The organism is Mycobacterium sp. pR1184 (genome assembly GCF_041287235.1).
In the GTDB taxonomy this organism is placed as follows: Bacteria; Actinomycetota; Actinomycetes; order Mycobacteriales; family Mycobacteriaceae; genus Mycobacterium.
The window spans coordinates 1-56,348 of record NZ_JBGGKR010000014.1 but is presented as its reverse complement, the minus strand read 5'-3'; the positions used below and the strand labels follow the sequence as shown (position 1 = coordinate 56,348).

Genomic DNA, 56,348 nt, shown 5'->3' with positions numbered 1-56,348 from the left:
ACTGCGGATGCGGGGGCGTCACCGCCATATAACCCACGCCGCGCACGGTGTCGACCATCGATTCGTGTTCGGGCCCGAGCTTCGCGCGTAGCCGTCGGACGTGAACGTCGACGGTGCGGACGCGTCCATTGGCGTCATAGCCCCACACCTCGTGCATCAGCCGGGTGCGGCTGAACGCCCGACCGGCATGTTGCACAAGGAAATTCAGCAATTTGAACTCGGTAACCGTCAGGTTGAGATCCTTGCCGCACAGGGATCCGGCGAAACTCGCCGGGTGCAGGATGAGGTCACCAAACTTCAAGCAGCCGTCCACCGCGCTGCGGCGGCGCTTGATCGCCAGGCGCAATCGCGCCTCGAGCTCGTCGGCGCCGGTGGCAGGCAACATCACATCGTCGATGCGCCAGTCCACGTCCACCGACGCGAAGTGGGCGGGGGCGACGACCGCCACCACCGCGAGGGCCGGCGTATGGGCCGTCAAGCCGCGGCAGGTGCTGCGGGCCGCCGCCAAGTCGGTGCGTGCGTCGATGATCGCCACGTCAGCACTGTCATGATGTCCGTCGAGCTGGTCGGAGAGCGGCGCGCGCCGAATCGTTTGGGTCAACGATTCGAGAGTGGGTAATGCCGACGCGAAATCGTCGGCATTGGAAAGCAGTAGCACGTCCACAGACATCTCCAAACCTCATCAGGGTCTGTCGTCGCCCCCGAGCGCTTCGGCACCTCACAGAGATGTCCACCAGCGCAGCGCTGAGTACCCCATTCAGGAGTTAACTATGCCTGCTTTGTTGCTCGCTGTTCGGGCGATTGCCCGTTGAAGTGGGGGATTACCCGAGAGGGTTCACCTGGATGGGCTCACAACACCCCAGAAAGTCGACGGGCCCGGCCCGTCAATACGGGCCGGACCCATCCTCGAAACAAGCTATTGATTGGCCTTCTGGCGCTCCTCGGCCACCTTCGCGGCGCCGCGTGCGGCCTCCGCTTCGGCTTCCTTCTTTGCCGCGTCGCGCTGGGCCTCGGCCTTGTCCTGCTGGGCCTGGCCCTCGCGGGTCAGGTCGTCGCGACCGGCCAACGCGCCGGCGGCTTCCTTGACCTTGCCCTTGACGTCTTCGACGACGCCCTTGACAGCTTCCGCGGGTCCAGAGTTTTCGTTGTCCGCCATGAATCAATTCCTCCTCATAGGCGTACGAGTGGTGAGCGACTAGCGCTCGTGCGATCGGCTGGCGATCGCTTCCGGCATACGGCGTGATTCGGCCCTGCTTCTCAAGACCGCAGATTTCCCCACCGCGTGGTGCGGATTCCCAGCCTGTCGCGAGCTCAAACATCTGGCACCGGAAGCAAAGTCGTGACGCCGCGACATCCGGGCGTGAGCTGCGCCGACGGCTCGCGTCGGCGGTGTGGCTCGCCGCCCGCGCAAATAATCCACCCCGCTGGCGCCAGATTGTGCTGCGATGGGGCAGGATATGAACTGCCGTTCCGGGTGGGGAAGCCACCGTGCTGCCAAGCTCGGGATGGCACTGTCATGCGAGGAGTCTGATGACGCAGCCCGAGCCCACCAGCGCTAACGGCGTGCCGACATCTTCACCCGGCCACGGACAACCCTCAAGCCAGCCACGCGCCAAGTATTCGCGGGTGTTGCTCAAGCTTGGCGGCGAGATGTTCGGCGGCGGTCAGGTCGGTCTGGATCCCGACGTGGTGGCGCAGGTCGCCCGCCAGATCGCCGAGGTGGTCCGCGACGGCGTACAGGTGGCCGTCGTGATCGGCGGCGGCAACTTCTTCCGGGGTGCACAGCTGCAGCAGCGCGGTATGGAGCGCACTCGCTCGGACTACATGGGCATGCTCGGCACCGTGATGAACAGCCTTGCGCTGCAGGACTTCTTGCAGAAGGAAGGCATAGACACCCGGGTCCAGACCGCGATCACGATGGGCCAGGTCGCCGAGCCCTACATTCCCCTGCGGGCCGTCCGTCATCTGGAGAAGGGCCGCGTGGTCATCTTCGGCGCCGGCATGGGGCTGCCGTACTTCTCCACCGACACCACGGCCGCGCAACGCGCGCTGGAAATCGGCGCCGATGTGGTCTTGATGGCCAAGGCCGTCGACGGCGTGTTCACCGAAGATCCGCGGGTGAATCCCGACGCCGAGTTGCTCACCGCCATCAGCCACCGGGAAGTCATCGATCGGGGGCTGCGGGTGGCCGATGCCACCGCGTTCAGCCTGTGTATGGACAATGGCATGCCAATCCTGGTGTTCAACCTGCTGACTAACGGCAATATCGCTCGGGCGGTCGCTGGTGAGAAGATCGGAACGCTGGTCACCACTTGAGGGGAAGACGCAGATGGTCCGCGACTGTGACGATGCAGAACGCAGCGATGTGGGGGTACCACCCGCTTGCGGGGGAGAGGAGTGGCGCAGATGATCGATGAGGCTCTCTTCGACGCTGAAGAGAAAATGGAAAAGGCCGTAGCCGTGGCCCGTGACGACTTGTCCACCATCCGGACCGGCCGCGCCAATCCGGGCATGTTCTCCCGGATCGTCATCGACTACTACGGCACGACCACTCCGATCACCCAGCTGGCCAGCATCAACGTCCCGGAGGCGCGGCTTGTCGTCATCAAGCCGTACGAGGCCAGCCAGCTGCACGCGATCGAGACGGCGATTCGCAACTCCGACCTCGGGGTGAACCCCAGCAACGACGGCACCCTGATCCGGGTGGCGGTACCGCAGCTGACCGAGGAACGCCGCCGCGAGCTGGTGAAGCAGGCCAAGGGCAAAGGCGAAGACGCGAAGGTCTCGGTGCGCAACATCCGCCGTAAGTCGATGGAAGAACTGCACCGGATTCGCAAGGACGGCGAGGCCGGCGAGGATGAGGTCGGCCGCGCCGAAAAGGACCTGGACAAGACCACCCAGCAGTACGTCAACCAGATCGACGAGCTGGTCAAGCACAAAGAAGGCGAGCTGCTGGAGGTCTAGGGGCCGCTCAGCAACCGAGTCAGTGGCAACCTCCGACGCCGGCACCGGCACCCCGCCCCACGAGCCGGCGCGGGGCGTGAAAGGCACCCTGCAGAAGCCCGCCAAGAAGACGTCGAGGGCGGGCCGCGACCTGCCCGCGGCGATCGCGGTCGGTGCGGCGATCGGCGGGCTGCTCGTCGCGACGCTGGTTTTCGCTCCGCGCTTTTGGGTGCTCATCGTCGCGATCGCGATTCTCGTTGCCACCCACGAGGTAGTGCGCCGGCTGCGCGAAGCCGGCTACGTCATCGCGGTCATCCCGTTGCTGATCGGCGGACAGGTCACCGTCTGGCTCACCTGGCCGTACCACGCCGCCGGCGCGCTGGCCGGCTTCGCCGCCACCGTGGTGGTCTGCAATGTCTGGCGATTGTTCATGCCGGATCCCAGCCGCAGCCCGTCACCGGCCGGCTCGTCGTCGCACTACCTGCGCGACGCGTCGGCCACCGTCTTCCTGGCCGCCTGGGTCCCGCTGTTCGCCTCCTTCGGCGTCCTGCTCGTCTATCCCCCCGACGGTGCGGGCCGGGTGTTCTGCCTGATGGTTACCGTCGTTGCTTCCGATACCGGTGGATATGCCATCGGGGCGCTCTTCGGCAAGCATCCGCTGGTCCCGACGATCAGCCCGAAGAAGTCCTGGGAGGGATTCACCGGCTCCCTGGTCTTCGGGATTTCCGCGGCGATCCTGACCGCGACCCTCCTGGCCGGCAAACCAGCCTGGATCGGCGCGCTGCTGGGTCTGGTCCTGGTGCTCACCTGCACGCTCGGTGACCTGGTGGAATCGCAGGTCAAGCGCGACCTGGGCATCAAGGACATGGGCCGGCTGCTGCCCGGCCACGGCGGGTTGATGGACCGGCTCGACGGAGTGCTGCCGTCGGCCGTCGCGGCCTGGATCGTGCTCACCTTGGTTCCCTAGGCCGCTAGCCGATACTGGACAGAGCATGGCCCAACAATTGGTGTTCGAAGAGCCGCGGGCGGGGAAGCCGCCGCGGCATCTCGCCGACCTCGACGCGGGTGGCCGGGCGTCGGCCGTCGAGGAGCTCGGCTTGCCGGCGTTTCGGGCCAAGCAGCTCGCGCATCAGTACTACGGCCGGTTGATCGCCGATCCGCGGCAGATGACCGACCTTCCGGCGGCCGTGCGCGACGTGATTGCCGAGACGATGTTTCCGAACCTGCTCAGCGTTGCCCGGGAAATCACCTGCGACGCGGGCCAGACGCGAAAGACGTTGTGGCGCGCTGTCGATGGCACCACCTTCGAGTCGGTGCTGATGCGCTACCCGCAGCGCAACACCGTGTGCATCTCGTCGCAGGCGGGTTGCGGCATGGCGTGTCCGTTCTGCGCGACCGGCCAGGGCGGATTGACGCGCAACCTGTCGACCGCCGAGATCACTGAACAGGTGCGCGCCGCCGCCGTGGCGTTGCGCGACGAGTTCGGTGACCGGCTGTCGAACGTGGTGTTCATGGGGATGGGGGAGCCGCTGGCCAACTACGCGCGGGCGGTGGCCGCGGTGCGGCGCATCACCGAGGCGCCGCCGCACGGCTTCGGCATCTCGGCCCGCTCGGTGACGGTCTCGACGGTCGGCCTGGCTCCGGCCATCCGCAGGCTGGCCGACGAACGGCTGGGCGTGACACTGGCGCTGTCGCTGCACGCGCCGGACGACGAGCTGCGCGACACGCTGGTGCCGGTCAACAACCGGTGGAAGATCAGCGAGGCGCTCGACGCCGCGCGATACTACGGCGACGTGACGGGCCGGCGGGTGTCGATCGAGTATGCGCTGATTCGCGACATCAACGACCAGCCCTGGCGCGCCGACCTGCTGGGCAAGCGGCTGCACGGCGCGCTGGGGCCGCTGGCACACGTGAACCTGATCCCGCTCAACCCGACCCCGGGCAGCGATTGGGACGCCAGCCCCAAGGACGTGGAGCGCGAGTTCGTCCGGCGGGTCCGGGCGAAAGGCGTGTCCTGCACGGTCCGCGACACCCGCGGCCGCGAAATCAGTGCGGCATGCGGACAACTTGCCTTCGAACAGGGTTAGTGGCGCGCTGAACCGGGCACGACCCTAGTCCGTGTTGTGAAGTAGCAGTCCAGCAAAGGGGGTTGGCATGACGATTCGCTTTTTCTCGCGCTACAAGATGTTTGCCGCGGCCGTCGCGACGGGCCTTGTCGCGGCGGTCCTGCTATCGGCCGGCGCACCGCGGGCGCAGGCTGCCGACGACCGGCTGCAGTTCACCGGAACGACGCTGAGCGGGGCGCCGTTCAACGGCGCCAGCCTGCAGGGGAAACCGGCGGTGCTGTGGTTCTGGGCGCCGTTCTGCCCGTTCTGCAACGCCGAAGCTCCCGGAGTGGCCCAGGTCGCGGCCGCCAATCCCGGTGTCACCTTCGTCGGCATCGCGGGGCACTCCGACCCCGGCGCGGATCAGGCCTTCGTCTCCAAATACGGCCTGAACTTCACCAACCTCAACGACGCCGACAGCTCCATCTGGGCCCGCTACAACGTGCCCTGGCAGCCGGCGTACGTGTTCTACCGGGCGGACGGCAGCTCGACGTTCGTCAACAACCCGACCTCGGCGATGCCCCAGCAGGAACTGGCCAACCGGGTGGCCGCGCTGAAGTGAACCAGGGCCTCGTCGGTCTGGCATTCGCCGCCGGGTTGGTGGCCGCGGTGAACCCGTGCGGGTTCGCGATGCTGCCCGCCTACCTGCTGCTGGTGGTGCGCGGTCAGCGCGAGGGTCAACGCCCAAGTCCGGTGGGCGGAGTGGGACGTGCGCTGGCCGCCACCGCCGGCATGGCGCTCGGCTTCCTGACGGTGTTCGGGTTGTTCGGCGCGCTGACCATCTCGGCTGCCACCACGGTGCAGCGCTACCTGCCCTACGCGACGGTCGTGATCGGCATTGTGCTTGTCGCCCTTGGCATTTGGCTGCTCTCGGGCCGGGAGCTGACCGCGCTGACGCCCCGCGCGCTGGGGCCGCGGTGGGCTCCGACGCGACTGGCGGGCATGTACGGCTACGGCATCAGTTACGCGATCGCCTCGCTGTCTTGCACGATCGGGCCGTTTCTGGCGGTCACCGCCGCGGGCCTGCGCAGCGGGTCGGTCGTCACGGGCGTGTCGATCTATCTGGCCTACGTCGCCGGCCTGACGCTGGTCGTCGGCGTGCTCGCCGTTGCCGCCGCGACCGCGAGCTCGGCGCTGGCCGATCGGCTGCGGCGCATCCTGCCGTTCGTCAACCGGATCGGCGGCGCGCTGCTGGTGCTGGTCGGGCTGTACGTCGGCTACTACGGTCTCTACGAGTCGCGGCTGTTGAACGCCGCGGCCGATCCCCGGGATGCGGTGATTCTCGGCGCCGGCCGGTTACAGGGCGTGCTGGCCGGCTGGGTACACCAGCACGGCGTGTGGCCGTGGCTGCTGGCGTTGGTGGCGCTGGTGGGCGCCGCGCTGGCGAGCGCCTGGCACCGGCGAGCGCGGCACGCAGCGGCTAGCGGATCCAGCCCCGCCGGCGGCCCCACATGTCGCGGATCAGGATGAACAGAGCCAGCAGCGCGAAACCGACCAGGAAGTTGTCCTCGACGTGGCCGACGTGGTTACCGCGCAGCATCGCCAGCAAGAAGATAACGCCGAAGATGCCGACGCCGTGCCAGGTGCGGATGTTGATCTTGCTCCATCCCCACGCGGCGGATGGCACCTCGGCCGGGTCGACGCCGTTGTAGTGCTCCACCTCGGTACTGGCCACGGCGATTCCCTTCGGATCGGATCGTCTTCTGATCACAGATTCTGGCATACCCGCCGCGCCGCAGCCTTTCTAAGGCGCGGGGTGGTGGCCCACCGACCGCAGCCGGCGGGCCACCACCCCGATTGCTACTCCCTTACGACGGCGGCATCAGCACGGTGTCGATCAGATACACCGTCGCGTTCGCGGTCGGCACCCCGCCGCAGACCACGCTCGCATTGTTGACTTTGAGGTCGTTTCCCTGGCCGGTCACCGTCACACTGGCGCCCTGCAGTGTGACGTGGCTGCCGCCGACTTTCGCCGGACTCAGCTGACCCTGTACCACGTGGTAGGTCAGGATGCTCTTCAGCAGCGCCGCGTTCGTCTTCAGCTGGCCGATGGTGGACTCCGGCAGCTTGCTGAACGCGGCGTCCGTCGGCGCGAACACCGTGTACTGGCCGTTGTTCAGGGTGTCCACCAGATTCACCTGCGGATTGAGCTGGCCCGAAAGCGCCGAAGTCAGGGTGGTCAGCATCGGGTTGTTGGACGCCGCTACGGCGACGGGAGCCTGGGACATCCCTTCCACCGAGGCGGGTCCGCTGGGGTGGGCGGCCGCGTAATCCGTGCATCCCGGACCCACCAAATCAGCGGCGCCGGCGCTCGGAGACACCGCGACTCCGAGGCTGACGATTCCTGCGGCAGCGAAGCTGGCTGCCGCCATTTTCCTGTATGCATTCATGCGATTCGCTCCCTTCATAGGCCGGGAGCCTTCACCCCGTGTGGCTGAAGTCCCGGCATCAGTCATTCGGAGCCGATCAAGTGTTGGATTGATCGCGACCGCAAATCAGCCATGGGTAAACATGAGAATGGCTAGACAGCCCACCACCTCGGCTGCCTAGCCATCCCGTGCGCCTGAAGGTTACTGACTCGGCGGCATCAGCACCGTGCCGATCATGTACACGGTCGCGTTTGACGGATGGGTCTGACATCGGACGGCTATGACGCGGACTCGCCGTCGTGAGCGCACCCTCAAGCCGCCATGGCCCGCGACGGCCCCCGGCGGCACAATGAGTGAGTGAGTTCCCCGAGGACCGAAGCGCCGGCCGACGGCCCGATCCGCGTGCTCGTGCTGGGCAGCACCGGCTCCATCGGCACCCAGGCGCTGGCAGTCATCGCCGCCAACCCGGACCGCTTCGAGGTGGTCGGGCTGGCGGCGGGCGGGTCCAACCCAGACACCTTGGCCCGCCAGCGCGCCGAGACCGGTGTGACCAATATCGCCGTCGCCGACGAGCGGGCCGCCGCCACCCTGGGCGACGTCACGTTTCACGGCCCGGATGCGGTCACCCGGCTGGTCGAGGAAACCGAGGCCGACGTCGTGCTCAATGCCCTGGTCGGCGCGTTGGGCCTGCGGCCGACGCTGGCGGCGCTGCACTCGGGCGCCCGACTGGCGCTGGCCAACAAGGAATCGCTGATCGCCGGCGGACCACTGGTCGTGGCGGCGGCGCGACCCGGGCAGATCGTGCCGGTGGATTCCGAACACTCCGCGCTGGCCCAGTGTCTGCGCGGCGGCGCGCCCGACGAGGTCGCCAAGCTGGTGCTGACCGCCTCGGGCGGACCGTTTCGCGGCTGGGCCGCCGCGGACCTGGAAGCCGTCACCCCGGAGCAGGCCGGCGCCCATCCGACCTGGTCAATGGGCCCGATGAACACGCTGAACTCGGCGTCGCTGGTGAACAAGGGGCTGGAGCTCATCGAAACCCACCTGCTGTTCGGCGTCGCGTATGACCGCATCGAGGTCGTCGTGCACCCCCAGTCGATTGTTCATTCAATGGTCACGTTCACCGACGGCTCGACCATCGCCCAGGCCAGCCCACCGGACATGAAGCTGCCCATCTCGCTGGCGCTGGGCTGGCCGCGGCGGGTACCGGGCGCGGCCGCGCATTGTGACTTCACCACCGCGTCGACCTGGGAATTCGAGCCGCTGGACAGCGACGTTTTCCCGGCCGTCGAGCTGGCCCGGCAGGCCGGCGAGACCGGCGGCTGCATGACCGCGGTCTACAACGCCGCCAACGAGGAGGCCGCCGCGGCCTTCCTGGACGGCCGCATCAGCTTTCCGACCATCGTCAGAACAATCGCCGACGTGCTGAGCGCCGCCGACCAATGGGCCGTAACACCGGCTAACGTGGATGAGGTACTAGACGCGCAGCGCTGGGCGCGGGAGCGTGCGCAGCGCGCGGTCACAACTGCAAGCCCCGCCAAAGTCTCGGGAATGGTCTTAGAAAGGTCCTAGCGGCTGATGATGTTCGCACTCGGCATTGTGCTGTTCGCGCTGGCCATCCTGATCTCGGTGGCCCTGCACGAATGCGGCCACATGTGGGTCGCGCGCGCCACCGGCATGAAGGTGCGCCGCTATTTCGTCGGCTTCGGCCCCACGCTGTGGTCGACTCGGCGCGGCGAGACCGAGTACGGCGTCAAGGCCGTTCCGCTGGGCGGCTTCTGCGACATCGCCGGGATGACCCCGGTCGAGGACCTGGCGCCCGACGAGACCGACCGGGCGATGTACAAGCAGAAGACGTGGAAGCGGGTCGCGGTGCTGTTCGCCGGACCGGGCATGAACTTCATCATCTGCGTGGTCCTGATCTACGTGATCGCACTTATCTGGGGGCTGCCCAACCTGCACGCGCCCACCCAGGCGATCGTCGGCGAAACCGCTTGCATCGCGCCAGAAGTCGCGCCGGGCAAACTCGGCGAGTGCACCGGTCCCGGGCCGGCCGCACTGGCCGGCATCCGCCCCGGCGACGTGGTGGTCAAGGTCGGCGACACCAAGGTGTCCACCTTCGACGACATGGCCGCCGCGATCCGCAAGCTGCACGGCACCGTCCCGGTCGTCGTCGAACGTAATGGGACCCCGATCACCGCCTACGTCGACATCGCGCAAACGCAGCGATACGTGGGCAACGGAGGGGACGGCAAGCCCGCCCCCGCGACGGTCGGCGCCATGGGCGTCGGTGGCGTCAAACAGGCGCCCACGCACTACGGCGTGCTCGGCGCCATCCCGGCCACATTCGCCTTCACCGGCGACCTGACGGCCGAGGTGGGCAAGGCACTGGTCGCGATCCCCGGCAAGGTCGGCGCACTGGTGCACGCGATCGGCGGCGGGCAGCGCGACCCGCAGACGCCGATGAGCGTCGTCGGGGCCAGCATCATCGGCGGCGACACCGTCAACCACGGCCTGTGGGTGGCGTTCTGGTTCTTCCTGGCTCAGCTGAACCTGATCCTGGGCGCGATCAACCTGTTGCCGTTGCTGCCGTTCGACGGCGGCCACATCGCCGTCGCGGTGTTCGAGAAGATCCGCAACCTGGTCCGCTCCGCGCGCGGCATGGTTGCGGCCGCCCCGGTCAACTACCTCAAGCTGATGCCGGCGACCTATGTGGTCCTGGTGTTCGTGGTCGGTTACATGCTGCTGACCGTGACCGCCGATCTGGTCAACCCGATCAGGTTGTTCCAATGACCAGCCTGGGCATGCCGGAGGCGCCGGCACCCACGCTTGCGCCGCGGCGTAAAACGCGCCAATTGATGGTCCGCGACGTGGGGGTCGGCAGCGATTCCCCGATTTCGGTGCAGTCGATGTGCACCACCAAAACGCACGACGTCAACACGACGCTGCAGCAGATCGCCGAGCTGACCGCCGCGGGCTGCGACATCGTTCGGGTGGCCTGCCCGCGTCAGGAGGACGCCGACGCCCTGGCCGAGATCGCCCGGCACAGCCAGATCCCGGTGATCGCCGACATCCACTTCCAGCCGAAGTACATCTTCGCCGCCATCGACGCCGGATGTGCTGCGGTGCGGGTCAATCCGGGCAACATCAAGGAGTTCGACGGGCGGGTCGGTGAGGTCGCCAAGGCGGCCGCCGCGGCCGGAATCCCGATCCGTATCGGCGTCAACGCCGGCTCGCTGGACAAGCGATTCATGGAGAAGTACGGCAAGGCCACCCCGGAGGCGCTGGTCGAGTCGGCGCTGTGGGAGGCCTCGCTGTTCGAGGAGCACGGCTTCGGCGACATCAAGATCAGCGTCAAGCACAACGATCCCGTCGTGATGGTCGCCGCCTACGAGCAGCTGGCCGCGGCATGCGACTATCCGCTGCACCTCGGCGTGACCGAGGCCGGGCCGGCCTTCCAGGGCACGATCAAGTCGGCGGTGGCCTTCGGCGCGCTGCTGTCCCGCGGCATCGGCGACACCATCCGGGTGTCCCTGTCGGCGCCACCGGTCGAGGAGGTCAAGGTCGGCATTCAGATTCTCGAATCGCTGAACCTGCGCCCGCGCGGGCTGGAGATCGTTTCGTGCCCGTCGTGTGGCCGCGCGCAGGTCGACGTCTACACCCTGGCCAACGCGGTGTCCGCGGGCCTGGACGGGCTCGACGTGCCGCTGCGGGTCGCGGTGATGGGGTGCGTCGTCAACGGCCCGGGGGAGGCCCGCGAGGCCGATCTGGGTGTTGCCTCCGGAAATGGCAAGGGGCAGATCTTCGTTCGCGGTGAGGTGATCAAGACCGTTCCCGAAGCTCAGATCGTCGAGACGCTGATCGAAGAGGCGATGCGGTTGGCGTCGGACATGGCCGCTGATAACGGTCCTGGCACAACAGCCAGCGGGACGCCGGTTGTCACCGTAAGCTGATAAGACCAGTTCTCTCTTACTGGTCCTGTCGTTCGCACCACAGAGAGTTCGCCAGATGTCGGCTCCGCCCCTGTTTCGCCTCGTTGGCGATAGACGGGTGTCCGTGGTGCGCGACGCGGCCGCGGTGTGGCGAGTTTTCGACGAAGACCCGATCGGGGCGTGCATGGTGGCCTCGCGCGTCGCCGATCACGGCATCGACCCCGGCGCGATCGGCGGCGAGCTGTGGACCCGCCGCGGCGCTGACGAATCGCTGTGTTTCGCCGGTGCCAACCTGATCCCGCTGCGGGGGCTGCCGGCCGACCTGAACGCGTTCGCCGACGAGGCGATGAGCGGGACGCGGCGCTGTTCGTCGCTGGTCGGGCGGGCGAGTCTGGTCCTGCCGATGTGGGAGCGGCTCGAGACCGCCTGGGGGCCGGCGCGTGACGTGCGCGAACGCCAACCGCTGATGGCGCTGGCCAAACACCCGATGTGTGACCTCGACCCCGAGGTGCGTCAGGTGCGGCCGGAGGAGCTGGACGCCTACCTGGTGGCCGCGGTCGACATGTTCATCGGCGAGGTCGGCATAGACCCGCGGCTGGGCGACGGCGGTCGCGGCTACCGCCGCCGGGTGGCCAGCCTGATCGCCGCCGGACGCGCGTGGGCCCGGTTCGAGCAGGGCCAGGTCGTCTTCAAGGCCGAGGTCGGGTCGCAATCGCCCGCGGTCGGCCAGATCCAGGGCGTCTGGGTGCATCCGGAGTGGCGTGGCCTGGGGCTCGGGGCCCGGGGCACCGCGATGCTGGCCGCCGTGATCGTCGGCAGCGGGCGGATCGCCAGCCTGTACGTGAACGACTTCAACGAGGTGGCCCGCGCCGCTTACGCCCGGGTGGGCTTCGCCGAGGTCGGCACCTTCGCCACCGTCCTGTTGGACTGAGGCCGCGTCCGCGAGCGTCACACTGGCGTGACGCTCGACGTCGAACGTCGCTCTGGCGTGACGCTCGCCGGGCGGATCCGCACATAACGGTGAGGTCTCGGTGTGTCGACGCCGGTGCACCCGCCTCAGTTCTTAACATCAGTAACGATGGCCACAAAAACCTCATCAGTATCAGTCGTTTCGGCGGCGGCGACCCTGTTGCTTGTCGCGGCTGCCGCGCTGTCGGGATGCACGCCGCGGCCCGACGGTCCGGGCCCTGCCGCGGAGAAGTTCTTCCGCGCCTTGGCCGTTGGCGACACCGCGACGGCCGCCCAACTCAGCGACAACCCCAACGAGGCCCGCGATGCGCTCAACGCGGCCTGGGCCGGGCTGCAGGCCACCCATTTGGACGCGCAGATCCTCGGCTCGAAGTACGCCGAGGACACCGGCACGGTCAGCTATCGGTTCAGCTGGCACCTGCCGAAGAACCGGGTGTGGACCTATGACGGCCAGCTGAAGATGGCCCGCGACGAGGGCCGCTGGGAGGTCCGCTGGGCGCCCAACGGGCTGCACCCCAAGCTGGGTGAGCACCAGACGTTCGCGTTGCGCGCCGATGCGCCGCGGCGCGCCTCGGTGAACGAACTGGGCGGCAGCGATGTGCTGGCGCCGGGCTACCGCTACCACTACACGCTGGATGCCACCAAGGCCGGCCCGCCGCAGTCGCTGAGCTTCACCACCCACTCGATCGTCGACGTGCTGCGGCCGTTCAACGACACGCTGACCGACCCGCAGTTGCTCGCCGAGCGGGCCAGCTCGACACCCAACCAGGTGGACCTGGGCGTCACGCTGCTTCCCGCCGACAACGACAAGGTGTTTCCGCTGCTCGGCCACCTGCCCGGGATCGTGGTCACCCCCCAAGCCGACATGCTGCCGACCGACCCGCATTTCGCGCCCGCCGTCATCAGCGAGGTCAAGAAGGCCGTGATCGACCAACTCGACGGCCAGGCGGGCTGGCGGGTGGTCAGCGTCAACCAGAACAACGTCGACGTCGCGGTGCTGCACGAGGTCGAGGGAGCGCCGGCCCCGTCGGTGTCGATCACCTTGGATCGGGTCGTGCAGAACGCCGCCCAGCGCGCGGTGGACAACAAGGGTGGCAAGGCGATGATCGTCGCGATCAAGCCGTCGACGGGGGAGATCCTCGCGATCGCCCAGAACGGCGGGGCCGACGCCGATGGGCTGCCCGCCACCAACGGCCTGTTCCCGCCGGGGTCGACGTTCAAGATGATCACCGCCGGCGCCGCCGTGGACCGCGACATGGCCACGCCCAACTCAATGGTCGGCTGCCCCGGCCATCTCGACATCGGACACCGCACGGTCCCCAACTACGGCGGCTTCGACCTCGGCGTGGTGTCGATGTCGCGCGCCTTCGCCAGTTCGTGCAACACCACGTTCGCCGAGTTGAGCAGCAAGTTGCCGCCGCGGGGCCTGACGCAGACGGCCGCCGAATACGGGATCGGGCTCGACTACACCGTCGATGGCATCACCACCGTCACCGGGTCGGTGCCGCCGACGGTCGACCTGGCCGAGCGCACCGAGGACGGCTTCGGCCAGGGCCGGGTGCTGGCCAGCCCGTTCGGCATGGCGCTGGTGGCGGCCACCGTCGCTGCTGGGAAAACCCCTGTGCCGCAATTGATTGCGGGCCGTCCGACGACGGTTGAGGGTGACAGCACCCCGATCAGCCCGAAGATGATCGACGCGCTGCGCCCGATGATGCGGCTGGTGGTGACCAATGGGACCGCCAAGGAGATCAACGGCTGCGGTGAGATCTACGGGAAGACCGGTGAGGCCGAGTTCCCGGGCGGGTCACACTCGTGGTTCGCCGGGTACCGCGGCGATCTGGCCTTCGCGGCGCTGATCGTCGGGGGCGGCAGCTCGGAATGGGCGGTCCGGATGACCAAATTCATGTTCGAGTCGCTGCCGCCGGGCTATCTGACCTGAGAGCTGTCGGCCTGGGAACCCGTAACGGCGTAAATTGCGGGCATGACGGATAGCGGCGGGGACATGGTGACGCTGCGTGTCTCCGATGCGGACCGCAACGGCACGATGCGACGACTGCACAATGCGGTTGCGCTCGGCCTGATCGATATCGACGAATTCGAGCAGCGCTCGTCGCGGGTGTCCTACGCGCGCACCCAGGGCGAGCTGGACGGCCTGGTCGGTGACCTGCCCGGGCCGGGTGCGATCGTCACCTCGGCGGCCGATCGAGTCGAGCTGCGGGGCTGGGCCGGCTCGCTGCGCCGGCACGGCGAATGGACGGTGCCCACCCGGTTGGCGCTGGTACGGCGGCTCGGTTCGGTCAAACTCGAGCTCACCAAGGCGCGCTTCGCCGGCCCGGTGGTGGTCATCGAGCTCGACGTACGGTTCGGCTCAGTCGACATCTGGCTGCCCGACGGCGCCAGCGCCTCGATCGACGACGTCGAGGTCTACGGAGGCAGTGCTCGCGACCGCCGCAAGGATGCACCCGGCGAGGGCCGGCCGCATGTGGTGCTGACCGGGCGGGTGGTGTGCGGCTCGGTGACCATCCACGGACCCCGCCGCTCGCTGCTGCACCGCCGCAGGGCTTGAGGCCGTGCAGCCCTAGCTGTGCGGTCGCGACTGTGCGCTGACGGCGGCCGGCGTGCGTCCGGGGCGCCCTGCAGGCACACCCGAGCCCGCTGCCTGCGATTAAGCTAGCGAGCATGCCTGTTCGCACCGCGCTTTCGCCCGGAGTGTTGTCCCCGACTCTGCCGGTGCCCAACCGCATCCCGCGACCCGAGTACGCGTGGCAGCCCACCGCCAAGGAGGGCACCGAGCCGTGGGTGCAGACGCCCGAGGTGATCGAGAAGATGCGCGTCGCGGGCCGGATTGCGGCCGGTGCGCTGGAAGAGGCGGGCAAGGCGGTCGCGCCCGGCGTGACGACCGACGAGCTGGACCGCATCGCCCACGAGTACATGGTGGACAACGGCGCCTATCCGTCGACCCTGGGCTACAAGGGCTACCCCAAGTCCTGCTGCACCTCGCTGAACGAGGTGATCTGTCACGGCATCCCCGATTCGACGGTGATCCAAGACGGCGACATCGTCAACATCGACGTCACCGCTTACATCGACGGCGTGCACGGTGACACCAACGCGACGTTTCTGGCCGGCGATGTGTCCGAGGAACACCGGCTGCTCGTCGAGCGGACACGTGAGGCGACGATGCGGGCGATCAACGCCGTCAAACCCGGACGCGCGTTGTCCGTCGTCGGACGCGTCATCGAGGCGTACGCAAATCGGTTCGGGTACAACGTGGTTCGCGACTTCACCGGCCACGGCATCGGCACCACGTTTCACAACGGGCTGGTCGTGCTGCACTACGACCAGCCGTCGGTCACCACCGAGATCCAACCGGGCATGACGTTCACGATCGAACCGATGATCAATCTCGGCTCGCTGGACTACGAGATCTGGGACGACGGCTGGACGGTGGTCACCAAGGACCGCAAGTGGACCGCACAGTTCGAGCACACCCTGCTGGTCACCGACACCGGCGCCGAAATCCTGACCCAGGTCTAGGAAGCCGTGAGCGTTTGAACGGCGCGCTGCTGGTTGCGGGCACCAGTTCCGATGCCGGCAAATCGGTGATCGTCGCGGGCCTGTGCCGACTGCTGGCCCGCACCGGGGTCAGGGTCGCGCCGTTCAAGGCGCAGAACATGTCCAACAACTCCGCGGTCACCGTCGAGGGCGGCGAAATCGGCCGGGCCCAGGCTATTCAGGCCCGGGCGGCGGGACTGCAGCCCAGCGTGCGGTTCAACCCGATCCTGCTCAAGCCGGGCAGTGACCGGACGTCGCAGCTGGTGATCCGGGGGCGTGTTTCCGAATCAGTGACTGCGGCACGCTATTTCGAGCATCGCGACCGGCTTACGGAAGTCGTTGCCGACGATCTGGCCTCGCTGCGTGGCGAATTCGATGTGGTGATCTGTGAAGGTGCCGGATCACCAGCCGAAATCAACTTGCGCGCAACGGATTTGGCCAACATGGGTCTGGCCAGGGCCGCTAACTTGCCCGTCGTCGTGGTCGGCGACATCGACCGTGGTGGCGTCCTGGCGCATCTGTTCGGCACCCTCGCCGTGCTCGACGCCGACGACCAGGCACTGATCGCGGGCTTCATCGTCAACAAGTTTCGCGGCGACCCCGCGCTGCTGGAGCCCGGGCTGCGGCAACTCCTCGAGTTGACCGGCCGCCCGACCTACGGGGTGTTGCCCTACGTCGAGGAGCTGTGGCTGGATGCCGAGGACTCGCTGTCGGCGCTTGCGCATCGCGTCGTCGGCAGGCCGGCGCCGCCGCGCGGCGGCGAGTGGCTCAAGGTCGCCGCCGTGCGGTTGCCCCGGATCTCCAACTCGACCGACATCGAGGCGCTGGCCTGCGAGCCCGGTGTGCTGGTGCGCTGGACCAGCGACCCGGCCGACCTCGCCGACGCCGACCTGGTGGTGCTTCCCGGCAGCAAGGCGACCGTCGCCGATCTGCACTGGCTACGCAATCAGGGCCTGGCCGCCGCGATCACCGAGCACGCCGGGGCAGGCAAGCCGCTGTTGGGAATCTGCGGGGGATTCCAGATGCTGTGCCGGCGCATCCAGGACACGGTGGAATCCGGCAGCGGGCAAGTGGCCGGGCTCGGGCTGCTGGACGCCGACATCGTGTTCGCGCAAGACAAGGTGCTGCGGCGGTGGGAGCGGCCGCTGTCCGGCTACGAAATCCATCATGGCCGGCTGGCCCGCTACCTCAACGAGCCGTGGTTTCAGGCGGGTGACGATCTGCACGGTCTGGCCCACGGCGCGGTCTTCGGCACGCACTGGCACGGCCTGCTGGACAACGACGACTTTCGCCGCGACTGGCTGACCGAGGTGGCCGCGGCCGCCGGACGGACACGGTTCGTTGTCGCCGACGACACCGACGTCGCGGCGCGGCGCGACGCCCAATTGGATGTGGCCGCCGAATTGCTGGCGTCTCACCTCGACATGAACGCTGTCCTCGGCCTGCTTGACGGCCCGCCGCGGCGGCCACAGCTGGTGAGCCGGCTCCGGCCGTAGCGCCCGCGGCTCGCGCGGCGCCCGGAGAAACCTCGCGCGGTGCCAATATTGGCTGTAGCGTGCGTAAGTGCCCTCGATGATGACCACGCTCGACGGGTTTCCCGTTCCGGTGGGCGTGTCCGGTCCGGAGAACGGTGTCGTCGTCGTCATCCTCGGCGATGAACAGCGAGAGTTAGCCGCGTATGACGCGGTCTGTGAGCGCTTGCACACCGCGTCGCTGCGCACCGTCGTGATCGGCCTCGACCCGCGGCTGACCCCCAAGTCGGTGATCGGCATCCTCGACGGTCTGGGCATCGGCTGGGCCGTCGTGGTGGGCGACCGCGCCGGCGGCGACATCGCCTGGGAGCTCGCGGCGACCAAGCTGGGCCGGTTCGTCGGCCTGGTCGTCGTCGACCGCGGGCATCCGTGCGTGGCCGACGTCAACGGCGTGGTCCGCGACGAGCACTGCCCACCGGTCGAGATCGGCACCACCGTGCTGGTCAGTACGTCGGGCGGGCGGACGGTCGCCCGCAACAGCCAGCGGTTCGTGTACGCCGACTACCGCAGCGTGGACATGCTCGGACGGCGCAACGCCCAGGAATCGACCGCCCAGTTAGCGGCCGAGATCGTCTTGCGTACCAGCACCTGGTAGGACTGTCCGGCCGGCATACGTTTGGCGACAGCGTGGTCGCGCAGTCAAGGAAAGGACGCCTGCGGCGTGAACGCCTCCGGAATGCGTCGGCCGGTCATCGGCCTGACCAGCTATCTCGAGCAAGTGCAGTCCGACGGCTGGGACATCCCGGCGGGATATCTGGGCGCCAACTACTTCGAGGGTGTCATCAAGGCGGGCGGCATCGCGGTGCTGCTGCCGCCCCAGCCGGCGGATCCCGGGGTCGCCGAGAGCGTGCTCGACCACCTCGACGGGCTGATCATCACCGGGGGGTACGACGTCGATCCGGCCGCCTATGGCCAGCAACCGCATCCGAAGACGGACGCGCCCCGCACGGTTCGCGACCAGTTTGAGTTCGCGCTGTTGCGGGCCGCACTGGGCCGCGGTCTTCCGGTGCTGGGCATCTGCCGCGGCACGCAGATGCTCAACGTCGCATTCGGTGGGACACTGCATCAGCATCTGCCCGACGTCCTCGGCCACCGCGGGCATCACGCGGGCTACGGGCGCTTCACCCAGTTGCCGGTCACCACGGTTGCGGGGACCAGGCTCGCCGAGCTACTCGGCGAGTCCGCCGACGCCTGGTGCTATCACCACCAGGCCGTCGACAAGGTCGGCGACGGCCTGATCGTCAGCGCGTGGGACGCCGACGGCGTCGTCGAGGGGCTTGAGGTACCCGGGGACAACTTCGTGGTCTGTGTGCAGTGGCATCCCGAGCAGTTCCTCGAGGACCTGCGGCTGTTCCGGGCGATCGTCGACGCCGCGAGCTCGTATGCGTCCGGCGCGCGGGTCGCCTAACGGGTCTGCGGCCATTTCGGCGGTTCACCGTCGTTGACCAAATGCATTGGCTCGTAGCTCCATCCGCGTTCTAGGCGTGGCGTCTTGGCCAGCCAGCCTTGCGGCACGGTCAGCGCGCCGATCGATGCCGCGCGCCCGAAGCCCGCCGTCCGGCTGCGGTTCGGTAAGCGGGACAACAACGTCGCCGCGTTTGTCAGTGCCGCGTTCTTGTTGCGGGAACTCAGGTGGTTGATCGCGAAATCCGACGGCGCGCACAGTGAACCGAGCTTCGACAGCGCTGCGGTCACCGGCGATAGGTACGTGTGCAAAACTGCCGACGGTTCCCCGGACGACCCAGACAGTGCAGCCAGAGTGTCAGGGATCGCCGAGATCACTTGGCGGGCAGCCGAGATGACGTCCGGCGCTTGCAACGTCCGGCCGGGATGCACACCGGCCAGCGGTGGCGACGCGAACGGTGTCACCGCCGCGGCGTCGGTGCAGGCCTGCGCGTAGGTGTGCATCGCGTCGACGTCCTGGGCCCACATCTGGTCGTAGTCACTCTCGGCGTCGGCGATGGCCGCACTTGACTGGCCCAGACAGTTCGTCTCGGCCAGCCACCTCCACAGCATGCGGTTGGCCTGGATCGCCGAAGGGGCCACCGTCGCCGCCCGCGCCAACTCGTAGGCATTCGCGGCCGACGTGACCCGGGTGGCCGTCTGCTCTGCCTGTGCCGCAACGTCGTTCAGCCATTGGGCGTGGGTGGTCGTCACTGGTGGTGCGTTCACCGAACTATATTGCGCCGCAGTGTTATACAGGCGAACGGCCAGCTTGCTCCATGCCGTGGCGGCGTCGGTCATCGAGCGTGAGCCGGGACCCGAATACAGCAGCCCCGAGTTGATTTCGGGCGGTAGCGTTGCGAAATCCATTGCTATCTCGCTTCAAGGGCCGCGGAGAATGGTGAAAACATGGACGTTCCCTTCAAAGACATAGACGCGAAATAGAACGCCGCCCCGGGCGCTCGCGTTTCGCTCCTGTGGAAGTTGTAATAGGCCTCACAACGCATCTCGCGGGCGAAGGTGAGGCGGGCCACACCCCTGGTGCTGTCCGATCAGCGACGAGCAACGCAGAGCAGCGCCAATATCTCCTGCTTGTCGCATGCGGGTGCGCGGGTGCCGGCAGGCACGCTGTCCAAGCGAAAAACGGTGTCGGCAAACGAAGCCGGCAGCACGGACAGTAACGAGTGCGCCGACAGGCGCGTCCAGTCGGTCGGGCGGTCGTGCGTCATCCACATGCTGTGGAATGGCTTCTTGTTCACCGGGGACGCATCCCATGAACCGGCCTGTTGCAGGTGGATCGCCGTGGTGAATGCGCTATCAGATTGCGGGTGAGCGGAATTCGGTGTCGACTGCGACCACGCCGCGGGCTCGGGCAGGGTGGACGCCGAAAACTGGGACCGCAGCGCGGAACCGGCGATGAGGCTGGCAAACAGACTCAGCGCCGCGATAACGGCGATGGCCGCCTGCTGCCGTCGAGTGTGACTTGCGCACCGGACGTTCACAGTGGCCCGACTGTACAGCACAAAGCTGGTCATCGGCGCTCGCCAGCTGTGAGGTGGATCGGAGTCTGTTGTGTATTTCGCTCACGCGGCGAAAACGATGAGCGGTATCGCCATTTCGGCCGCGGTGTCCCCGCCGTGAAACCCGATGAGGCGGGCCGCTTCCGGGGGCTCGCGCTTGGTCGCCAGCACCGCGGTGTCGCCGGTGCAGATCACGACGACGTCACCGATGCGCGCCAGGTGTCCCGGATCGACCGGCCCGAACATCCCGGTGGCCACCGCCTGGTCGCGACTGTAAACCCGGGCCCGGTCGTCCAGCAGCGCGCTCCACGTGGCCTGCACATCGACCGCGGCGCCCGGCTCGGTGTGCAGGTAGCGCACCCGTGGCTCACCCGCGACCACCCGGATGCCCGCACTCAGCCGGGCGTCGCCGTCCAGGTCGACGCGGGCCTGCGGCGGCACGTTGAGGCCGCCGTGATCGGCGGTCACCAGCAGCGCTGCGTTGGCCGGCAGGGCGTCGAGCAGGCGGGTCAGCAGTGCGTCGACCCGTGCGGCCGCGTCGTGCCAGTGCGGCGATCCGATGCCGAACACATGCGCGGCGGTGTCCAGGTCGGCGGTGTAGCCGTAGACCAGCCCGGGGGCGGCGGCCAGCTCGTCGCTGACCAGCCGGGCGTAATCGTCGTCGGGGTTGCTCGGGCGAAAGTCGGCGCCGCGATACGCCGCATCCGTCAGTCCGCTGCCCAGGAACAACGCCGGCAGTACCGCCCGCGCGGCGACCCCGCGTTGCTGCAGCCGCTCGAACCAGGTGGGCAACGGCTGCCACTGCGCCGACGGCGGGTCGTCCCGCCAGTAGATGTGGGTGAGCACGCGGTCGGTATCGGGGACGTTGAGGGTGAAACCCAGGATGCCGTGCTCGCCGGGCTGCGCGCCGGTGCCCAGCGACACCAGGCTGCTTGGCGTGGTCGACGGGAAGGTGCAGCTGAGTTGGGTCATCCGCCCCGCAGCGCCGGCCAGCACCGAAGCCAGCAGCGGCGCGCTACCCGCCAACTCCGGCAACAGGTGCCAGCCCAGTCCGTCCACCAGCACGACGGCGACCCGATCAACCTGCCCGGCAACCGCTTCGGTGACCGCCAACCGATCGAGGGCATCCGGCACGCCGAGCAATGCGGCCGCCGCCGGAAGCACATCGCAGAGGGAGCCGAGCGCTGGAGCGGACATGGCCCCAGTCTGGCACGGCTAAACGTGCGCCAGCCGTCGACTGGTCACCCGCAGTTGCCGGTCCGTGCTCTCGGCCAGCGCCCGCACCTGCTGCGGGTCCAGCCGGCCACACAGCCGGCCCCAGTGCACCGCGACCTCGTCACCGACGGCCACGTCGGGCACCGCGCTGTACCCGTCGGCCCAGACGTCGAGCAAACGCAGCGACGGCTCGCCCAGTGTGAGCGCCCGCCCATCGTAGATCAGCCGCCGGCAGCTCACCTCGACGTCGTCACCTGTTCGGGAAACGACTGTGCCCCATGTGATTCGGCAGTTGTCCAGCACACCGAGCGGATGTTCGTCCATGCCGCTGCCTAAGAACCGTGTCCACGGGTACACGCCGAACACATGGAAGCAGTGGTTGCCGGCCGCTTCGCGCGCCAGCTCCGATGTCAGGTGTGACCAGTAGCGACCGGCCTGCGGGCCGATGATCGCCAGCAACGCGTCGAAGAAGTCGCGCGCATCGATGCCGGCGCCGATACCGCCGCCGAGCCAATACGATTCGACCAGGCGATAATCCAGCGGGTCGGCGATACCCGTCAGCGCGGCCAGCACCCGCAGATACGGCCAAGCCCCGGAGAACTTCCTCGCCGCGGCGCGCACATCGGCTACCGAGCCGTCACGCAGTGTGGCCCCCAGCGGGGGCCCGCAGTAGCCCAGTGCGTTGGGTGCATACGCGTAGCGGGCGAACATCTCGACGCCCCGCTGATTCAAGACCGTGCCACCAGCTTGACCGCGTCACGGTGCATGCGGCCGAAGTTGTAGTAGGCCGCGCATGCCCCCTCCGGCGATACCATGCACGTCCCGATCGGCGTCTCCGGCGTGCACGCCGTGCCGAAAACCTTGCATTCCCAAGGCTTCAGCACACCCTTGAGTACCTCGCCGCATTGACACGCCTTCGGGTCGGCGACCCGCACACCGGGCATCTCGAACCGCAGCTCGGCGTCGAACTCCGCGAAGTCGTCGTGCAGCCGCAGTGCGCTTTGTGAAATGAAGCCCAGGCCTCGCCATTCGAAATGCGGGCGTAGCGCGAACACCTTGCCCATCAATGCCAGCGCGGCCGGGTTGCCGTGCTCGGGCACCACCCGCTTGTACTGGTTCTCCACCTCGCAGCGGCCCTCGCGGATCTGACGCAGCAGCATCGCGACCGAGGCCAGGATGTCCAGCGGCTCGAATCCGGCTACCACCAACGGCTTTCGATACACATCGGGGACGAATCGATATGGCCGGTTGCCGACCACGGTCGACACGTGACCGGGGCCGATGAACCCCGACAGCCGCAGATCCGGCGACTCCAGGATCGCCTTGATCGGCGGCACGATCGTGACGTGGTTGCAGAACACGGAAAAATTCCGCAGCCCGAGCTCGCGTGCCCGCACCAGCGTGACCGCGGTGGACGGCGCGGTGGTTTCGAAGCCGATCGCGAAGAACACGACGTGGCGGTCCGGGTTGTCCACCGCGATCTTGCACGCGTCCAGGGGCGAATAGACGAAACGCACGTCGGCGCCGCGGGCCTTGGCGTCCAACAGGCTTCCGTTCGAACCGGGCACCCGCATCATGTCGCCGAAACAGGTGAAGATCACGTCGGGCCGACCGGCCAGCCACATCGCGTCGTCGATGCGGCCCATCGGGATCACGCAAACCGGACAGCCCGGTCCGTGCACCAATTCGACGTTGTCGGGCAGCAGATGCTCGATGCCGTGCCGATAGATGGTGTGGGTGTGCCCGCCGCACACCTCCATGAACTTGAACTGCTCGCCTTCTCGGGAAGGCCCGCGCCCGGCCAGATGCTCGATCGTGCCGAGCAGCTTGCGGGCCGCGGCGGGATCGCGGAATTCGTCCACGAATTTCATTGCCGTCCCCCTTCAGACGATGGCCGACGAGTCGAAGGCTTCCATCTCGGTGGTGTAGGCCTCGCCGAGCTTTTTGATCGCGGCCAAGGTGAGCAGCGCCTCGGTCTCGTCGATCTTGGCCATCGCGAACCCGACGTGGACCAGCACCCACTCGCCGGGCTCGGGCATGTCGTCTTCCAGCAGGCGCACGCTGATCGTGCGCTGCACGCCGCTGACGTCGACCTTCGCCAAATATTGTGCAGGGTCCGTGATTTCAACGATCCGGCCCGGAATTCCAAGACACATGCCGGCGTATCTCCTTTCCGTCAGCAGATCCGGGGTAGCGGATCCCCGACGAGCATGTCGACGATGCGGGTCCCGCCGAATCCGGTGCGCAGTACCACGGCGGCCGCGGGTTCGGTGACGATTTCCCCGACCTCGGCCGCTTGGGTCCCGAGCGGATGCGACCGCAACGCGGCCAGTGCGGCTTCGGCTTCCTGCGGCGCGACGACGGCGATGAACTTGCCCTCGTTGGCGACATAGAGCGGGTCGATGCCGAGTAATTCGCACGCGCCATTGACCTGTGCCTGCAACGGGAGTCGCTCCTCGTCGAGCACCACCCCGAGACCGCAGGCCTGGGCCAGCTCGTTGCATACCGTGCCGACGCCGCCGCGGGTGGCGTCGCGCAGCCAGCGGGTGGATGGCGCCGCGGCCATCAGCAATTCGACCAGCGGGCTCACGCAGGCGGTGTCGGAACCGATGTCGGCCTCGATGGCCAGGTCGCCGCGAGCCAGCATGACGGCCATGCCGTGGTCACCCATGGACCCGGACAACAGCAGTTTGTCGCCGACGCGCACCGAATCCGCCGACAAGGTGCGCCCGGCCGGGATGACGCCGGCTCCCGCGGTGGTGATGAACAACCCGTCGGCCGCGCCCTTGGGCACCACCTTCGTGTCGCCGGTGACGATCTGCACACCGGCTTTGGCGGCCGCCGCGGCCATGTCGGCGACGATCTCTTTCAACTCGGCGATCGCAAAGCCCTCTTCGAGCACGAACGCCGCCGATATCCAGGCCGGCACCGCGCCGGTCATCGCCAGGTCATTGCAGGTGCCGTAGACGGCGAGCTCACCGACGGAGCCACCCGGAAAACGCCTGGGCTGCACCACAAACGAGTCGGTGGACATCGCCAGTCGCTCGCCACTGGGCAACGTGAGCACCGCGCCGTCGCCGAGTGATTCCAGCGCCGGATTGCGAAACGCCTCCATGAACACCGCGTCGATCAGTGCCGCCGACGCTTTGCCACCGGCGCCGTGCGCCAGCGTCACATGGTCATCGAGTAGCCGCGGGCGGCGCCGGCGGAACGACTCGATCCGCTCGATCACCTCACCCTCGGCGAAGCGCGGCCCCGACGAAAGATACTTGTTCATGCGGCCCCCACACCTCGGTCGCCGGACTGTTCGTGGACCGCTAGCCACAGCCGATAGCCCAGCAGCGCTTGAGATTCCTGAATCCGGTGCACACTTTGTGATCGGACGACGAAGCAGGCGTTCACATTTGGATTGTTCACGAAGGCACCGCCGTCATAACCGGCGAAACCGATGGTGTACAGACCGCGTTGGTGCGCCTCGGCCAGCGCGGTGAGCAGATTCGGCGAGTTGCCGCTGGTCGACATCGCGATGGCGATGTCACCGGCTTTGGCGCGGGCGATCAGCTGACGGGCGAATACCAGCTCGAACCCGACATCGTTGCCCAGCGCGGTCACGATCGCCTGGTCGGCGGTCAACGACCAGGCCGGCAGCGACGTGCCGATCGGCGGCCGGGCGAACAAGGTGGCAAGCGTGGTGGAATCCGTGCAGCTGCCGCCGTTTCCGAAGGTGAACATCCGCCCGCCCGCGGCGAACCGGCGTGCCGTCTCGGTCGCGGCCACATTCAGCAGCTCGGCGTTGGCGTCCAGCGTGGCGCGCCGCAACGCCAGGCTTTCGGCCGCTTTCGCCCGCGCCGACGCGGCCAGGTCGGCGAGCAGCGAGGTGGGGTCGTCCTCCTGCGCGTCGATGAACGGATAGAGAAAGTTGGTGGGTTCGTCGTGGCTCATCACGTGTCCTCGATTCGGCTGATCGCGGTGCCGGCATGCACGAGCACCAGATCGCCGCTGGCAACGGGACCCACGAGCGTGGTCACGACGTTCTCGACGCCGCGTGCGGTGCGCACGGTGGCCGTCTCGTCGGTGGAGGCGGCCCTCACCTCGCCCAGGCGGCCCTCGTCGCTGCACGTCACGCAGACGTCTTCGGCACATTCGGGTTTGAGCAACCCGGCGTGCTCGAAGCAGACGTGCGTGAGCTCCCACAGCAGGTGATAGAACAACACGAAGCCACCGGTTGCGGGCACGCGCGGATCCGGGTCATCCAGCCACAGCACGTGATCGGCCATCCCTGCCTGTGGTCGTTCGCCGCTGCCGATCCATATCGTGGTAACACCCCATGCGGGGCCGCGCCGCATCACCGAGCGCACGTCCGCGTCGTCCGCGCCGCAGACCGCGATCACGATGTCGCCGGGGCGCACCGAAACCCGCACCAGATCAACCAGATCGGGCCCGGTGAGTGCGACGGCGGGCAATGCTCGTTTCCCCACGATCACCGGATGGACGAACTCGACCGCGATGTGCATCGCATGCGGCTCCCAGGACGGGGCGACCGACCACATGGTGGCACCGGCGGCGAATCGCTTGGCCAACGTGAAGGCCGCGGCGGCCAGGTCAGTGGCCAGATCCGAGGCCAGTTCGGCGCCGAGCCCGCGGTCGATCGCCGTGAACGCCGTCATGACATCTCCTCGAGTGCGGTGAGCATCGAGATCGCCGCCTGGCCCAACGCCAGGCCGCCGTCGTTGGGCGCAACGGTGCGATGGGTCAGCACCTCGAAGCCATTGCGCTGCAGCAGCTCACGACACATGCGCGAAAGCAGCACGTTCTGGAAGACGCCGCCGGTCAGGCCCACCAACCGGATCGGGCCGGCCACCTGCGCGACCACCTGGGCGACCGCGATCGCGACCGCCCGGTGAAACGCGGCCGCCAGCAGCGCCGGTGGTGTGCCCGCGTAGAGCGCCAGCACCGCGGCTTGCACGCAGGAGGCCGGATCGATCACCCCGTCGGCTCGCACGGTCAACGGCAGGACCGGACCGTTGCCCGCGGCGCGCTCGGCCAGCGCCTCGAGCTCGATGGCGGCCTGGCCTTCGTAGTCGATGCGGTGCCGCACCCCCAACAGCGAGGCGATCGCGTCGAACAGCCGGCCCATGCTGGAACACGGCACACATCCGGTGTCGCTCTCCAATTGCGAACGGGTGAGCCGTAATTCCTCGACCGAAGCCGCGGCGACCGGCGCCAGTTGCGGGGTCCAGTCGATACCGGCCATCCACAACTGGGACAGGGCCATCCGCCACGGATTGCGAACGGCGGCGTCGCCGCCCGGCAACGGCACCGGCAGCAGATGGCCGGCCCGCACGAAGCGGTGGCTGTGGTGACCGAGGACAAGGATCTCCCCGCCCCAGATCGTGTCGTCACAGCCGTAGCCGGTGCCGTCGAAGGAGACGCCGACCACGGGTTCACCGAGGCGGCCGTGTTCGGCCAACAGCGACACCACATGCGCGTGATGGTGCTGGACGAGATCCAGCGGTCGATCGCCGGCGCGACGCTCGGCCCAGCTGCGGGTGTGATACCCCGGGTGCAGATCGGCGGCCAATCGGGAAGGCTCACCGCGGATTTCGCTGAGTTGACGCACCGCACGCTCGAACGTCCGCAGGGTCTCCCAGCTGCCCATGTCCCCGATGTGACCGGACAGGTAGGCGCGCGAACCGTCGGTGAGGCAGAAGGTGTTCTTCAGCTCGCCGCCCACCGCGAGCACCGCCGGACCGCTGCGCCCCAGATCTACCGGCAGCGGCGCATAGCCGCGCGACCGGCGAATCGGAAGCTCCCGACCGTCGCCCACGCGCATCACCGAGTCGTCGCACGGCACGTGGATGGGCCGGTCGTGATCGAGGATCGCGTCGCAGAGTCCCGGAAGCCGGGACGCGACATCGTCGTCGGTGAAGCAGATGGGTTCGTCGGATCGGTTGGCGCTGGTGAGCACCAGCGAGTCGGGTGCGGGCGTCAGCAGTAGGTGGTGGATGGGGGAGTACGGCAGCATCAGCCCCAGCAGCGGGCTGCCGGGAGCAACGGCCGCAGCGACCGGCGCGCCCGGTCGGCGCCGCAACAACACGATCGGACGCGCGGGGCCCGACAGCACCGCGGCCTCGTCGTCGTCGATCTCGGCGTAGCGGCGCGCGACGTCCAAGTCGCGGACCAGCATGGCGAACGGCTTGGCACCGCGTGCTTTTCGTGACCGCAATGCCCCGACGGCCGCTTCGTTGTCGGCCGTACACGCCAGGTGGTAGCCGCCGATGCCCTTGATGGCGACCACCGCACCCGCCGCCAGCGCCCGTTGGGTGGCCGCCAGCGCCGCGTCCGACCCCACGACCCGCCCGTCCTGCGAGCCGAACCACAGCGACGGACCGCATTCGGGGCAGGCGATCGGCTGGGCGTGGAACCGGCGATTCGCGGGATCGTGGTATTCGGCCGCACATCGCGCGCACATCGGAAATCCCGCCATCGTGGTGGCCGCGCGGTCGTAAGGCAATTCGCGGATGATGGTGAACCGCGGTCCACAGTTGGTGCAGGTGACGAACGGGTGGCGGTAGCGCCGATTGGCGGGGTCGAACAGCTCGGCGACACAGTCGTCGCACACCGCGATGTCGGGCGGAATCGGGGTGGTGGCACCGGCAATCGCCTGACTCGCCACGATCCGGAACTCGTGGCCGCAACTGGTATCCACGGGCAGGTCCGCCACGCTGACGGCGGCGATGCTGGCCAGCGGCGGGGCCTGGGCACGCAGCCGGCGACCGAACTCCGCCACGCGTGCCGGCTCGCCCTGCACCTCGAGAAAGACTGCGCCGGAGTCGTTTCCGACGAAGCCGGCCAGGCCCAGCTCGCCGGCGATCCGGTGCACGAACGGCCGGAAGCCGACCCCTTGAACGACACCGGTCACAGTGAAGCGCCGCCGCACCTGCGGGGTGGAGACGTCGGACCGAAGCAGCAGGGGGCCCGGCACAAAGAGGCCGGTCATCTCAACCGCCCTCCGGCAGGGTCGGATCGATGACGCCCCGGCCCATCAGTTCCAGACCCGTCATCGCCTGCTCGGCACCGGCGCGATCAGTCTTCTCGACCACGAAGCCCATGTGGATGATCACCCAGTCACCGCGCTCGAATGTCTCTTCGGGCAGCATGCCGACGTTGACCTTGCGCTGCTCTCCGGTGACGTCGACCAGCGCCAGCTGACCTTCGTAACCGTCCAGCATCCTGATCACCTGACCGGGTATCCCCAAACACATCTCAGCACTCCTCGCGCACCGCGCAGGGCGTCGGAATCTGCAGCGCGGCGACGATCTCCTCAATGGCATGCACGGCCCGCGGAACCGCTTTGGCGACCGGGTCGGTCAGACCGATGCCTTCTTCGACGCTGCCGGCCTCACACCCGACCACAACCGTGTAGGGCGGATTGCCGCCGAGCGCGCGCAGGCTGGCGAACACCGCGGCGGGGTCCATGCTGTGGCCATCGAAACCGATGGTGGCACAACCGGAGTCATGGTCGGCCTGAAAAACGTGCAGGGTTCCCGGCTGGCCACGGCTGGGTACCGCGTCCACGAGGACCAGCGTGTCCCAGTCCTCGAGCAGGTCGTACGCGAGATGCATGCCCGCGATGCCGTAGTCGGTCACGCGGACGCTCGGATTGTCGTGTGGCAGCGCGGCATTGCGGACCACTTCGGAACCGAATCCGTCATCGCCCAGGAAGATGTTGCCGATCCCGGCCACCAGGATGCGCGCAGTCATGGCCGTCTCCGATGCGGCTACATCCGCCTCAATTTCAGGTAGCGGCGCGCGTCGGGCAGCGACACCACCCCCAGTATTACCGCGATCCCGACCACCAGCGCGATGACGGCGATGAATACCCAACCTACGACTTCCATGTCGAACTCCTTTCCTGGGTGTTGGTTTCTGTTTCCAGAGGCTCGACTTCGTCGGGGGAGAAGTACAGGTAGCGGCCGTACCAGTCGTGCAGTTCGGCGGCCGGGTCGTCCTCGACCACGACACCGACGTGCTTGTTGCCCTCTACGTCCTCGTGCACCGACGTGACCCGGGCGGTCTTGCCGGCGACGAAGATGTCTTGGGCGTCGGCGTTGCGCCGCGGTCGCAACCGAACCCGGCTGCCCCGCGCGACCGGGATACCGTTCACCAGCACCGCGTCGACCTCAGGTCGAACCGCGTTGTCCGCCAGCGGATCCCACCAGTCGACGCCGTCGGGAATTTCCGGGACCAGGATGTCGAGCCGGTGCGGATCGCGCAGCACGCCGTGCAGGCGCGCCATCGCGTCGGGCGACATCGTGTCGCACGCCTCGATGATCCGTGCGGCCCGCGGATCCGTGGCCCGGGCCTGCGCCTTCTCGTCGTCGGTCATCGTCATCACGCGCAGGGTCAAGATCTCGTCGATCTCGGTGCAGTCATACAACGCGGTGTTGCTCTGCTCGGCGACCTCGGGGTGGTCGTAGAGAATGATCGGCGAAATCAGCAGGATGTCGTGGCTGCCGGGTGGACCGGCCAGTACGGGGAAGCAGCGGTGCTGGGTGCACCGCGACACCGCCTCGACCGCCGCCGGCGCCGGCTCGAGCATCGAGACGAATTGGCCGCCGACAACTTCGGCGATCAGGTGGCTGCCGATCATGGACCGCGCGATCGCGTCGTCCTTGTCCACCGCGGCATCGCCGATATTGTTCAGCCGCACCGAGACTCGGCGCATCGTGCCGTCGGGTTCGCTGGACACGGTCAGCTCGCCGCGGATCTGCTTGCGTTCGCGAACCAAGCGGCCGCCTTCGACACCCTCGATGTCGGTCGCCGCGTTCACCACAATCGGCAGTTTCCGCGGTTGGTCGTCGAATGCAATGGGGCCGAAAACCCTTTCGCACTCGACCGCTTCGTCCCAGGTCAGCCAGGAGCCGGCCGGCGTGGTGAGCTCGGCAACCGGTTCGAATCGATCGCCGCAGGCCGCCCGTTCGACCCGGCGGTGCTGCAACTGCAGGAACCGTACCACCAGCGTGAGCGCCCCGGTTCCCTCGATGAGGAACTGCGCCGCCAACGCGTCGTCTTCGCCCAGGCCTTTCTCCGCCGCGCCGGGGGGTCCCAGAACACCGAATTGCCAACGTGATTGGTTCTTGCTCGACGTGCCGCGGTACGGATAGAGCAGATAACCCTCGTATAGCACCGCGTCGGCGACGGCGCGGGCGCCCTCCCAGCTCGCCGTCGTCATGCCGTCGTCCGTTCGGAATCCAGCAGCGCGGTGACCGCCTGGTCGAGGTCGAGCATGCCCTGTACCGACTTGTAGTGGGCCAGCGCGGTGATGGTCTCGTGATTGAGCCGGACCCAGCCGGTGTTGGGATAGTGCTGCGCGATCAGCGCCCGCCAGGCCTGCACCGGCATGTCGTAGCGGTGCTCGCGGTCCCACGGCACCTGCTGGACCGAGAAGCCGCGGTCGGATTTGACGAATATGGTTCCGCTGAACAGGAATTGCAGCGGCACCGCGCCGTCGCGCAGCGCGTGCAGGTACTTGGACGCCGCGACCTCGAAGTCGTAGGTGCAATCCAGCACAAGCTGCACGGTGGTGTGTCCGGTGAATCCGGGCACCATCGCGGTGCAGTGCTGCCAGAGGAACCCGTGCTGGGTGCTCGCCCAGCGTTCGCGCGGGCCGAACAAGTCGATCAGCCCGGCGGCCTCCTCGTCGGAGTACGACCGGCGCGGCGGCTCGATGCGGACCTGAGCGCGCAGGGCGATGGCGTGCACCGGGTCGTCCCCGTCGGCCACGACGCCGACCCGGGCGGTCAACACCGGGCTGACCGCGTACGGTTCGGGCGCGACGTCGGCAACGGTGTAGGTCACCTCGACGCTCATCTCGGCGTCTCCACCGCGCGGGCCGCGATCGCGGCGAAGAACTCGTCGATGAACCGTCGCGCCTGCTGCCCGCCGTCGAAACCGCGCCACAGCATGCGCAGGCGGCCGACGAATTCGTAGCAGGCATCAATCGGAACGAGATAGCTTTGCGGCTGCGCGAATTCGTTGCTGACCCGGACCAGCAGCGCCTCCACGTCCGCGGTGAGCAGGCCCACCCGCGGATCGGCCGCGCGGATGGCGTTCCACACCTTGAGGTCGAGCTCGGACTCGCACGCCCCGGCGGGGCCGGGATAGAACGCCACCGTGCGCAGCAGCGCGGAGTTGGTGAAGAAGAACGCCACGCCGACCGGAATCTGAAGCGCGTCCCAGGCGCGCCGGTCCAACGCGAAATTCGGGAATGCCAAGTACCTGTCCGGCACCGCGCGGTAGCGCAATTCGGCTTGCCCGTCGGTGAACAGCAGATAGCAGGCGCGGCACACACACATCAATTGCCGGCCCGCGACGTTCACCACGTGCTGATGCTCGTCGGCGATGCTCTCCGAGCACATTTCGCAGCGCTCGCCGGCCGGCTCGGGAGTTACGCGGCCGCTCTTGATGCGGGCCAGCACGTCGTACGGGGTTGTCATGCGCCGGCTCCCATCGGTTCGGCCAGTGCCACCGACGGCACCCCGTCACGCAACAGCAGGGGCAGCGGCTCCAGGTGAGTTCCGTCGGGGCCCGCACCCGCGTGTACGACGTCGAATTGGGTGCCGCAGCGCGGGCAGCCCAGCAGCGTCTCGCGCAGTTGGGCTCCCGCCAATGTGTCGTCGCAGACCGGGCAGTGGTCGAGGTAGGCCAACGGCAGGTCGCCCACCCGGCACACCACGACCGTGGCGCCCGAGATCCGGAATCCGGCAACCTCGCCGGGCGCCAACTCGGCCAGTTCGGGCACCGGGTGCCAGCTGGAGCCGTGCGACTGCACCGTCGAGCCGTTCGAACGCAGCTGCGCCAGCAGTGATTCCGCGGGAATCACGGACGGCTCGGCCGCGCGCTGGGCGGTGACCACTTCGATCGTCGAGATCTCCGGCGCCGCAGCACGAACGGCGTCCTCGACGGCCAGCTCCAGCGTCACCGCCGACGACGGGCAGCTCTTGCAGCTCCCGGTGAACGCCAGCCGCGCGGTATCGCCGACGATCTCGAGCAGGTCGACGTCGCCGCCGTGCGAGCCGAGGTACGGGCGCACCCGGTCCAGTGCATCGGACACCCGGCGATGCGCATCGTGTGGGTGCAAGCCGTGCACAAGGAGCAGGCTGGCCACCAGGTCGTCGGTGGCCAGCCGCTCGGTCAGGTCGGGATCACCCAATCGCATGATCCGCTCGAGCCCGGATCCGTAGAGCCCGACCACTTCACGGACCAGCTGCTGTGCGCGCTCATACGCTGCCGTGCCACCCGCCGCGCAGGAATCCAGGAGTATCTGGATCCGATCGCCCGCTGCGCGCCACTGCGTGTCGTTATCCGGGACCTCCGGGCGATCCACCATGTGTCCTCCAATACGGTGACGACCCGCATCGCCCGGCTGCGCCGCGCTTGCGATCGTCAGTCCCCGGCGGGTGATTGCGTTGGTGTGTGCAGTCTCTCGAGGGTTTTGCCCTTCCCCAGATACATGTGCACACCGCACGGCAGGCAGGGGTCGAAGCTGCGCACGGTGCGCATGACGTCGATGCCCTTGAAGTTCTCCCGGTCGTTCTCCTCGAAAATCGGCTGACCCTGGACCGCGTCCTCGTAGGGGCCCGGCGTGCCAAAGCTGTCGCGCGGGTTGGCATTCCACGGAGTCGGCGGATACGGGTGGTAGTTCGCGATCTTGCCGTCCCGGATCACCAAATGGTGGCTCAGCACGCCGCGTACCGCCTCGGTGAAACCGCACCCGATGCCCTCGTCGGGCACCTCGAAGCGCTCCCAGGTCTTGGTGCGCCCGGCGCGGATCTCCTCCAAAGCCTTTTCGGCGAAGTGCAGCGCGCACGCCGCCGCGTAGGCCTGGAAGTAGGTCCGGGCGCGGTCGCGCTCGATGGTGTTGCTGCCGTACTTGGGCACCTTCCACTCGAACTCGACCGGCCCCTTCAGCGCGGTCTTGGGCAGGTTGATCTGCACGCTGTCACCGGTCGCCTTGACGTAGCCGATGTCGACCAGGCCGGCCAGCGCGGTCGACCACAGCCGCGCCAGCGGGCCGCCACCGGTGTCCAGCGCCAAGTGGTCCTTGCCGTCGAACCAGCGCGGTGACATCACCCAGCTGTACTTGCCGCCGTCCATGTCGCGCTTCTGCGGATGCGGGTTGGTGTGTTGGTTCCACGGGTGCCGACGGTCCACCGCGTTGCCCAGCGGATCGGTCTTGACGAACATCTCCTGATCGGTCCAGTCGTCGTAATACGAACTGCCCAAAAGGATTCGGATGCCGAGATTGATGTCGACCAGCGAGTGGGTGACCAGCTTGCCGTCCACCACCACACCCGGCGTTACGAACATCGCGTTGCCCCAACGCTCCATATCCTGGTACGCGAAGTTGCACACCTCGGGATCCTGGAAGGAGCCCCAGCAGCCGAGCAGGGTGCGGCGCAGCCCGACCTTCTCGTAGCCGGGCAATGCGGTGTAGAAGAAGTCGAACAGGTCGTCGTGCATCGGCACGACCTTCTTCATGAACTCGACATAGCGCATCAGCCGTGTCATGTAGTCGGTCATCAGCTGAATCGTCGCGACCGTGCCCACCCCGCCCGGGTAGAGCGTGGACGGGTGCACGTGGCGACCTTCCATGAGGCAGAACATCTCTCGCGTCCAGCGGCTCACCGCCAGCGCCTCGCGGTAGAACTCGCCACTGAACGGATTGAGCGAGCGCATGATGTCGGCGATGGTCCGGTAGCCGTGCGCATCGGCGTGCGGAGCCTGCGTTTTCTCCGCCAGGGAAAGCACGCTCGGATTTGTCTCGGCGACCATCTTCTCGCAGAAGTCGACGCCGACCAGATTCTCCTGAAAGATGTTGTGGTCGAACATATATTCCGCGGCCTCGCCCAGGTTGACGATCCACTCGCCCAGGTGTGGTGGCTTGACGCCGTAAGCCATGTTCTGCGCATAGCACGAGCAGGTCGCATGATTGTCGCCGCAGATACCGCAGATCCGGCTGGTGATGAAGTGGGCGTCGCGGGGATCCTTACCCTTCATGAAGATCGAATAGCCACGGAAGATCGACGACGTGCTGTGACACTCGACGACTTGCTTGTTCTCGAAATCGATCTTGGTGTAAATGCCAAGGCTGCCGACGATTCTGGTGATCGGGTCCCACGCCATCTCGACGAGCTGACCCGGTTCCTTTTTTTCCTCTGTCGGCTTGGGAATGATGGTTGTCATCGCATTACTGCTCTCTGCCTCAAGGGCTGGTGGCGTGAAACAAGACGAGCGCGCCGCGACCTACCAGGTGCGGCGGGCTCCGCTGACGAGCTCGGTGCCCTTGTGGCGCCAGCGCGGTTCCTTGTCGACGGTTCGGGCCGTGATACCCCTCAAACTACGAATCACGGATCCGTATAACCCCGACGCGGTGCTGGAGAGCTTGCCCCCGGGCGGCTCGTCCATGAACGGCATGAACTTGTCTGGGAACCCCGGCATCGTGCACCCGATGCAGATTCCGCCGACGTTCGGGCAACCACCGATTCCGTTGATCCACCCGCGCTTGGGCACGTTGCATTTCACGACCGGGCCCCAACAGCCAAGCTTGACAATGCATTTCGGCGAGCCGTACTCGGTGGCGAAATCACCCTGCTCGTAGTAGCCGGCCCGGTCACACCCCTCGTGCACCGTGTTGCCGAACAGCCACTTGGGGCGCAGCGCGTCGTCGAGCGGGATCATCGGCGCCTGACCGGTGGCCATGTACAGCAGGTAGGTCAGCGTCTCGGACAGGTTGTCCGGGTGGATCGGGCAGCCGGGCACGCACACGATCGGGATGCCGGCCTTGCTTTTCCATCCCCAGCCGAGGTAGTCGGGTACGCCCATCGCTCCGGTCGGATTGCCGGCCATCGCGTGGATGCCGCCGTAGGTGGCGCAGGTCCCGACCGCCACGATCGCTGTGGCCTTGGGTGCCAGCCGGTCGAGCCACTCGCTGGTGGTCATCGGCTGACCGGTGGCGGGGTCGTTGCCGAACCCACACCAGTAGCCCTCGTCCTTGATCTTCTCGTTGGGAATGGATCCCTCGACGACAAGCACGAACGGTTCCAATTCACCGCGGTCGGCCCTGAAGAACCACTCCAGGAAGTCGTCCGCGCCCCCGTTGGGTCCGCATTCGAAATCGATCAGGGGCCAGTGCACGGCGACTCGGGGGAGACCGGGCAGAGCTCCCAGGGCGATCTCCTCGACGCTGGGTTGGGTGGCGGCAGTCAACGCCACCGAATCACCGTCACAACTGAGGCCCGCGTTGATCCATAGAACGTGGATCAACGTCTCTTCTGCTTTGACTGCTGCTTCCGTTGGCATGCTGCAGCTTTCCGGGGCCGGGCTGGGGCCCCTGCGCCGCCGGAGTCGACCGTCGGCCCACTTGCGCAGCGCTGTTTTTGGGTCTACTCCCGCCCTGTGGGGTTGTCAACGGTTCTGGCAAGCGTTGTGAATCAATGGCCCTGTCTTGCAAATGATTTGCAAGACAGTCACGGTTCAGTCCGCGGCGCCTTCGGCGAACCGCCTCAGCCAACCGAACCACGCGCCCCTGCCGGCGCCGGTGCGGGCGCTCACCGGCAGAATCGTCGCGGTCGCATTGACCTCGCGAACGTGCGCGATGTAGCTGTCCACCTCCACGTCCAGGTAGGGGATCAGGTCAATCTTGTTGAGCAACACCACATCCACCGATCTGAACATGACGGGATACTTCAGTGGCTTGTCCTCGCCCTCGGTAACGGAGTAGACCATGGCCTTGGCATGCTCGCCGACGTCGAACTCCGCCGGGCAGACCAGATTGCCGACGTTCTCGATGATCACCAGGTCCAGAGCGGGCAGGTCGAGGCCCGGCAGGGCGCGATTGACCATGGGCGCGTCCAGGTGACATTCGCCGCCAAAGCCGTTACTGGTGTTCAGCAGTGACACCTGGGCGCCGCGACCGCTGAGCTTGGCCGCGTCGAGGTCGGTGGCGATGTCGCCCTCGATCACCCCGATCGCCAACTGGCCGGCGAGCTCGTCGAGTGTTGCCGCGAGGACGGTCGTTTTTCCCGAGCCCGGCGAGCTCATCAGGTTGAGCGCGCGGATGCCGTTGCTCTCGAATGCCGCCCGGTTGGCGTCGGCGCGAACATCGTTCTCGGCGAAGATCGCCTCCAACACATCGATGCGCTGCTTGCCGGTCTCGTAGTGACGGTGATCGCCGTGGTCGTGCTCGTGCGGAACGTGATCACGTTCGTGGATGTGCACGGTGCCGTCGTCGTGCCGATGAAATCTACCCATCGCTCAACACCTTTCGATGTGGCATCCAACGGTGCCGCGGGTCCCTTCTCACGAGACGTCCAACGACGTCACCAGGAATTCGTTGCCGCGCACCACCTCGACGTCGGAGCTGTCGCAGTGTGGACACCAAATCGACCAGGCCGAGGTGATCTCCGACTGGCGGCCGCACGCGCGGCAGCGCACCTCGGCGCCGACACACTCGAGTTCCAGCTCGGCGTCCGGCATGTTCTCCGACTCCCGGACGAGGGTCCAGCAGAATGACAACGAATCGGGGACCACCTGGCGCAGGGCGCCGATCCGGACACGGACCACGTCGACGTGCCGTCCGTCGGCATGTGTTTTGACCACGCCGGCGATCGCCGCGCACAGCGAAAGCTCATGCATCGCCGGTCCCCGGGCGCGCGGCCATGAAGTCGTTTCTACACCCGTGCGGCCGCCGATACCCGGTGAATCCAGGGCGTGCTGCCTGCGCGGCGCCCAAGACTGGTAATCCGGGATATCCGGCGCAAGACTAGGCGGGTGACGTCCAACTCGTCGTCGCTGGATCCCGCGGTCACCGAACGCATCGGCGACTTCCTGCGTGCCCGCGGATTGCGGCGCATGACCTCGCGGATCCAGGTACTGGCGGTGCTCGAACCTGTGAACGGACACCTCTCCGTCGCGGAAATTCACCAGCGGGTGCGGGCCAGCCTGCCCGCCGGCGCCCAGCCGCCCGATGTGGCCACCATCTACCGCACGGTGACCACGCTGGTCGAGCAGGCGGTGTTGCACGCGCTCACCCTCGACGGCGGGATCACGACCTACGGATTGGCGACCGCCCCGCACCACCACGCGGTATGCACGCAGTGCGGCTCGATCATCGAGGTCCCCGCGCGTCAGCTCAGCTCAGCGCTTGAGCATGCGATGGAGGGCAGTGCGTTCGCACTGTCGGAACGGGCCGGGCTGACGCTGCGTGGTCTGTGCCCGCAATGCCAGCAGGGCGACTCCGCGGCCCGGCGTTGAGGTCAGCGCAGGCCCAGTAGCGCGTTCTCCACCACTTCGGGCAGTGCCGGGTGAATCCAGTACTGCCCGCGGGCCATCTCGGGAGCGGTCAGCCCGAAGCTCATCGCCTGGATCAAGGGCTGGATGATCGAGGAGGCCTGATGACCCATGATGTGGGCACCCAGCAGACGCCCGGTGCCGCACTCGCCGATCAACTTGACGAACCCGGTGGTGTCCTCCATCGCCCAGCCGTAGGCGACGTCGCCGTAATCCTGGATCTTCACCGAGATCTTGAAACCCTGTGCAATGGCTTCGTTTTCGGTGAGTCCGACACAGGCGACCTGCGGGTCGGTGAACACCGCGGAGGGCACGAAGCGATGGTCGGTGACCGCCATCGACTCGGTGTCGTCCCAGTCGCACAGCAGATTGTGCTGCACCACCCGCGCCTCGTGGTTGGCGACGTGCTTGAGTTGATACTTCGAGGAGACGTCGCCGAGCGCGAAAACCCCACGTGCGGTGGTTCTTTGGTACTCGTCGACGACGACGAGGCCGTCCTCGACGGCGATGCCGGCCTGCTCGAGGTCGAGTTGATCGGCGTTGGAAACCCGGCCGGTGGCGACCAGCATCGCGTCGGCGTTGATGGTGTGGCCGTTGTCGATTCGCACCGCGACACCGGAGCCCTGGTTCTCGGCGCTCACGACGTTGCAGTGGGTGTGCAGTTCCCATTTGCTCGACGCGATGCGGGTGAAGCGCTTGCACAGCGCGTCGTCGCAGTGCCGCAGCAGGGCGGAGCCGCGCACCACCAGCGTGACCCGTGCGCCCAGCGACGAGAAGATATGGGCGAATTCGGCGGACACGAAACCACCCCCGACGATCACCAGATGTTCTGGGAACTCGGAGATTCGCATGATCGTGTCGCTGGTGTAGTACTGCGCGCCGCAGTCGAGGATCGACGGGGGAACCACCGCCCGAGCCCCGGCCGCGATCACCACCTGCTCGGCGGTGAATTCGTCGCCGCCGTCGGTGCGCAGCAGATAGCGACCGTCGGCCTGGACCGGGCCGAACCGGGTGTGCTGCTTGTACACGTCGATGTTGGGCGCCGAGCTGCGATAGTCCTCGCCGCCGACCCCGATCGGATCGATGCGCCCGAAGACGCGCGAGACGATGTCGTCCCAGCGCACCCGGTCGATGTGTGCGTCGACGCCGTAACGCGAAGCCTCGCGGATGGTTTGGGCGACCTCGGCGGCGTAGACGAACATCTTGGTCGGGATGCAGCCGACGTTGAGGCAGGTGCCGCCGAAGGTGCCCTGCTCGCAGATCGCCACGCGCTTGTCGGCGAAACGGTCATCGAGAACGGAGTTGCCCGAGCCGGTTCCGATGATCGCCACATCGTAGGTCTCCACGCGCCTCACCCCTTTCCGAACGATGCCGAGGTGTCGGTGTTGGTGGTGCGCAGGTAGCCGTCCAGCCACAGATCCAGTTCCCGGTAGGCGGCCGAGCGCGGACCCTCCAGGGACAGGAACACGTCGTGTTTGGCGTCGGCCACCGGAACGACGTTGCTACGGTGCCCGACGCAGCCCGCCCACCGCGCGATCTGGGTGACGTCGAGGACAGCGTCGCCGCGTTGCATCGACATCGCGTCCGCGGATTCGGGCACGCTGTGGTCGGAGCGCAGGATCAGGTTCGGCACTCCCACGTCGAGGCCTCGGTGCAGGCGGGCCTGGCCGCGGCGCACGGCGTGCAGCCATCCCGCGGTAATGGGGAAGCCGCCCAACGGTTTCCACTCCAGGTTGTAGTCGAACTCGCCGTCGTAGTCGCGGTGCAGTGTGGTGCCGTAACCGCCCTTGCTGGTGCCGCGCAACACGACCCTGGAACGCACGCGCGACAGGCCGGCGATCATCGCCGACGTCATGCCCAGGCGCAGCACCGCCGGGCCGTGCAGATCCAGGAAGGGACTGTTGAGCACCAAGCCGCCGATGCCGGCGTGCGCCTTGGCGTTTCGGCGGCGCAACCGGTCCAGCCACAGCGGCACGATCAGGCCGCCGGCCGAGTGGCCGTACATCAGGACCCGGACGTCGGGGGCCTGCTCGCCGATGACGCTCAGGGCGCGTTCCAGTTCGGTGTCGTAATGCGCGAGATCGGTGATGAAGTGTGGGGTCTGGCCGTCGCGCCGCGACCGTCCGCACTTCTGCAGGTCCAGTGCGTAGAAGGTGAAGCCACGGCCGGCGAAGTGATCGGCCAGCGCGGTATTGAAGAAATAGTCGGTGTAACCGTGCACGGTCAGAACCGCGTGCCCGTCACCGCCGCCGTCACCGCGCCGAATCAACGTTGCGACGATGTCGCCCTCGCCGGCGGGATCGGGTCCCAATTCGATGGTGTACCGCCAATAGCCAGGCAGGACATCGGGCACCCAGCCAGTCACCAGGCCAGCTTAGCGTGGCGAATGCTTTTGCTGGTCGCGGCCGGTTCCGGTCGGTGCGGCCGCGCCGGCCGGGATAGCCTGGATGACCGGCTAGAAATGGACTTGGCAAAGACCGAGAAAGGGCCAGCGTTTCGGTGTCAGACACAACGGCGCGCACCGACGTCGTGCTGGTCGGCGCCGGGATCATGAGCGCCACCCTGGCCGTACTGCTGCGGCGGCTGGAGCCGGACTGGTCGATCACGGTGGTCGAGCGGCTCGATGCGGTCGCCGCCGAGAGCAGCAGCCCGTGGAACAACGCCGGCACCGGGCACGCCGGGCTGTGTGAAATGAACTACACACCCGAGCGCCCGGGTGCCCAGGGGTCGATCGACATCACCAAAGCCGTCTCGATCAACGAGCAATTCCAGGTGACGCGGCAGTTCTGGGCTTATGCCGTCGAGAACGGCATCCTTACCGATCGGCGCTTCGTCAACGCCGTGCCGCATGTCAGCTTCGTGCACGGGGCGCAGCACGTCGACTATCTGCGGCGTCGTCAGCGGGCGCTGGCGGCGAACCCGCTGTTCGCCGGGACGGAATTGGTCGAGGATCCGGACGAGTTCACCCGCCGGCTGCCGTTCATGGCCGACGGACGTGACTTCTCCGAGCCGACTGCGCTCAATTGGGCCGCCGACGGCACCGACGTCGACTTCGGCGCGCTGACCAAGCAGCTCATCGGCTATTGCGTGCGCCACGGTGCCACGGCGCTGTTCGGCCACGAGGTGCGCAACCTGACCCGTCATGCGGACGGCTGGACGCTGCGGATCGTCAACCGGCGGACCGGTGAAACGCGCAAGCTGGACGCGAAATTCGTGTTCGTCGGCGGCGGTGGTGACGCACTGCCGCTGTTACAGAAGTCCGGCATCGCTGAGGTCAAAGGCTTCGCCGGCTTCCCGATCGGCGGCCGGTTCCTGCGCACCGACAACCCGGCGCTGACCGCCGCGCACCGGGCCAAGGTCTACGGCGTTCCCGCCCCCGGCGCCCCGCCGCTCGGGGCGCTGCATCTGGACCTTCGGTTCGTCAACGGCAAGTCGTGGCTGGTCTTCGGGCCGTATGCCGGCTGGTCGCCCAAGTTCTTGAAGCATGGTCACGTCAGCGATTTGCCCCGGTCGGTCCGGCGGGACAACGTGCTGTCGATGCTGGGAGTCGGCATCACCGAGCTGACGCTGGTCAATTACCTGGTCCGCCAACTGCGGCTCACCGAACGCGAACGGATGGATGTGCTGCGCGAATTCGCGCCTGGCGCGCGGGATTCGGATTGGCAACTGACGGTGGCCGGTCAGCGTGTCCAGGTGATCCGGCGGGCCGCGGGCAAAGGCGGGGCGCTCGAGTTCGGCACCACCGTGGTGGGATCGTCGGACGGCAGCATCGCGGGTCTGCTCGGCGGCTCGCCCGGCGCCTCGACGGCCGTGCCGATCATGCTCGATGTGCTGGCGAGCTGTTTCGCCAACCGCTACCAGACCTGGTTGCCCAGGCTCAAAGAGATGGTGCCCTCGCTAGGGACCCGGCTGTCCGAGGAACCGGCGCTCTACGACGAGGTGAGAACGTGGAGCGCCAACGTATTACAGTTGAACGGCTCATGAACCGCGCCGGCTAGCTAACCGAACTGATGAGGAGGAGCGGCGCCGATGACAGAAGCGCTACGCCGCATCTGGGCCAAAGACCTTGACGCGCAAACTCTTTACGAGCTGCTCAAGCTACGGGTAGAGGTGTTCGTCGTGGAACAGGCCATCCCGTATCCGGAACTGGACGGGCGCGACTTGCTCGCCGAGACCCGGCATTTCTGGCTGGAGACGACTGACGGCGAGGTGATCAGCACGCTGCGGCTGATGGAGGAACACGCCGGTGGGGAGAAGGTGTTCCGGATCGGGCGGCTGTGCACCAAACGCAGTGTGCGGGGACAGGGCCACACCACCCGGCTGCTGCGGGCCGCGCTGGCCGAGGTCGGCAACTACCCGTGCCGGATCAACGCGCAGACCTATCTCGCCGAGATGTACGCCCACCATGGTTTTGTGCGCGACGGCGATGATTTCATCGACGACGGCGTGCCACACGTCCCCATGCTGCGTCCCGGTTCCGGGCAGACGGCGATGCCGTGAAGCCGTATCCGTTCAGCGCGATCGTCGGCCACGACCAGTTGCGGCTGGCACTTCTGCTGTGTGCGGTGCGCCCGGAAATCGGTGGCGCGCTGATTCGCGGCGAGAAGGGCACCGCCAAATCGACGGCCGTGCGCGGGCTTGCCGCGCTGTTGTCCGCGGCGACCGGAACTAACGGCGCCGGGTCCGGCCTGGTCGAAATGCCGCTCGGCGCAACCGAAGACCGGGTGATCGGGTCGCTGGATCTGCAGCGGGTGCTGCGCGACGGTGAGCATGCTTTCTCGCCCGGGTTGCTCGCGCGTGCCCACGGCGGCGTGTTGTACGTCGACGAGGTCAACCTGCTGCACGATCATCTGGTCGACGTGCTGCTCGACGCCGCCGCCATGGGCCGGGTGCACATCGAACGCGACGGCATCTCGCATTCGCACGAGGCGCGTTTCGTGTTGATCGGCACGATGAACCCGGAGGAAGGCGAGCTGCGCCCGCAGCTGCTCGACCGATTCGGGCTGACCGTCGAGGTGCACGCCTCGCGTGACGTCGAGGTGCGCGCCGAGGTGATCCGGCAGCGGATGGCCTACGAGGCCGACCCGGACGGGTTCGCCACCCGCTACGCGGCCGACGACGCCGAGCTGGCCCGGCGGATCGCCGCGGCCCGCGCACTGGTCGACGATGTGGTGTTGCCGGACAACGAATTACGTCGCATCGCGGCGCTGTGTGCGGCGTTCGACGTCGACGGGATGAGGGCCGATTTGGTGGTGGCCCGTACCGCCGTTGCGCACGCGGCCTGGCGCGGCGCGACAACCGTGGCCGAGCAGGACATCAGGGTGGCTGCGGAACTGGCACTGCCGCACCGGCGTCGCCGCGACCCGTTCGACGACCCGGGTATCGATCGCGAGCAGCTGGACGAGGCGCTGCGGCAAGCCGGTGACCAGCCGGAGCCCGATCCCGATCCGCCCGGCGGCGGCCAGTCCGCCGATGACTCAGCCGCACAACAAGAGTCGTCTTCAAACGCGAAACCCCAGACGCCCCAGACACGACCCAGCGCCCCGCCGTCGAAGACGTTTCGCGCCCGGGCGTTGACGGTTCCCGGCGTCGGCGAAGGCGCGCCCGGCCGGCGTTCGCGGGCCCGCAATTCCTCGGGCAGCGTCGTGGCGGCTGCCGGCGCCAACGACGCGGGCGCCCATGGTCTGCACCTGTTCGCCACCCTGCTGTCGGCCGCCGAGCAAGCCGGCGCGGGACCGCTGCGCCCGCGGCCCGACGACATCCGCCGCGCCGTCCGGGAGGGGCGCGAAGGCAACCTGGTGATCTTCGTCGTCGACGCGTCCGGGTCGATGGCCGCCCGGGACCGGATGGCCGCCGTCAGCGGTGCCGCCCTCTCGCTGTTGCGCGACGCCTATCAACGGCGCGACAAGGTCGCGGTGATCACCTTCCGCCAGCAGGAAGCACGGTTGTTGCTGCCGCCGACCTCATCGGCCCACATCGCCGGCCGGCGGCTGGCCCGATTCGACACCGGCGGCAAGACCCCGCTGGCCGAGGGTCTGCTGGCCGCACGTGGGCTGGTCGTGCGGGAGCGGGCCCGCGATCGCGCGCGGCGTCCGCTGGTGGTGGTGCTGACCGACGGCAGGGCAACCGCGGGCCTGGACCCGTTGGGCCGCAGTCGAATCGCGGCGTCGAGACTGCTGGCCGAGGGTTGCGCGGCAGTGGTCGTGGACTGTGAAACGTCCTATGTGCGACTGGGATTGGCTCAGCAGCTGGCCCGCCAACTCGGTGCACCGACCGTCCGGCTCGAGCAACTGCACGCCGACCATCTGACGCGAGCCGTCCGCGGCGCGGCCTGACCATGCCACAGGGAATCCCACTGCAGGTCCCGGATGACGGACTGAGCACCCGGGCCCGGCGCAACCTGCCGGTGCTGGCGGTGCACACCGGTGACGGCAAGGGCAAGTCGACCGCGGCGTTCGGGATGGCGTTGCGCGCGTGGAATGTCGGCCTCGACGTCGCGGTGTTTCAGTTCGTCAAAAGCGCGAAGTGGAAAGTGGGGGAGGAGGCCGTCTTTCGGCGGCTGGGCCAATTGCACGACGAGCACGGCGTCGGTGCTGCGGTGGAATGGCACAAGATGGGCAGCGGCTGGTCCTGGACGCGTAAATCCGGCAGCGAGGACGACCACGCGGCCGCGGCTGCCGACGGCTGGGCGGAGATCTCGCGCCGGCTGGCCGAGCAGCGTCACGACTTCTATGTGCTCGACGAGTTCACCTACCCGCTGAAGTGGGGCTGGGTCGACGTCGACGAGGTGGTGGACGTGTTGGTGGCCAGGCCCGGCCATCAGCACGTGGTGATCACCGGACGCGCCGCTCCGCCGCGCCTGGTCGAGGTCGCCGACCTGGTCACCGAGATGACCAAGGTCAAGCATCCGATGGATGCCGGCCGCAAGGGCCAGAAGGGCATCGAGTGGTGAACGCCCCCGCGATCGTCGTCGCCGCGCCCGCCTCCGGCAGCGGAAAGACCACGATCGCAACGGGTTTGATCGGGGCCCTGTGCCGGGCCGGGCACACGGTCGCGCCCTTCAAGGTGGGGCCCGACTTCATCGACCCCGGCTACCACGGCCTGGCGGCCGGCCGGCCCGGACGCAACCTCGATCCGGTGATGGTGGGCGAACCGCTGATCGGCCCGCTCTACGCACACGGCGCCGCCGGCGCCGACATCGCGGTGATCGAGGGCGTGATGGGGCTGTTCGACGGGCGGATCGGGCCCCGGGAAGATCTCGTGTCGTCCCCGCCGCCGGGCTCCACGGCGCACGTCGCCGCGCTGGTCGGTGCCCCGGTGATCCTGGTCGTCGACGCGCGCGGCCAGAGCCACAGCATTGCCGCACTGCTGCATGGCTTTTCGACGTTCGATACCACAACCCGGATCGCCGGCGTGATCCTCAACCGGGTGGGATCGCCCCGGCACGAGCAGGTGTTGCGACAGGCCTGCGAGCACACCGGCATCCCGGTGTTGGGTGCCATTCCGCGTACCACCGAATTGGAGCTGCCGACAAGGTATTTGGGCCTGGTTACCGCGGTCGAATACGGGCGGCGGGCCCGGCTCGCCGTCGAGGCGATGACGGACCTGATCGCGCGGCACGTCGACCTGGCCGCGGTGCTGGCGGTCGCGGCAAGCCGCACCACCGGCACACCGTGGGATCCCGTTGCAGCGGTGGGGGAGACGGCGCCGCGCCGCGCGACGGTCGCAATGGCCGCCGGGAAGGCATTCAGCTTCGGCTACGCCGAACACGCCGAGCTGTTGAGTGCCGCCGGTGCCGACGTGGTCGAGTTCGACCCGCTGGTCGATACGCTGCCCGACGGCACCGGCGCCGTGTTGCTGCCTGGCGGCTTCCCCGAACAGTTCACAGCCGATCTGTCCGCCAATGATGTTGTGCGACAACAAATCCGCGAGTTGGCCGCCGCCGGAGCCCCGGTGCACGCGGAATGCGCGGGCCTGATCTACCTGGCTTCCGAGCTCGACGGGTACCCGATGTGCGGGGTGCTGCGCGGGGCGGCCCGGTTCACGCCGCAGTTGAAGCTGGCGTATCGCGACGCGGTCGCGGTGGCCGATTCGGCGCTGTATGCGGCCGGGGCCCGCGTGGTCGGACACGAATTCCACCGGACCGCGATCACCTTTTCCGAGAGCTATCAGCCGGCCTGGGTCTACAGGGCCGGCGACGCGGCGCCGACACGCGACGGTGTGGTGCACGCCGGGGTGCACGCGTCGTATCTGCACACCCACCCGGCCGCGGTGCCCGACGCGGTCGCACGTTTCGTCGCGCGCGCCGCTGGCGCGCCGCGAACCTAACCCCACTGCGAAAAAACGAGCGGAAAATCGCAGTGGCGTCAGATTCGCGCTCTGCAAGGCCATGCGGGCACGCGCCGCGCCCGTCGTGACGGCCGCACCGATCGTCTTCACTAGGCTTGCCGGGTGACCGAGAGCCCCTACCTCGTCGGACTGCGGCTGGCCGGCAAGAAGGTCGTCATGGTCGGCGGAGGCACGGTTGCCCAGCGCCGGCTACCCCTGCTGATCTCCAGCGGCGCCGACGTCCACGTGATCAGCCGGACCGCCACCCCCGCCGTCGAGGCGATGAGCGGAATCACCCTGACGCTGCGCGAATACCGCGACGGTGACCTCGACGGCGCCTGGTACGCAATCGCGGCCACCAACGACCCCGCGGTCAACGAGGCCGTCGTCGCCGACGCCGACAGCCGGCGGATCTTCTGCGTGCGCGCCGACATCGCCATCGCGGGCACCGCGGTGACCCCGGCCTCGTTCGAGTACGCCGGCCTGTCGGTGGGAGTGCTGGCCGGTGGCGAGCATCGCCGGTCGGCGGCGATCCGTTCGGCCATCCGCGAGGCGCTGCAACAGGGCCTGATCGCGTCGGAAAGCTCCGACGTGGTGCGCGGCGGCGTGGCGCTGATCGGGGGTGGCCCCGGCGACCCCGAGCTGATCACGGTCCGTGGGCGCCGGCTGCTCGCCCAGGCCGACGTCGTGGTGGCCGATCGCCTGGCCCCGCCCGAATTACTCGCCGAGCTGGCACCGCACGTCGAAGTCATCGATGCCGCCAAGATCCCGTACGGGCGGGCCATGGCCCAGGACGCGATCAACGACGTGATGATCGAGCGGGCCCGCGCCGGGCACTTCGTCGTCCGCCTCAAGGGCGGTGACCCGTTCGTGTTCGCCCGCGGCTACGAGGAAGTGATCGCGTGCGCCGACGCCGGCGTTCCGGTCACCGTGGTGCCCGGTGTGACAAGTGCCATAGCGGTGCCCGCGCTGGCGGGTGTCCCCGTCACTCATCGAGCGGTGAATCACGAGTTCGTGGTGGTCAGCGGCCATCTGGCGCCCGGGCATCCCGAATCGTTAGTGAATTGGAATGCGCTGGCAGCCTTGTCCGGCACGATCGTTTTGCTGATGGCCGTCGAACGCATCGAACTCTTTGTCAACGCGCTGCTGGAAGGCGGTCGACCTGCGGATACGCCGGTCCTGGTGGTTCAGCACGGAACGACGCCGGCGCAGCACACGTTGCGGGCAACTCTTGCCGACACGCCGCAAAAGGTCCGGGCGGAGGGGATCAGACCTCCCGCGATCATCGTGATCGGGCCCGTGGCAGCATTCGGGGTTTAAACGATTCTTAAGATTACTGTAAGGTAACCCGTTATGACGGCCCTCAACGACACTGAGCGCGCGGCCCGAAATTGGTCCGCTCTGCGCCCCGATCGTCCGGCACCCGAGCGCGCCGAGCGCCCGTCGGAAACCCCGTCCGGGTCCGCCACCACGCGCACTAGCAGGTATTACCCGACCTGGCTGCCTTCTCGCCGCTTCATCGCGGCCGTGATCGCCATCGGTGGCATGCAGTTGCTGGCAACGATGGACAGCACCGTCGCGATCGTCGCGCTTCCTAAGATTCAGAACGAGCTGAGCCTGTCCGACGCCGGCCGTAGCTGGGTGATCACCGCCTATGTGCTCACCTTCGGCGGCCTGATGCTGCTCGGCGGGCGTCTCGGTGACACCATCGGCCGCAAACGCACCTTCATCGTCGGCGTCACGCTGTTCACCATCTCCTCGATCCTGTGCGCGGTGGCCTGGGACGAGGTGACGCTGGTCATCGCCCGGCTGCTGCAGGGTGTCGGGTCGGCCATCGCGTCGCCGACCGGTCTGGCTCTGGTAGCGACGACGTTTGCCAAGGGCCCGGCGCGCAACGCGGCCACCGCGGTGTTCGCCGCGATGACTGCGATCGGCTCGGTGATGGGCCTGGTCGTCGGCGGGGCGCTGACCGAGTGGTCGTGGCGGCTCGCGTTCCTGGTCAACGTGCCGATCGGGCTGGTGATGATCTACCTGGCCCGCACCGCGCTGCGCGAAACCAACCGAGAGCGGATGAAGCTCGATGCCACCGGGGCCATGCTGGCCACCCTGGCCTGCACCGCGGCGGTGTTCGCCTTCTCAATGGGCCCGGAAAAAGGCTGGATATCGGCGATCACCCTCGGTTCGGGTGCGGTCGCCGTGGCCGCCGCCATCGCGTTCGCCATCGTCGAGCGCACCGCCGAGAACCCCGTGGTGCCGTTCGGTTTGTTCCGCGACCGCAACCGGCTGGTCACGTTCACCGCGATCCTGCTGGCCGGTGGCGTGATGTTCAGCCTCACCGTCTGCATCGGCCTCTACGTTCAGGACATCCTGGGCTACAGCGCGCTGCGTGCCGGCGTCGGATTCATCCCGTTCGTCATCGCGATGGGCATCGGTCTGGGTATCTCCTCGCAACTGGTGTCGCGGTTCTCGCCGCGAGTGCTGACCATCGGCGGTGGCTGGCTGCTGCTGCTGGCGATGATCTACGGCTGGGCCTTCATGCACCGCGGCGTGCCCTACTTCCCGAACCTGGTGCTGCCGATCGTTGTCGGCGGAATCGGCATCGGCATGGTCGTCGTGCCGCTGACGCTGGCCGCGATCGCGGGCGTCGGTTTCGACCAGATCGGCCCGGTGTCGGCGATGACGCTGATGCTGCAAAGCCTGGGCGGGCCGCTGGTGCTGGCCGTCATCCAGGCCGTCATCACCTCGCGCACGCTGTACCTGGGCGGCACCACCGGTCCGGTGAAGGTGATGAACGACGCGCAATTGCGGGCGCTTGACCACGGCTACACCTACGGGCTGCTGTGGGTGGCGGGTACGGCCGTCATCGTCGGCCTTGCCGCCCTGTTCATCGGGTACACCCCGGAGCAGGTCGCGCATGCGCAAGAGGTCAAGGAAGCCATCGACGCCGGCGAGCTGTAACTCGCCTGTCCGGTGAGCGTCACGCCAGCGTGGCATCGGCGTGTGAGCGCTGCACCAGCGTGACGTTCGACGTACATCCGACACGCTAGGCTGGCCCGCTGTGATCACCCGGATGTCCGAGCTGTTCCTGCGCACCCTGCGCGACGATCCCGCCGACGCCGAAGTGCCCAGCCACAAGCTGCTGGTGCGCGCCGGATACATCCGGCAGGTCGCCCCCGGCTTGTACAGCTGGCTGCCGCTGGGACTAAGGGTGCTGCGCAACATCGAACGCGTTGTCCGCGAGGAGATGAACGCGATCGGCGGACAGGAGATCCTGTTCCCCGGGCTGCTGCCGCGCGGGCCGTATGAGACGACGAATCGCTGGACCGAGTACGGCGACGGGGTGTTCCGGGTGCAGGACCGTCGCGGGAACGACTACATGCTCGCGCCCACGCACGAAGAGTTCTTCACCCTGGCCGTCAAAGGGGAGTACAGCTCCTATAAGGATTTCCCGCTGACGCTGTACCAGATTCAAATCAAGTATCGCGACGAGGCGCGGCCGCGGGCCGGCATCCTGCGGGCCCGGGAATTCGTGATGAAGGACTCCTACTCCTTCGACATCGACGCCGCCGGGCTCAAGGCGGCCTACCACGCGCACCGGGAGGCCTACCAGCGCATCTTCGACCGGTTGCAGGTTCGCTACGTGATCGTGTCGGCGGTGTCGGGCGCGATGGGCGGCAGCGCGTCGGAGGAGTTCCTGGCCGAGAGCCCGATCGGTGAGGACACCTTCGTCCGGTGCGTGGAGTCGGGGTATGCGGCCAACGTCGAAGCGGTGCTCACCGCCCGTCCCGAGGCGCTGCCGGTGGACGGTCAGCCCCCGGCGCAAGTGCACGACACCGGCGATACCCCGACCATCGCCACGCTGGTCGAGTGGGCCAATGGCGCCGGTCTGGGCCGCACCGTCACCGCGGCCGACACGCTGAAGAACGTGCTGGTCAAGGTCCGTCAGCCCGGCGGGGAGTGGGAGCTGCTGGCCATCGGGGTGCCCGGAGACCGGGAGGTCGACGACAAACGGCTGGGCGCCGCGCTGGAGCCCGCGGAGTACGAATTGCTCGGCGACTCCGATTTCGCCAAGTACCCGTTTCTGGTGAAGGGCTATATCGGTCCGAAGGCGTTGCGAGACAACGAGGTTCGCTATCTTGTCGACCCCCGGGTGGTAGACGGCACCAGCTGGATCACCGGGGCCGACGAGCCGGGGCGCCATGTGGTCGGACTGGTGGCCGGCCGTGACTTCACTGCCGACGGCACCATCGAGGCCGCTGAAGTGCGCGAAGGTGACCCGTCTCCCGACGGGGCCGGCCCGCTGACCATGGCGCGCGGCATCGAGATCGGGCACATCTTCCAGCTGGGCCGCAAGTACACCGACGCGTTCGTCGCCGACGTGCTCGGCGAGGACGGCAAGCCGGTGCGACTGACGATGGGCTCCTACGGCATCGGGGTGTCGCGTCTGGTCGCCGTCGTCGCCGAGCAACAGCACGACGAGCTGGGCCTGCGCTGGCCGGCGTCGATCGCGCCGTTCGACGTGCACCTGGTGATCGCCAACAAGGACGCGCAGGCCCGCGAAGGGGCCACGACGCTGGCCGCCGACCTGAGCCGGCTGGGCCTCGAGGTGTTGCTGGACGACCGCACCGCCTCGCCCGGGGTCAAGTTCAAGGACGCCGAGCTGCTCGGGATGCCCTGGATCGTGGTGGTCGGCCGGGGTTGGGCCAATGGCGTCGTGGAGCTTCGCGACCGCTTCGGCGGGCAGGCGCGCGAACTGGCGGCCGGCGTCTCGCTGGCCACCGAGATTGTGAACGCGGTAACCGGTTAAGCGGGCCTTACTCGTTGCCGCCCGGGAAGCTGGACGTGATCGGCCAGGCGCCCAGGATGCGGCTCCAGCGCGCGCTCAGCACCGCGCTCTGGGTCAGGGCCGTCGAGGCGAAGGCGCGGTCGTCGGCGGTCTCGGCGTGCTCGGTGACCGCGCGCCACGCCGTCGCGCCGTCATTCTCCATCCGCACCGCCAGGCGAGCCGCGTCGGCCGGACTGCCCACCAGCAGGGGCAGCTGATAACCGGCGGCGGCCGGTGGCGGGGTGACCTTGCGGGCGGCCAGCATGGCGATCACGTCGTCGCGGCGCTGGCGGTGCTGCAGCAACGCCTCCACGACCAGGTTGTTGACGCTGGGCGGCGACAGCGCGGACACGATGCCGTAGCCGTAGATCGTCGAGTGCTCGACGGCCAGCGCGTCGCAGAGCGCCTGGTTGTCGGCGTCTTTGCCGGAGGTCATATCGACGGCCCCCCGGGCACCAGCGCCACCAGGTAGGACGCCGTGCATGACGCGGCGATCGACGCCAGCAGCCCGGCCCGGTAGCCCGACTCGGCCGACACCAGGCGGGCGGCGTTGTCGGCCGAGGTCTTCAGCGCGTTGATCACGTCCGACACCGGGGGCGGCGGCGGCGGTGGCCCCGCCGGCGCGGCCGGGCTGGGACCGGCGCTGGTGGTTTCGCTCGTAGAGGCGCTGAGCTTGCCGGCTGCCCGGGCGATCTCCGTGGACAGTGCGCGAGCGTGTGCGGCGCGCTGGTTGGCCACCACCGACAACGCGGCCGCGATCTGCGGCGCGACGCCGACGGCCGCAGCGGCGGCGCCGGCGAGCGCGCTGTCGTGTCTGGCCTGGTCTAACGGACCCAATAGTTGTTCGACCGCTGGGGGTTTCGGCGGGGACTCACCGCAGGCGGAGACGACCACCCCGAGCGCAGCAAGCGCGGCACCCCCGGCGAGCACACCCCGCCGGCTGGTGACGGGTAGAGCGCTAGGCACGCCCAACATCCTGCCATTGGGCGGCGGCCGGGCATGCCGCGGTGGACCTCGACCTACGCGATCACCTCGTCATACGCGATTCCTGGCGTATCGTTGGTACCCGGTTCTCGCGGAACACGAAGCGGTTCCACCGGGACGCCGGAAGCCGTCCGAAGATGTGTGGGCGGCGACATCAGCCAGATGACCGGACAACTCAAGATGAGGAGCTCGCCGTGACCACCGGGCTACCGTCGCAGACGCAGGTGATCGAGCTACTCGGTGGAGAGTTCGCGCGCGCCGGCTATGAAATCGAAGACGTGGTCATCGATGCCCGGGTGCGTCCGCCCCGCATCACGGTGATTGCCGACGGCGATACCGCTCTGGACTTGGACACCGTCGCGACCCTGTCACGGTCGGCATCGGCTTTGCTGGACGGGCTGGACAGCATCGGCGGCAGCTACGTGCTCGAGGTCTCCTCGCCCGGCGTCGAGCGTCCGCTCACCAACGAGAAGCACTTCCGTCGCGCGCGTGGCCGCAAGGTCGAGGTGGCGCTGGCGGACGGATCACAATTGACCGGCCGGGTGGGACAGACCGGTGCCGACGCGGTGGCGCTGGTGGTCCGCGACGGCCGCGGCTGGGCGGTGCGCGAGATCCCGCTCGCCGAGATCGTGAAAGCTGTTGTCCAGGTTGAGTTTTCATCGCCATCGGCAGCCGAGCTGGAATTGGCGGGTGCGGGTGAGTCTCGCAGGACGGAGGCCGGAACATGAACCGCGCCGGCGACGATGCAGTGGGGGTACCCCCAGCCGCGAAGCGGCGAGGGGGACGTAGCGATGAGAAGGAGCGGCGCTGATGAATATAGACATGGCCGCGTTGCACGCGATCGAAGTAGACCGGGGGATCTCGGTCAATGAGCTGCTCGAGACGATCAAGTCGGCGTTGCTGACCGCCTACCGGCACACCCAGGGCCACCAGAACGACGCGCGGATCGAGATCGACCGCAAGACCGGCGTGGTGAAGGTGATGGCCCGCGAGGTCGACGAGGACGGCAACGTCATCAGCGAATGGGATGACACCCCCGAGGGTTTCGGGCGCATCGCGGCGACCACCGCGCGCCAGGTGATGCTGCAGCGCTTCCGCGACGCCGAGAACGAGCGCACCTACGGCGAGTTCTCCACCCGCGAGGGCGAAATCGTCGCCGGCGTGATTCAGCGTGACAGCCGCGCGAACGCCCGCGGCTTGGTCGTCGTGCGGATGGGCAGCGAAACCAAGGCCTCCGAGGGCGTCATCCCGGCGGCCGAACAGGTCCCCGGTGAGAGCTACGAGCACGGCAACCGGGTGCGCTGCTACGTGGTCGGCGTGACGCGGGGTTCGCGTGAGCCGGTGATCACGTTGTCGCGCACCCACCCCAATCTGGTCCGCAAGTTGTTCTCGCTGGAGGTCCCCGAGATCGCCGACGGCTCGGTGGAGATTGTCGCCGTCGCGCGCGAGGCCGGCCACCGCTCCAAGATCGCGGTCGCGTCCCGGGTGCCCGGCCTGAACGCCAAGGGTGCCTGCATCGGTCCGATGGGGCAGCGGGTCCGCAACGTGATGAGCGAGCTGTCCGGCGAGAAGATCGACATCATCGACTACGACGAGGACCCGGCCCGATTCGTCGCCAACGCGCTGTCGCCGGCGAAGGTCGTGTCGGTGTCGGTGATCGACCAGACCGCCCGTGCCGCCCGCGTGGTGGTGCCCGACTTCCAGTTGTCCCTGGCCATCGGCAAGGAAGGGCAGAACGCGCGGCTGGCCGCCCGGCTCACCGGGTGGCGCATCGACATTCGCGGCGATTCGCCCGCGGCCGGGCAGTCGGAGGACCAATCGGAACACGGCACCCGCACCCCGATGGCTCACGACCACTAGTTCACGTCTCGCCGACGACCGAAGGTGTCGGACCGGCGTGGCATAATCGAACGTATGTTCGAGGAATCGTCCGCGGCGCGCTTCGACGAGTGGGCTGGTCAGGCCCGGACAGGGCTCGAGACATTGGCGGGTACGACGGAGTCGGCGGAATGGACGGGCCGCATCTGCGCTGCTGCACGGCTGGCGAATCGGGCCGCCGCCGCGCAATTGGTGGCGATCGGGGAGTTGTTCGCCCACCGGTATTCGCGCTCTGCGCAGGCCCAGGACTGGGTGGTTGACGCGGTGGACGCGGTGGCCGCCGAGGTCGCCGCGGCATTGAGGATCAGTCAGCCTCGGGCGCGAGGCCGAGTGCAGGACGCCCGCGCACTGCGCGAACGCCTGCCGAAGGTGGGGCAGGTGTTCCAGCTTGGCGACATCGACGTGGAGGCCTTCCGCACCATCGTGTCCCGCACCGATCTGATCCAGGATCCCGACATTCTGGCCGTCGTGGATGGGCGGATCGCCGCCAATGTGACGCGCTGGCCCTCGATGACGCGGGGACGGCTCGCGGCCAAGGTCGACGCGATCGTGGTGCGGGTCGATGTCGACGCGGTGCGCCGACGCAAAAAGATGCGCAGCGATCGTGAGGTGTGGATCGGCGGGGACATCGACGGCATCGCCCAGATCCAGGGCAGCCTGTTGTCCCCGGATGCTCACGCCCTGGACGCCCGGCTGACCGCGCTGGCGGGCACCGTGTGTCCGCACGATCCACGCACCACCATTCAGCGCCGCGCCGACGCGCTGGGTGCACTGGCAGCCGGCGCCGACCGCCTCGGGTGCCGCTGCCGGCGGGCGGATTGCGCCGCGGGTGCGCGCAAACCGGCCTCGCCGGTGACCATCCATGTGATCGCCGAACTGGTCACTGTCGACGGCACCGGCACCGGCACCGCGTCCGCGTCCGAGCTCGACGCTGACGGGTTGATCGACCCCGAGCTACTCATCGAACTCGCCCAAACCGCCAAGCTCGTGCCGCTGCTACACCCCGGAGATGCCCCGCCGGAACCCGGTTATGTGCCGTCCGCGGCGCTGGCCGCATTCGTGCGGGCCCGCGACCTGACGTGTCGTTGGCCCGGCTGCGATCACCCCGCGCTGCGCTGCGATCTCGACCACACCGTCCCCTTCGCAGACGGCGGCAAGACGCATGCCGCCAATCTCAAGTGCTACTGCCGCACCCACCACCTGGTGAAAACCTTCTGGGGCTGGACCGACCAACAGTTATCCGACGGCACTGTGATCCTGACGTCCCCGTCCGGGCAGACCTACGTCACCACCCCCGGCAGCGCGCTGCTGTTCCCCGGCGTGTGCCGCGCTGTGGGCGGCATGGCCGCGTCCGAGGCCGACCTCGCGCCCGCCGACCCCTGCTCGGGGCGTACCGCGATGATGCCCAGACGTCGCCGCACCCGTGCCGACGAACGCGCCCTGCGCATCGCTGCCGAACGCCGACAACACCGCGAAGCCCGCATGAAAGCCCGTGCCGCCGCGCGCCCCGATCCCGGCGAACCGCCGCCCTTCTAGTTCGCGGGTGGTTCTGACCATCGGTTCCGTGACGCTAGACTGAGCCGTGATCCAGCGCGAGCCTTCGGCCTCGGCGCGCACGCACACGGGCGGACCCGTGCGAACGTGTGTCGGGTGCCGGAAGCGAGAGTTGGCCGTCGAATTGCTCCGAGTGGTGGCTGTGCCAACCGGGAACGGCGAACACGCCGTAATCGTTGACACGGCGACTCGCCTACCGGGGCGGGGTGCGTGGCTGCATCCCGTGCCGCGGTGCGTACACGAAGCGATCCGGCGGCGGGCTTTCACCAAAGCGCTGCGCATCGACCGTCCACCGGACACAACCGCGCTGGCCGAGCACTTGGAAGTGCTCGACTCGCCCGGCAACAGAACAGGTAGCGAAGAACATGAGCACACCGTGAAGTCCCGATGACCATGCGTCATAGCTAAACCCGAGGCGCGGCCCACGACTGTCGCCTCTTAGACAGGAGATGTAGTGGCAGGTAAGGCCCGCGTACACGAGTTGGCCAAGGAACTCGGTGTCACCAGCAAGCAAGTTCTCGCCCGGCTGAATGAACAGGGCGAATTCGTCAAATCCGCATCGTCGACCGTAGAAGCGCCGGTTGCTCGCCGGCTGCGGGAGTCCTTCGGCGGCAGCAAGCCCGCGGCGGGCGGCGCCAAGAGCGCCCCGAAGAGCCCGGACCGCTCGCTCGACAGGGCACTGGACAGGGCGATTCAGAAGCCCTCCGGCAACGGCGAGGCGACCGCCGCGCCCGCGCAGCCCGCTGATACAGCGGCTGCCCCCCCTGCGGCCAAGCCCGCCGCGGCGGCTCCGCCCGCTGCGCGCACCGACGCCCCCGCGGCGCCGGCGCCCAAGGCGGGGCGTAG

General features: G+C 67.9%; 58 protein-coding genes (1 of these 58 running past the window's edge). 30 read left to right on the top strand and 28 right to left on the bottom strand.

The genetic code is table 11. The annotated features are described in order from the left end of the window. A protein-coding gene (locus ACAG21_RS22345; protein WP_370498458.1) for a winged helix-turn-helix domain-containing protein crosses the window boundary here: on the bottom strand, window positions 1–670 show its 5' portion. The gene continues 56 nt to the left of window position 1, outside the view; only the first 670 of its 726 coding nucleotides appear in the window; it begins with the start codon at window positions 668–670; the stop codon falls past the left edge of the window. Between the two features lie 246 nt (window positions 671–916). After that, entirely contained in the window at window positions 917–1,156 is a 240-nt protein-coding gene (locus tag ACAG21_RS22340; RefSeq protein ID WP_342930008.1) for a CsbD family protein, read from the bottom strand. 374 nt (window positions 1,157–1,530) lie between these two features. Between ACAG21_RS22340 and pyrH the strand changes: the two genes are divergently transcribed. The 6 genes from pyrH to ACAG21_RS22310 all read left to right on the top strand — a co-directional run bounded on the left by pyrH (window position 1,531) and on the right by ACAG21_RS22310 (window position 6,518). Next, on the top strand, window positions 1,531–2,316 hold the full coding sequence (gene pyrH, locus ACAG21_RS22335) for a UMP kinase (protein WP_370498457.1): 786 nt from the start codon (window positions 1,531–1,533) through the stop codon (window positions 2,314–2,316). A 90-nt stretch (window positions 2,317–2,406) separates the two neighbouring features. After that, window positions 2,407–2,964: a ribosome recycling factor gene (gene frr, locus ACAG21_RS22330; RefSeq protein ID WP_370498456.1), complete on the top strand. Its 558-nt coding sequence runs from the start codon at window positions 2,407–2,409 to the stop codon at window positions 2,962–2,964. A 22-nt stretch (window positions 2,965–2,986) separates the two neighbouring features. Continuing rightward, window positions 2,987–3,910, top strand: a complete 924-nt coding sequence (locus ACAG21_RS22325; RefSeq protein ID WP_370498455.1) for a phosphatidate cytidylyltransferase — start codon at window positions 2,987–2,989, stop codon at window positions 3,908–3,910. Between the two features lie 25 nt (window positions 3,911–3,935). Then, on the top strand, window positions 3,936–5,030 hold the full coding sequence (rlmN, locus tag ACAG21_RS22320) for a 23S rRNA (adenine(2503)-C(2))-methyltransferase RlmN (protein ID WP_370498454.1): 1,095 nt from the start codon (window positions 3,936–3,938) through the stop codon (window positions 5,028–5,030). Between the two features lie 67 nt (window positions 5,031–5,097). After that, the gene (locus ACAG21_RS22315) at window positions 5,098–5,610 is read left to right on the top strand and encodes a protein disulfide oxidoreductase (protein ID WP_370498453.1); all 513 of its coding nucleotides are present in this window, start codon (window positions 5,098–5,100) and stop codon (window positions 5,608–5,610) included. Next, on the top strand, window positions 5,607–6,518 hold the full coding sequence (locus ACAG21_RS22310) for a cytochrome c biogenesis CcdA family protein (protein WP_370498452.1): 912 nt from the start codon (window positions 5,607–5,609) through the stop codon (window positions 6,516–6,518). Before ACAG21_RS22315 ends, ACAG21_RS22310 begins: the two co-directional genes overlap by 4 nt. Here ACAG21_RS22310 and ACAG21_RS22305 read toward each other — a convergent pair. Both ACAG21_RS22305 and ACAG21_RS22300 read right to left on the bottom strand, forming a co-directional pair. Further along, window positions 6,469–6,723, bottom strand: coding sequence for a DUF2631 domain-containing protein (locus ACAG21_RS22305; RefSeq protein WP_370498451.1), 255 nt, complete (start codon window positions 6,721–6,723; stop codon window positions 6,469–6,471). The genes ACAG21_RS22310 and ACAG21_RS22305 overlap by 50 nt on opposite strands. Window positions 6,724–6,856: 133 nt before the next feature. Further along, window positions 6,857–7,438 (bottom strand): fasciclin domain-containing protein, encoded by a 582-nt coding sequence (locus tag ACAG21_RS22300; protein WP_370498450.1) that lies wholly within the window; start codon window positions 7,436–7,438, stop codon window positions 6,857–6,859. Between the two features lie 336 nt (window positions 7,439–7,774). On the opposite strand from ACAG21_RS22300, the gene dxr reads away from it, so the two are divergent. The 10 genes from dxr to ACAG21_RS22250 all read left to right on the top strand — a co-directional run bounded on the left by dxr (window position 7,775) and on the right by ACAG21_RS22250 (window position 18,810). Further along, entirely contained in the window at window positions 7,775–8,986 is a 1,212-nt protein-coding gene (gene dxr, locus ACAG21_RS22295) for a 1-deoxy-D-xylulose-5-phosphate reductoisomerase (RefSeq protein ID WP_370498449.1), read from the top strand. A 6-nt stretch (window positions 8,987–8,992) separates the two neighbouring features. Next, window positions 8,993–10,207: an RIP metalloprotease gene (locus ACAG21_RS22290; RefSeq protein WP_370498448.1), complete on the top strand. Its 1,215-nt coding sequence runs from the start codon at window positions 8,993–8,995 to the stop codon at window positions 10,205–10,207. After that, window positions 10,204–11,367, top strand: a complete 1,164-nt coding sequence (gene ispG, locus ACAG21_RS22285) for a flavodoxin-dependent (E)-4-hydroxy-3-methylbut-2-enyl-diphosphate synthase (RefSeq protein WP_370498447.1) — start codon at window positions 10,204–10,206, stop codon at window positions 11,365–11,367. Before ACAG21_RS22290 ends, ispG begins: the two co-directional genes overlap by 4 nt. Before the next feature lie 55 nt (window positions 11,368–11,422). After that, window positions 11,423–12,277, top strand: coding sequence for a GNAT family N-acetyltransferase (locus tag ACAG21_RS22280; protein ID WP_096286142.1), 855 nt, complete (start codon window positions 11,423–11,425; stop codon window positions 12,275–12,277). Between the two features lie 147 nt (window positions 12,278–12,424). Beyond that, window positions 12,425–14,254 (top strand): penicillin-binding transpeptidase domain-containing protein, encoded by a 1,830-nt coding sequence (locus tag ACAG21_RS22275; RefSeq protein WP_370498446.1) that lies wholly within the window; start codon window positions 12,425–12,427, stop codon window positions 14,252–14,254. Window positions 14,255–14,296: 42 nt separating this feature from the next. Continuing rightward, window positions 14,297–14,881 carry a DUF1707 domain-containing protein gene (locus tag ACAG21_RS22270; protein WP_370498445.1) on the top strand — a complete coding sequence of 195 codons (585 nt, stop codon included), beginning with the start codon at window positions 14,297–14,299 and terminating at the stop codon, window positions 14,879–14,881. Between the two features lie 113 nt (window positions 14,882–14,994). After that, the gene (map, locus tag ACAG21_RS22265) at window positions 14,995–15,852 is read left to right on the top strand and encodes a type I methionyl aminopeptidase (RefSeq protein ID WP_370498444.1); all 858 of its coding nucleotides are present in this window, start codon (window positions 14,995–14,997) and stop codon (window positions 15,850–15,852) included. Window positions 15,853–15,866: 14 nt separating this feature from the next. Further along, complete coding sequence (locus tag ACAG21_RS22260) at window positions 15,867–17,366, top strand: cobyric acid synthase (RefSeq protein WP_370498443.1); 1,500 nt, start codon at window positions 15,867–15,869, stop codon at window positions 17,364–17,366. A gap of 76 nt (window positions 17,367–17,442) precedes the next feature. Continuing rightward, window positions 17,443–17,997, top strand: a complete 555-nt coding sequence (locus ACAG21_RS22255) for an alpha/beta hydrolase (RefSeq protein ID WP_370498548.1) — start codon at window positions 17,443–17,445, stop codon at window positions 17,995–17,997. Window positions 17,998–18,078: 81 nt separating this feature from the next. Continuing rightward, window positions 18,079–18,810: a gamma-glutamyl-gamma-aminobutyrate hydrolase family protein gene (locus ACAG21_RS22250; RefSeq protein ID WP_370498547.1), complete on the top strand. Its 732-nt coding sequence runs from the start codon at window positions 18,079–18,081 to the stop codon at window positions 18,808–18,810. Here the strand turns inward: ACAG21_RS22250 and ACAG21_RS22245 are convergent. The 20 genes from ACAG21_RS22245 to ACAG21_RS22150 all read right to left on the bottom strand — a co-directional run bounded on the left by ACAG21_RS22245 (window position 18,807) and on the right by ACAG21_RS22150 (window position 37,279). Then, window positions 18,807–19,715: a PPE family protein gene (locus tag ACAG21_RS22245; protein ID WP_370498442.1), complete on the bottom strand. Its 909-nt coding sequence runs from the start codon at window positions 19,713–19,715 to the stop codon at window positions 18,807–18,809. The two genes, ACAG21_RS22250 and ACAG21_RS22245, sit on opposite strands and share 4 nt — an antisense overlap. Window positions 19,716–19,897: 182 nt before the next feature. After that, a complete protein-coding gene (locus ACAG21_RS22240; RefSeq protein ID WP_370498441.1) occupies window positions 19,898–20,347 on the bottom strand; it encodes a hypothetical protein in 450 nt (149 codons plus the stop codon). A gap of 81 nt (window positions 20,348–20,428) precedes the next feature. Continuing rightward, a complete protein-coding gene (locus ACAG21_RS22235; protein ID WP_370498440.1) occupies window positions 20,429–21,562 on the bottom strand; it encodes an alkaline phosphatase family protein in 1,134 nt (377 codons plus the stop codon). An 18-nt stretch (window positions 21,563–21,580) separates the two neighbouring features. After that, window positions 21,581–22,312 carry a DUF6390 family protein gene (locus ACAG21_RS22230; RefSeq protein WP_370498439.1) on the bottom strand — a complete coding sequence of 244 codons (732 nt, stop codon included), beginning with the start codon at window positions 22,310–22,312 and terminating at the stop codon, window positions 21,581–21,583. Then, complete coding sequence (hypD, locus tag ACAG21_RS22225; protein WP_370498438.1) at window positions 22,309–23,451, bottom strand: hydrogenase formation protein HypD; 1,143 nt, start codon at window positions 23,449–23,451, stop codon at window positions 22,309–22,311. Before hypD ends, ACAG21_RS22230 begins: the two co-directional genes overlap by 4 nt. A 12-nt stretch (window positions 23,452–23,463) precedes the next feature. Then, window positions 23,464–23,736: a HypC/HybG/HupF family hydrogenase formation chaperone gene (locus ACAG21_RS22220; protein WP_370498437.1), complete on the bottom strand. Its 273-nt coding sequence runs from the start codon at window positions 23,734–23,736 to the stop codon at window positions 23,464–23,466. Window positions 23,737–23,756: 20 nt separating this feature from the next. Further along, window positions 23,757–24,857, bottom strand: a complete 1,101-nt coding sequence (gene hypE / locus ACAG21_RS22215) for a hydrogenase expression/formation protein HypE (protein WP_370498436.1) — start codon at window positions 24,855–24,857, stop codon at window positions 23,757–23,759. Next, complete coding sequence (locus ACAG21_RS22210; RefSeq protein ID WP_370498435.1) at window positions 24,854–25,522, bottom strand: SIS domain-containing protein; 669 nt, start codon at window positions 25,520–25,522, stop codon at window positions 24,854–24,856. The genes hypE and ACAG21_RS22210 overlap by 4 nt, the downstream gene beginning before the upstream one ends. Then, window positions 25,522–26,247, bottom strand: coding sequence for a HypC/HybG/HupF family hydrogenase formation chaperone (locus tag ACAG21_RS22205; protein ID WP_370498434.1), 726 nt, complete (start codon window positions 26,245–26,247; stop codon window positions 25,522–25,524). Before ACAG21_RS22205 ends, ACAG21_RS22210 begins: the two co-directional genes overlap by 1 nt. Further along, window positions 26,244–28,580, bottom strand: coding sequence for a carbamoyltransferase HypF (hypF, locus tag ACAG21_RS22200; RefSeq protein ID WP_370498433.1), 2,337 nt, complete (start codon window positions 28,578–28,580; stop codon window positions 26,244–26,246). The genes ACAG21_RS22205 and hypF overlap by 4 nt, the downstream gene beginning before the upstream one ends. Before the next feature lies 1 nt (window position 28,581). Next, window positions 28,582–28,845, bottom strand: coding sequence for a HypC/HybG/HupF family hydrogenase formation chaperone (locus ACAG21_RS22195; protein WP_370498432.1), 264 nt, complete (start codon window positions 28,843–28,845; stop codon window positions 28,582–28,584). A gap of 1 nt (window position 28,846) precedes the next feature. Beyond that, window positions 28,847–29,344 (bottom strand): hydrogenase maturation protease, encoded by a 498-nt coding sequence (locus ACAG21_RS22190; protein ID WP_370498431.1) that lies wholly within the window; start codon window positions 29,342–29,344, stop codon window positions 28,847–28,849. 124 nt (window positions 29,345–29,468) lie between these two features. Next, on the bottom strand, window positions 29,469–30,815 hold the full coding sequence (locus tag ACAG21_RS22185) for a hypothetical protein (RefSeq protein ID WP_370498430.1): 1,347 nt from the start codon (window positions 30,813–30,815) through the stop codon (window positions 29,469–29,471). Next, window positions 30,812–31,453, bottom strand: a complete 642-nt coding sequence (locus ACAG21_RS22180) for a DUF6084 family protein (RefSeq protein WP_370498429.1) — start codon at window positions 31,451–31,453, stop codon at window positions 30,812–30,814. The genes ACAG21_RS22185 and ACAG21_RS22180 overlap by 4 nt, the downstream gene beginning before the upstream one ends. Further along, on the bottom strand, window positions 31,450–32,079 hold the full coding sequence (locus ACAG21_RS22175; protein WP_370498428.1) for a DUF5947 family protein: 630 nt from the start codon (window positions 32,077–32,079) through the stop codon (window positions 31,450–31,452). Before ACAG21_RS22175 ends, ACAG21_RS22180 begins: the two co-directional genes overlap by 4 nt. Continuing rightward, the gene (locus ACAG21_RS22170) at window positions 32,076–32,972 is read right to left on the bottom strand and encodes a NifU family protein (RefSeq protein ID WP_370498427.1); all 897 of its coding nucleotides are present in this window, start codon (window positions 32,970–32,972) and stop codon (window positions 32,076–32,078) included. The genes ACAG21_RS22175 and ACAG21_RS22170 overlap by 4 nt, the downstream gene beginning before the upstream one ends. 56 nt (window positions 32,973–33,028) lie before the next feature. Further along, window positions 33,029–34,828, bottom strand: coding sequence for a nickel-dependent hydrogenase large subunit (locus tag ACAG21_RS22165; RefSeq protein ID WP_370498426.1), 1,800 nt, complete (start codon window positions 34,826–34,828; stop codon window positions 33,029–33,031). 60 nt (window positions 34,829–34,888) lie between these two features. Then, a complete protein-coding gene (locus ACAG21_RS22160) occupies window positions 34,889–35,944 on the bottom strand; it encodes a hydrogenase expression protein HypE (protein WP_370498425.1) in 1,056 nt (351 codons plus the stop codon). Window positions 35,945–36,118: 174 nt separating this feature from the next. Continuing rightward, the gene (hypB, locus tag ACAG21_RS22155; protein ID WP_370498424.1) at window positions 36,119–36,895 is read right to left on the bottom strand and encodes a hydrogenase nickel incorporation protein HypB; all 777 of its coding nucleotides are present in this window, start codon (window positions 36,893–36,895) and stop codon (window positions 36,119–36,121) included. Window positions 36,896–36,943: 48 nt separating this feature from the next. Then, the gene (locus ACAG21_RS22150; RefSeq protein ID WP_370498423.1) at window positions 36,944–37,279 is read right to left on the bottom strand and encodes a hydrogenase maturation nickel metallochaperone HypA; all 336 of its coding nucleotides are present in this window, start codon (window positions 37,277–37,279) and stop codon (window positions 36,944–36,946) included. Between the two features lie 135 nt (window positions 37,280–37,414). Between ACAG21_RS22150 and ACAG21_RS22145 the strand changes: the two genes are divergently transcribed. Then, on the top strand, window positions 37,415–37,897 hold the full coding sequence (locus tag ACAG21_RS22145) for a Fur family transcriptional regulator (RefSeq protein WP_370498422.1): 483 nt from the start codon (window positions 37,415–37,417) through the stop codon (window positions 37,895–37,897). A gap of 2 nt (window positions 37,898–37,899) precedes the next feature. On the opposite strand, the gene mtr is transcribed toward ACAG21_RS22145, so the two are convergent. Both mtr and ACAG21_RS22135 read right to left on the bottom strand, forming a co-directional pair. Next, window positions 37,900–39,279 (bottom strand): mycothione reductase, encoded by a 1,380-nt coding sequence (mtr, locus tag ACAG21_RS22140; RefSeq protein WP_370498421.1) that lies wholly within the window; start codon window positions 39,277–39,279, stop codon window positions 37,900–37,902. A gap of 5 nt (window positions 39,280–39,284) precedes the next feature. Further along, complete coding sequence (locus ACAG21_RS22135; protein WP_370498420.1) at window positions 39,285–40,298, bottom strand: alpha/beta hydrolase; 1,014 nt, start codon at window positions 40,296–40,298, stop codon at window positions 39,285–39,287. A gap of 185 nt (window positions 40,299–40,483) precedes the next feature. Between ACAG21_RS22135 and mqo the strand changes: the two genes are divergently transcribed. From mqo to ACAG21_RS22095, 8 genes are all read left to right on the top strand, one after another. Continuing rightward, on the top strand, window positions 40,484–41,917 hold the full coding sequence (gene mqo / locus ACAG21_RS22130) for a malate dehydrogenase (quinone) (RefSeq protein WP_370498546.1): 1,434 nt from the start codon (window positions 40,484–40,486) through the stop codon (window positions 41,915–41,917). A gap of 45 nt (window positions 41,918–41,962) precedes the next feature. Further along, a complete protein-coding gene (locus ACAG21_RS22125; RefSeq protein ID WP_370498419.1) occupies window positions 41,963–42,433 on the top strand; it encodes a GNAT family N-acetyltransferase in 471 nt (156 codons plus the stop codon). Then, the gene (locus tag ACAG21_RS22120; protein ID WP_370498418.1) at window positions 42,430–44,268 is read left to right on the top strand and encodes a magnesium chelatase subunit D family protein; all 1,839 of its coding nucleotides are present in this window, start codon (window positions 42,430–42,432) and stop codon (window positions 44,266–44,268) included. The genes ACAG21_RS22125 and ACAG21_RS22120 overlap by 4 nt, the downstream gene beginning before the upstream one ends. A gap of 2 nt (window positions 44,269–44,270) precedes the next feature. Further along, window positions 44,271–44,885 (top strand): cob(I)yrinic acid a,c-diamide adenosyltransferase, encoded by a 615-nt coding sequence (cobO, locus tag ACAG21_RS22115; protein ID WP_370498417.1) that lies wholly within the window; start codon window positions 44,271–44,273, stop codon window positions 44,883–44,885. Further along, window positions 44,882–46,261: a cobyrinate a,c-diamide synthase gene (locus ACAG21_RS22110; protein WP_370498545.1), complete on the top strand. Its 1,380-nt coding sequence runs from the start codon at window positions 44,882–44,884 to the stop codon at window positions 46,259–46,261. Before cobO ends, ACAG21_RS22110 begins: the two co-directional genes overlap by 4 nt. Before the next feature lie 123 nt (window positions 46,262–46,384). Next, a complete protein-coding gene (cobA, locus tag ACAG21_RS22105; RefSeq protein ID WP_370498416.1) occupies window positions 46,385–47,581 on the top strand; it encodes a uroporphyrinogen-III C-methyltransferase in 1,197 nt (398 codons plus the stop codon). Window positions 47,582–47,614: 33 nt separating this feature from the next. Next, a complete protein-coding gene (locus ACAG21_RS22100; RefSeq protein WP_370498415.1) occupies window positions 47,615–49,219 on the top strand; it encodes an MFS transporter in 1,605 nt (534 codons plus the stop codon). Window positions 49,220–49,319: 100 nt separating this feature from the next. Continuing rightward, window positions 49,320–51,068, top strand: coding sequence for a proline--tRNA ligase (locus tag ACAG21_RS22095; protein ID WP_370498414.1), 1,749 nt, complete (start codon window positions 49,320–49,322; stop codon window positions 51,066–51,068). Between the two features lie 7 nt (window positions 51,069–51,075). Here the strand turns inward: ACAG21_RS22095 and ACAG21_RS22090 are convergent, their stop codons facing one another. Continuing rightward, window positions 51,076–51,522 carry a ferritin-like domain-containing protein gene (locus tag ACAG21_RS22090; RefSeq protein ID WP_370498413.1) on the bottom strand — a complete coding sequence of 149 codons (447 nt, stop codon included), beginning with the start codon at window positions 51,520–51,522 and terminating at the stop codon, window positions 51,076–51,078. Further along, window positions 51,519–52,061: a hypothetical protein gene (locus tag ACAG21_RS22085; RefSeq protein WP_370498412.1), complete on the bottom strand. Its 543-nt coding sequence runs from the start codon at window positions 52,059–52,061 to the stop codon at window positions 51,519–51,521. The genes ACAG21_RS22090 and ACAG21_RS22085 overlap by 4 nt, the downstream gene beginning before the upstream one ends. A 203-nt stretch (window positions 52,062–52,264) precedes the next feature. On the opposite strand from ACAG21_RS22085, the gene rimP reads away from it, so the two are divergent. The 5 genes from rimP to ACAG21_RS22060 all read left to right on the top strand — a co-directional run. Further along, on the top strand, window positions 52,265–52,798 hold the full coding sequence (gene rimP, locus ACAG21_RS22080; protein WP_370498411.1) for a ribosome maturation factor RimP: 534 nt from the start codon (window positions 52,265–52,267) through the stop codon (window positions 52,796–52,798). Between the two features lie 82 nt (window positions 52,799–52,880). Next, window positions 52,881–53,930, top strand: coding sequence for a transcription termination factor NusA (gene nusA, locus ACAG21_RS22075; protein WP_370498410.1), 1,050 nt, complete (start codon window positions 52,881–52,883; stop codon window positions 53,928–53,930). A 54-nt stretch (window positions 53,931–53,984) separates the two neighbouring features. Continuing rightward, window positions 53,985–55,484: a DUF222 domain-containing protein gene (locus ACAG21_RS22070; protein ID WP_370498409.1), complete on the top strand. Its 1,500-nt coding sequence runs from the start codon at window positions 53,985–53,987 to the stop codon at window positions 55,482–55,484. 46 nt (window positions 55,485–55,530) lie between these two features. Beyond that, on the top strand, window positions 55,531–55,893 hold the full coding sequence (locus ACAG21_RS22065; RefSeq protein WP_370498408.1) for a YlxR family protein: 363 nt from the start codon (window positions 55,531–55,533) through the stop codon (window positions 55,891–55,893). 63 nt (window positions 55,894–55,956) lie between these two features. Continuing rightward, the coding region (locus ACAG21_RS22060) for a translation initiation factor IF-2 N-terminal domain-containing protein (RefSeq protein ID WP_370498407.1) at window positions 55,957–56,348 on the top strand (392 nt) is incomplete at its 3' end.

Excerpts from the sequence above, each read along its gene's own strand:
- ACAG21_RS22340 (WP_342930008.1), bottom strand. The coding sequence starts at position 1,156 with ATGGCGGACAACGAAAACTCTGGACCCGCGGAAGCTGTCAAGGGCGTC.
- pyrH (WP_370498457.1), top strand. The coding sequence starts at position 1,531 with ATGACGCAGCCCGAGCCCACCAGCGCTAACGGCGTGCCGACATCTTCA.
- frr (WP_370498456.1), top strand. The coding sequence starts at position 2,407 with ATGATCGATGAGGCTCTCTTCGACGCTGAAGAGAAAATGGAAAAGGCC.
- rlmN (WP_370498454.1), top strand. The coding sequence starts at position 3,936 with ATGGCCCAACAATTGGTGTTCGAAGAGCCGCGGGCGGGGAAGCCGCCG.
- ACAG21_RS22315 (WP_370498453.1), top strand. The coding sequence starts at position 5,098 with ATGACGATTCGCTTTTTCTCGCGCTACAAGATGTTTGCCGCGGCCGTC.
- ACAG21_RS22300 (WP_370498450.1), bottom strand. The coding sequence starts at position 7,438 with ATGAATGCATACAGGAAAATGGCGGCAGCCAGCTTCGCTGCCGCAGGA.
- ACAG21_RS22290 (WP_370498448.1), top strand. The coding sequence starts at position 8,993 with ATGATGTTCGCACTCGGCATTGTGCTGTTCGCGCTGGCCATCCTGATC.
- ispG (WP_370498447.1), top strand. The coding sequence starts at position 10,204 with ATGACCAGCCTGGGCATGCCGGAGGCGCCGGCACCCACGCTTGCGCCG.
- ACAG21_RS22280 (WP_096286142.1), top strand. The coding sequence starts at position 11,423 with ATGTCGGCTCCGCCCCTGTTTCGCCTCGTTGGCGATAGACGGGTGTCC.
- ACAG21_RS22275 (WP_370498446.1), top strand. The coding sequence starts at position 12,425 with ATGGCCACAAAAACCTCATCAGTATCAGTCGTTTCGGCGGCGGCGACC.
- ACAG21_RS22270 (WP_370498445.1), top strand. The coding sequence starts at position 14,297 with ATGACGGATAGCGGCGGGGACATGGTGACGCTGCGTGTCTCCGATGCG.
- map (WP_370498444.1), top strand. The coding sequence starts at position 14,995 with ATGCCTGTTCGCACCGCGCTTTCGCCCGGAGTGTTGTCCCCGACTCTG.
- ACAG21_RS22255 (WP_370498548.1), top strand. The coding sequence starts at position 17,443 with ATGATGACCACGCTCGACGGGTTTCCCGTTCCGGTGGGCGTGTCCGGT.
- ACAG21_RS22250 (WP_370498547.1), top strand. The coding sequence starts at position 18,079 with ATGCGTCGGCCGGTCATCGGCCTGACCAGCTATCTCGAGCAAGTGCAG.
- ACAG21_RS22245 (WP_370498442.1), bottom strand. The coding sequence starts at position 19,715 with ATGGATTTCGCAACGCTACCGCCCGAAATCAACTCGGGGCTGCTGTAT.
- ACAG21_RS22235 (WP_370498440.1), bottom strand. The coding sequence starts at position 21,562 with ATGTCCGCTCCAGCGCTCGGCTCCCTCTGCGATGTGCTTCCGGCGGCG.
- hypD (WP_370498438.1), bottom strand. The coding sequence starts at position 23,451 with ATGAAATTCGTGGACGAATTCCGCGATCCCGCCGCGGCCCGCAAGCTG.
- ACAG21_RS22220 (WP_370498437.1), bottom strand. The coding sequence starts at position 23,736 with ATGTGTCTTGGAATTCCGGGCCGGATCGTTGAAATCACGGACCCTGCA.
- hypE (WP_370498436.1), bottom strand. The coding sequence starts at position 24,857 with ATGAACAAGTATCTTTCGTCGGGGCCGCGCTTCGCCGAGGGTGAGGTG.
- ACAG21_RS22210 (WP_370498435.1), bottom strand. The coding sequence starts at position 25,522 with ATGAGCCACGACGAACCCACCAACTTTCTCTATCCGTTCATCGACGCG.
- ACAG21_RS22205 (WP_370498434.1), bottom strand. The coding sequence starts at position 26,247 with ATGACGGCGTTCACGGCGATCGACCGCGGGCTCGGCGCCGAACTGGCC.
- hypF (WP_370498433.1), bottom strand. The coding sequence starts at position 28,580 with ATGACCGGCCTCTTTGTGCCGGGCCCCCTGCTGCTTCGGTCCGACGTC.
- ACAG21_RS22195 (WP_370498432.1), bottom strand. The coding sequence starts at position 28,845 with ATGTGTTTGGGGATACCCGGTCAGGTGATCAGGATGCTGGACGGTTAC.
- ACAG21_RS22190 (WP_370498431.1), bottom strand. The coding sequence starts at position 29,344 with ATGACTGCGCGCATCCTGGTGGCCGGGATCGGCAACATCTTCCTGGGC.
- ACAG21_RS22185 (WP_370498430.1), bottom strand. The coding sequence starts at position 30,815 with ATGACGACGGCGAGCTGGGAGGGCGCCCGCGCCGTCGCCGACGCGGTG.
- ACAG21_RS22180 (WP_370498429.1), bottom strand. The coding sequence starts at position 31,453 with ATGAGCGTCGAGGTGACCTACACCGTTGCCGACGTCGCGCCCGAACCG.
- ACAG21_RS22175 (WP_370498428.1), bottom strand. The coding sequence starts at position 32,079 with ATGACAACCCCGTACGACGTGCTGGCCCGCATCAAGAGCGGCCGCGTA.
- ACAG21_RS22170 (WP_370498427.1), bottom strand. The coding sequence starts at position 32,972 with ATGGTGGATCGCCCGGAGGTCCCGGATAACGACACGCAGTGGCGCGCA.
- ACAG21_RS22165 (WP_370498426.1), bottom strand. The coding sequence starts at position 34,828 with ATGACAACCATCATTCCCAAGCCGACAGAGGAAAAAAAGGAACCGGGT.
- ACAG21_RS22160 (WP_370498425.1), bottom strand. The coding sequence starts at position 35,944 with ATGCCAACGGAAGCAGCAGTCAAAGCAGAAGAGACGTTGATCCACGTT.
- hypB (WP_370498424.1), bottom strand. The coding sequence starts at position 36,895 with ATGGGTAGATTTCATCGGCACGACGACGGCACCGTGCACATCCACGAA.
- ACAG21_RS22150 (WP_370498423.1), bottom strand. The coding sequence starts at position 37,279 with ATGCATGAGCTTTCGCTGTGCGCGGCGATCGCCGGCGTGGTCAAAACA.
- mqo (WP_370498546.1), top strand. The coding sequence starts at position 40,484 with ATGAGCGCCACCCTGGCCGTACTGCTGCGGCGGCTGGAGCCGGACTGG.
- ACAG21_RS22125 (WP_370498419.1), top strand. The coding sequence starts at position 41,963 with ATGACAGAAGCGCTACGCCGCATCTGGGCCAAAGACCTTGACGCGCAA.
- cobO (WP_370498417.1), top strand. The coding sequence starts at position 44,271 with ATGCCACAGGGAATCCCACTGCAGGTCCCGGATGACGGACTGAGCACC.
- ACAG21_RS22100 (WP_370498415.1), top strand. The coding sequence starts at position 47,615 with ATGACGGCCCTCAACGACACTGAGCGCGCGGCCCGAAATTGGTCCGCT.
- ACAG21_RS22090 (WP_370498413.1), bottom strand. The coding sequence starts at position 51,522 with ATGACCTCCGGCAAAGACGCCGACAACCAGGCGCTCTGCGACGCGCTG.
- ACAG21_RS22085 (WP_370498412.1), bottom strand. The coding sequence starts at position 52,061 with ATGTTGGGCGTGCCTAGCGCTCTACCCGTCACCAGCCGGCGGGGTGTG.
- nusA (WP_370498410.1), top strand. The coding sequence starts at position 52,881 with ATGAATATAGACATGGCCGCGTTGCACGCGATCGAAGTAGACCGGGGG.
- ACAG21_RS22070 (WP_370498409.1), top strand. The coding sequence starts at position 53,985 with ATGTTCGAGGAATCGTCCGCGGCGCGCTTCGACGAGTGGGCTGGTCAG.